The 57671-nt window shown below is 63.3% G+C and carries 49 protein-coding genes; 26 read left to right on the forward strand and 23 right to left on the reverse strand.

The features are described 5' to 3' along the window. Together mreC and mreB are read right to left on the reverse strand one after the other, a co-directional pair. The coding region (gene mreC, locus B4L76_RS07830; protein ID WP_296231943.1) for a rod shape-determining protein MreC at positions 1-872 on the reverse strand (872 nt) is incomplete at its 3' end. Between the two features lie 196 nt (positions 873-1068). Next, the gene (gene mreB / locus B4L76_RS07835; RefSeq protein ID WP_200139197.1) at positions 1069-2106 is read right to left on the reverse strand and encodes a rod shape-determining protein MreB; all 1038 of its coding nucleotides are present in this window, start codon (positions 2104-2106) and stop codon (positions 1069-1071) included. 205 nt (positions 2107-2311) lie between these two features. Between mreB and gatC the strand changes: the two genes are divergently transcribed. The 6 genes from gatC to B4L76_RS07865 all read left to right on the forward strand — a co-directional run bounded on the left by gatC (position 2312) and on the right by B4L76_RS07865 (position 7538). Further along, positions 2312-2599, forward strand: coding sequence for an Asp-tRNA(Asn)/Glu-tRNA(Gln) amidotransferase subunit GatC (gene gatC / locus B4L76_RS07840; protein ID WP_296231668.1), 288 nt, complete (start codon positions 2312-2314; stop codon positions 2597-2599). A gap of 15 nt (positions 2600-2614) precedes the next feature. Beyond that, on the forward strand, positions 2615-4066 hold the full coding sequence (gatA, locus tag B4L76_RS07845) for an Asp-tRNA(Asn)/Glu-tRNA(Gln) amidotransferase subunit GatA (RefSeq protein ID WP_296231670.1): 1452 nt from the start codon (positions 2615-2617) through the stop codon (positions 4064-4066). Positions 4067-4077: 11 nt separating this feature from the next. After that, on the forward strand, positions 4078-5523 hold the full coding sequence (gene gatB / locus B4L76_RS07850; RefSeq protein ID WP_296231671.1) for an Asp-tRNA(Asn)/Glu-tRNA(Gln) amidotransferase subunit GatB: 1446 nt from the start codon (positions 4078-4080) through the stop codon (positions 5521-5523). 154 nt (positions 5524-5677) lie between these two features. Then, the gene (locus B4L76_RS07855) at positions 5678-6052 is read left to right on the forward strand and encodes a septal ring lytic transglycosylase RlpA family protein (protein ID WP_296231672.1); all 375 of its coding nucleotides are present in this window, start codon (positions 5678-5680) and stop codon (positions 6050-6052) included. A gap of 60 nt (positions 6053-6112) precedes the next feature. Beyond that, positions 6113-7153 carry a calcium/sodium antiporter gene (locus B4L76_RS07860; RefSeq protein WP_296231944.1) on the forward strand — a complete coding sequence of 347 codons (1041 nt, stop codon included), beginning with the start codon at positions 6113-6115 and terminating at the stop codon, positions 7151-7153. Between the two features lie 10 nt (positions 7154-7163). Continuing rightward, complete coding sequence (locus B4L76_RS07865; protein WP_296231674.1) at positions 7164-7538, forward strand: carboxymuconolactone decarboxylase family protein; 375 nt, start codon at positions 7164-7166, stop codon at positions 7536-7538. A gap of 55 nt (positions 7539-7593) precedes the next feature. On the opposite strand, the gene B4L76_RS07870 is transcribed toward B4L76_RS07865, so the two are convergent. The 4 genes from B4L76_RS07870 to B4L76_RS07885 form a co-directional block, all read right to left on the reverse strand. Further along, positions 7594-8952, reverse strand: coding sequence for an amino acid permease (locus B4L76_RS07870; RefSeq protein WP_296231675.1), 1359 nt, complete (start codon positions 8950-8952; stop codon positions 7594-7596). 55 nt (positions 8953-9007) lie between these two features. Continuing rightward, complete coding sequence (locus B4L76_RS07875; protein ID WP_296231676.1) at positions 9008-9949, reverse strand: AEC family transporter; 942 nt, start codon at positions 9947-9949, stop codon at positions 9008-9010. A gap of 215 nt (positions 9950-10164) precedes the next feature. After that, complete coding sequence (locus B4L76_RS07880; protein ID WP_186673416.1) at positions 10165-10725, reverse strand: response regulator transcription factor; 561 nt, start codon at positions 10723-10725, stop codon at positions 10165-10167. Then, positions 10725-11981: an ATP-binding protein gene (locus B4L76_RS07885; protein ID WP_296231677.1), complete on the reverse strand. Its 1257-nt coding sequence runs from the start codon at positions 11979-11981 to the stop codon at positions 10725-10727. The genes B4L76_RS07880 and B4L76_RS07885 overlap by 1 nt, the downstream gene beginning before the upstream one ends. 201 nt (positions 11982-12182) lie before the next feature. Here B4L76_RS07885 and B4L76_RS07890 point away from each other — a divergent pair, with 201 nt between their 5' ends. The 13 genes from B4L76_RS07890 to B4L76_RS07950 all read left to right on the forward strand — a co-directional run bounded on the left by B4L76_RS07890 (position 12183) and on the right by B4L76_RS07950 (position 27998). Beyond that, entirely contained in the window at positions 12183-12899 is a 717-nt protein-coding gene (locus B4L76_RS07890) for an SIMPL domain-containing protein (RefSeq protein ID WP_296231680.1), read from the forward strand. A 319-nt stretch (positions 12900-13218) separates the two neighbouring features. Then, positions 13219-14844 (forward strand): ABC transporter substrate-binding protein, encoded by a 1626-nt coding sequence (locus B4L76_RS07895; protein WP_296231682.1) that lies wholly within the window; start codon positions 13219-13221, stop codon positions 14842-14844. 147 nt (positions 14845-14991) lie between these two features. Then, positions 14992-16584 (forward strand): ABC transporter substrate-binding protein, encoded by a 1593-nt coding sequence (locus B4L76_RS07900; protein WP_296231684.1) that lies wholly within the window; start codon positions 14992-14994, stop codon positions 16582-16584. A 226-nt stretch (positions 16585-16810) separates the two neighbouring features. Continuing rightward, on the forward strand, positions 16811-18190 hold the full coding sequence (locus tag B4L76_RS07905) for an OprD family porin (RefSeq protein ID WP_296231685.1): 1380 nt from the start codon (positions 16811-16813) through the stop codon (positions 18188-18190). Between the two features lie 77 nt (positions 18191-18267). After that, the gene (locus tag B4L76_RS07910; RefSeq protein ID WP_296231686.1) at positions 18268-19878 is read left to right on the forward strand and encodes an ABC transporter substrate-binding protein; all 1611 of its coding nucleotides are present in this window, start codon (positions 18268-18270) and stop codon (positions 19876-19878) included. Between the two features lie 91 nt (positions 19879-19969). Continuing rightward, on the forward strand, positions 19970-20980 hold the full coding sequence (locus B4L76_RS07915) for an ABC transporter permease subunit (protein WP_296231688.1): 1011 nt from the start codon (positions 19970-19972) through the stop codon (positions 20978-20980). A 10-nt stretch (positions 20981-20990) separates the two neighbouring features. After that, on the forward strand, positions 20991-21917 hold the full coding sequence (locus tag B4L76_RS07920) for an ABC transporter permease subunit (protein ID WP_296231690.1): 927 nt from the start codon (positions 20991-20993) through the stop codon (positions 21915-21917). A gap of 10 nt (positions 21918-21927) precedes the next feature. Further along, on the forward strand, positions 21928-22896 hold the full coding sequence (locus tag B4L76_RS07925; protein ID WP_296231692.1) for an ABC transporter ATP-binding protein: 969 nt from the start codon (positions 21928-21930) through the stop codon (positions 22894-22896). Next, entirely contained in the window at positions 22896-23864 is a 969-nt protein-coding gene (locus B4L76_RS07930) for a peptide ABC transporter ATP-binding protein (protein ID WP_296231694.1), read from the forward strand. The genes B4L76_RS07925 and B4L76_RS07930 overlap by 1 nt, the downstream gene beginning before the upstream one ends. 347 nt (positions 23865-24211) lie before the next feature. Further along, positions 24212-25021 (forward strand): AraC family transcriptional regulator, encoded by an 810-nt coding sequence (locus tag B4L76_RS07935; protein WP_296231695.1) that lies wholly within the window; start codon positions 24212-24214, stop codon positions 25019-25021. Between the two features lie 64 nt (positions 25022-25085). Then, the gene (locus tag B4L76_RS07940) at positions 25086-26492 is read left to right on the forward strand and encodes an NAD(P)/FAD-dependent oxidoreductase (RefSeq protein WP_296231696.1); all 1407 of its coding nucleotides are present in this window, start codon (positions 25086-25088) and stop codon (positions 26490-26492) included. A gap of 32 nt (positions 26493-26524) precedes the next feature. Beyond that, complete coding sequence (locus B4L76_RS07945) at positions 26525-26866, forward strand: cupin domain-containing protein (RefSeq protein ID WP_296231697.1); 342 nt, start codon at positions 26525-26527, stop codon at positions 26864-26866. A 52-nt stretch (positions 26867-26918) separates the two neighbouring features. Beyond that, positions 26919-27998 carry a polyamine ABC transporter substrate-binding protein gene (locus B4L76_RS07950; protein WP_296231698.1) on the forward strand — a complete coding sequence of 360 codons (1080 nt, stop codon included), beginning with the start codon at positions 26919-26921 and terminating at the stop codon, positions 27996-27998. Positions 27999-28115: 117 nt separating this feature from the next. On the opposite strand, the gene B4L76_RS07955 is transcribed toward B4L76_RS07950, so the two are convergent. Continuing rightward, positions 28116-29699, reverse strand: a complete 1584-nt coding sequence (locus B4L76_RS07955) for a peptide chain release factor 3 (RefSeq protein ID WP_170028373.1) — start codon at positions 29697-29699, stop codon at positions 28116-28118. Between the two features lie 557 nt (positions 29700-30256). On the opposite strand from B4L76_RS07955, the gene B4L76_RS07960 reads away from it, so the two are divergent. The 4 genes from B4L76_RS07960 to B4L76_RS07975 are packed head-to-tail and all read left to right on the forward strand — an operon-like array spanning position 30257 to position 33703. Then, complete coding sequence (locus B4L76_RS07960; protein WP_296231699.1) at positions 30257-30970, forward strand: ABC transporter permease; 714 nt, start codon at positions 30257-30259, stop codon at positions 30968-30970. A 14-nt stretch (positions 30971-30984) separates the two neighbouring features. Next, complete coding sequence (locus tag B4L76_RS07965) at positions 30985-31899, forward strand: glycine betaine ABC transporter substrate-binding protein (RefSeq protein WP_296231700.1); 915 nt, start codon at positions 30985-30987, stop codon at positions 31897-31899. Further along, positions 31896-32549 (forward strand): ABC transporter permease, encoded by a 654-nt coding sequence (locus B4L76_RS07970; RefSeq protein ID WP_296231701.1) that lies wholly within the window; start codon positions 31896-31898, stop codon positions 32547-32549. Before B4L76_RS07965 ends, B4L76_RS07970 begins: the two co-directional genes overlap by 4 nt. After that, positions 32546-33703: a betaine/proline/choline family ABC transporter ATP-binding protein gene (locus tag B4L76_RS07975; RefSeq protein WP_296231702.1), complete on the forward strand. Its 1158-nt coding sequence runs from the start codon at positions 32546-32548 to the stop codon at positions 33701-33703. Before B4L76_RS07970 ends, B4L76_RS07975 begins: the two co-directional genes overlap by 4 nt. 34 nt (positions 33704-33737) lie before the next feature. Here the strand turns inward: B4L76_RS07975 and B4L76_RS07980 are convergent, their stop codons facing one another. The 3 genes from B4L76_RS07980 to B4L76_RS07990 all read right to left on the reverse strand — a co-directional run bounded on the left by B4L76_RS07980 (position 33738) and on the right by B4L76_RS07990 (position 37743). Then, positions 33738-36167: a TonB-dependent siderophore receptor gene (locus B4L76_RS07980; protein WP_296231703.1), complete on the reverse strand. Its 2430-nt coding sequence runs from the start codon at positions 36165-36167 to the stop codon at positions 33738-33740. 107 nt (positions 36168-36274) lie between these two features. After that, positions 36275-37261 (reverse strand): FecR family protein, encoded by a 987-nt coding sequence (locus tag B4L76_RS07985; protein WP_414707176.1) that lies wholly within the window; start codon positions 37259-37261, stop codon positions 36275-36277. Next, a complete protein-coding gene (locus B4L76_RS07990) occupies positions 37258-37743 on the reverse strand; it encodes a sigma-70 family RNA polymerase sigma factor (protein WP_296231705.1) in 486 nt (161 codons plus the stop codon). The genes B4L76_RS07985 and B4L76_RS07990 overlap by 4 nt, the downstream gene beginning before the upstream one ends. A 506-nt stretch (positions 37744-38249) precedes the next feature. Here B4L76_RS07990 and B4L76_RS07995 point away from each other — a divergent pair. Beyond that, entirely contained in the window at positions 38250-39413 is a 1164-nt protein-coding gene (locus tag B4L76_RS07995) for a type III PLP-dependent enzyme (protein WP_225780502.1), read from the forward strand. A 75-nt stretch (positions 39414-39488) separates the two neighbouring features. Here B4L76_RS07995 and B4L76_RS08000 read toward each other — a convergent pair whose 3' ends face one another. Continuing rightward, entirely contained in the window at positions 39489-40238 is a 750-nt protein-coding gene (locus B4L76_RS08000) for a tetratricopeptide repeat protein (RefSeq protein ID WP_296231706.1), read from the reverse strand. 3 nt (positions 40239-40241) lie between these two features. Then, positions 40242-40922 (reverse strand): Fe2+-dependent dioxygenase, encoded by a 681-nt coding sequence (locus B4L76_RS08005; protein ID WP_296231707.1) that lies wholly within the window; start codon positions 40920-40922, stop codon positions 40242-40244. Positions 40923-41144: 222 nt separating this feature from the next. On the opposite strand from B4L76_RS08005, the gene B4L76_RS08010 reads away from it, so the two are divergent. Together B4L76_RS08010 and B4L76_RS08015 are read left to right on the forward strand one after the other, a co-directional pair. Beyond that, complete coding sequence (locus tag B4L76_RS08010) at positions 41145-43457, forward strand: TonB-dependent receptor (protein WP_296231708.1); 2313 nt, start codon at positions 41145-41147, stop codon at positions 43455-43457. Positions 43458-43557: 100 nt separating this feature from the next. Then, on the forward strand, positions 43558-46113 hold the full coding sequence (locus B4L76_RS08015; RefSeq protein ID WP_296231710.1) for a sulfite reductase flavoprotein subunit alpha: 2556 nt from the start codon (positions 43558-43560) through the stop codon (positions 46111-46113). A gap of 129 nt (positions 46114-46242) precedes the next feature. Here the strand turns inward: B4L76_RS08015 and B4L76_RS08020 are convergent, their stop codons facing one another. From B4L76_RS08020 to ndk, 11 genes are all read right to left on the reverse strand, one after another. After that, a complete protein-coding gene (locus B4L76_RS08020) occupies positions 46243-47034 on the reverse strand; it encodes an amidohydrolase (RefSeq protein WP_296231711.1) in 792 nt (263 codons plus the stop codon). Next, positions 47022-48170 (reverse strand): pyridoxal phosphate-dependent aminotransferase, encoded by a 1149-nt coding sequence (locus tag B4L76_RS08025; RefSeq protein ID WP_296231712.1) that lies wholly within the window; start codon positions 48168-48170, stop codon positions 47022-47024. Before B4L76_RS08025 ends, B4L76_RS08020 begins: the two co-directional genes overlap by 13 nt. 209 nt (positions 48171-48379) lie before the next feature. Further along, a complete protein-coding gene (der, locus tag B4L76_RS08030) occupies positions 48380-49846 on the reverse strand; it encodes a ribosome biogenesis GTPase Der (protein WP_296231713.1) in 1467 nt (488 codons plus the stop codon). Positions 49847-49963: 117 nt separating this feature from the next. Then, on the reverse strand, positions 49964-51106 hold the full coding sequence (gene bamB, locus B4L76_RS08035; protein WP_296231715.1) for an outer membrane protein assembly factor BamB: 1143 nt from the start codon (positions 51104-51106) through the stop codon (positions 49964-49966). After that, positions 51107-51745 (reverse strand): tetratricopeptide repeat protein, encoded by a 639-nt coding sequence (locus tag B4L76_RS08040; RefSeq protein WP_225780494.1) that lies wholly within the window; start codon positions 51743-51745, stop codon positions 51107-51109. A gap of 39 nt (positions 51746-51784) precedes the next feature. Beyond that, a complete protein-coding gene (hisS, locus tag B4L76_RS08045; RefSeq protein WP_296231717.1) occupies positions 51785-53074 on the reverse strand; it encodes a histidine--tRNA ligase in 1290 nt (429 codons plus the stop codon). Between the two features lie 24 nt (positions 53075-53098). Then, positions 53099-54208 carry a flavodoxin-dependent (E)-4-hydroxy-3-methylbut-2-enyl-diphosphate synthase gene (ispG, locus tag B4L76_RS08050; RefSeq protein ID WP_296231718.1) on the reverse strand — a complete coding sequence of 370 codons (1110 nt, stop codon included), beginning with the start codon at positions 54206-54208 and terminating at the stop codon, positions 53099-53101. Between the two features lie 3 nt (positions 54209-54211). Beyond that, a complete protein-coding gene (locus B4L76_RS08055; protein WP_296231719.1) occupies positions 54212-55270 on the reverse strand; it encodes a RodZ domain-containing protein in 1059 nt (352 codons plus the stop codon). Beyond that, complete coding sequence (gene pilW / locus B4L76_RS08060) at positions 55267-56028, reverse strand: type IV pilus biogenesis/stability protein PilW (protein WP_296231720.1); 762 nt, start codon at positions 56026-56028, stop codon at positions 55267-55269. Before pilW ends, B4L76_RS08055 begins: the two co-directional genes overlap by 4 nt. A 13-nt stretch (positions 56029-56041) precedes the next feature. Continuing rightward, the gene (gene rlmN / locus B4L76_RS08065) at positions 56042-57187 is read right to left on the reverse strand and encodes a 23S rRNA (adenine(2503)-C(2))-methyltransferase RlmN (RefSeq protein WP_289133907.1); all 1146 of its coding nucleotides are present in this window, start codon (positions 57185-57187) and stop codon (positions 56042-56044) included. A gap of 24 nt (positions 57188-57211) precedes the next feature. After that, on the reverse strand, positions 57212-57643 hold the full coding sequence (ndk, locus tag B4L76_RS08070) for a nucleoside-diphosphate kinase (protein WP_023382208.1): 432 nt from the start codon (positions 57641-57643) through the stop codon (positions 57212-57214). Positions 57644-57671: the final 28 nt, after the last annotated feature.

Genomic DNA, 57671 nt, shown 5'->3' on the forward strand with positions numbered 1-57671 from the left:
GGCTGGCCAGGAGCCGAGGCGCCCTTGCGGTCAGCTTCTTCCTGGGCAATGGCAGCATCGGTGGCACGCTGCTCCGGGCTCCGTCGGTCACTGAATACCAATAGCATGTAGCGGCTGCGGTTGAGCGCGGCCGTGGGGATGGCGCGCACGATGGCAAACGGCTGGCCGGAATCGTGGATCACTTCATTGACCGTGGCGACCGGGTAGCCGGCCGGGAAACGTTGGCCCATGCCGGAACTGACCAACAGGTCGCCTTCCTTGATATCGGCGGTGTCGGCCACATGACGCAACTCCAGGCGCTCCGGGTTACCGGTGCCGCTGGCAATCGCGCGCAGGCCGTTGCGGTTGACCTGCACCGGGATACTGTGGGTGGTATCGGTCAGCAACAGCACCCGCGAAGTGTAGGGCATCAACTCGACCACCTGGCCCATCAGGCCGCGCGCATCGAGCACCGGCTGGCCAAGGAACACGCCATCACGCTCGCCCTTGTTGATCAGGATGCGGTGGGTGAAGGGGTTGGGGTCGACCCCGATCAGCTCGGCCACTTCGACCTTTTCGTTGACCAGCGCCGACGAGTTGAGCAGCTCGCGCAAGCGCACGTTCTGCTCGGTCAGGGCCGCCAGCTTCTGCAGGCGCCCCTGCAGCAGCAGGGCTTCGGTCTTGAGCTTTTCGTTTTCCGCGATCAGTTCGGTGCGGCTGCCGAACTGGCCGGCCACACCTTGCCAGGCACGCTGCGGCAGGTCGGTGATCCAGTACGATTCCATGAGTACCAGACCCATCTGGCTGCGTACCGGCTTGAGCACGTCGAAGCGCGCGTCGACAACCATCAGCGCGACCGAAAGCACCACCAGGACGAGCAGGCGAACACCCAGCGAAGGGCCCTTGGAGAAAAGCGGTTTAATGGGCCGTTCCTCGTGGACGACTCAGGAGGTCATTGGACATGGGACAACGCACCAGCCTGGTTGCGGGTTGATGGATACGGCGCCCCACAAGGGCGCCAGCCCAGCACATACAGGTAGCACTGCGCGTGCTACCTGTAAACCGGGCGCTCGTGAACAGCGAGCGGAATCACTCGCTGGAGAGCAAGTCCATCGCGTGCTTGTCCATCATTTCCAGGGCGCGACCGCCGCCACGGGCAACACAGGTCAGCGGATCCTCGGCGACGATTACCGGCAGGCCGGTTTCCTGGGCCAGCAGTTTGTCCAGGTCACGCAGCAGCGCGCCGCCACCGGTCAGCACCAGGCCACGCTCGGCGATGTCCGAGGCCAGCTCCGGCGGCGATTGCTCCAGGGCGCTCTTGACCGCCTGGACGATGGTCGCCAGGGATTCCTGCAGTGCTTCGAGCACTTCGCTGGAATTCAGGGTAAAGGCACGCGGGACGCCTTCGGCCAGGTTGCGGCCACGGACATCGACCTCGCGCACTTCGCCGCCCGGGTAGGCGGTACCGATTTCCTGCTTGATGCGCTCGGCGGTGGATTCGCCGATCAGGCTGCCGTAGTTGCGGCGCACATAGGTGACGATGGCTTCGTCGAAGCGGTCGCCGCCAACGCGGACGGATTCGGCATAGACCACGCCGTTCAGCGAGATCAGCGCGATTTCGGTGGTACCGCCACCGATGTCGACGACCATCGAACCGCGCGCTTCTTCAACCGGCAGCCCGGCACCGATGGCGGCGGCCATCGGTTCTTCGATCAGGAACACTTCACGCGCACCGGCACCCAGGGCCGACTCGCGAATGGCGCGGCGCTCTACCTGGGTCGACTTGCACGGCACACAGATCAGCACGCGCGGGCTCGGCTGCAGGAAGCTGTTCTCGTGAACCTTGTTGATGAAATACTGCAACATTTTTTCACAAACGCTGAAGTCGGCGATGACGCCATCCTTCATCGGACGAATGGCAGCAATGTTGCCAGGCGTACGGCCCAGCATGCGCTTGGCTTCGGTACCGACGGCGACGACGCTTTTCTGGTTGCCATGGGTACGGATGGCAACAACCGAGGGCTCATTCAGGACGATACCGCGCTCACGCACGTAAATAAGGGTGTTGGCAGTACCCAGGTCGATGGACAGATCGCTGGAAAACATGCCACGCAGTTTCTTGAACATGGGAAAGTGACCCTGGGGAAAGCGTGGGTAAAAAAGTGCGGCAAACTCTAACAATGGCAGGGATTTTGGGCAAGGAGCCAATATGTTAAATTGGCTGTTTTTCCGAGCAAGCCAGCAGATGATCGCGGCCGATAGACCGTCAGAAAGCTGACATGTTCCTCACTGCGGACCCAAATTCCGTTCTTTGTTTCCCCTGGAGATCCCCATGGCGCTTGAACGCTGCGACGTGGAAAAGATCGCCCATCTGGCCCGCCTGGGGCTAGATGATGGCGAACTGCCACGAATTACCGACGCCCTCAACAGCATTCTCGGGCTGGTCGACCAGATGCAAGCGGTCGATACCACAGGTATCGAGCCCCTCGCCCACCCCCTGGAGGCCAGCCAGCGCCTGCGCCCCGACCAGGTCACCGAGAGCAACCAGCGCGACGCCTACCAGGCCATCGCGCCATCGACCGAGAGCGGTCTGTACCTGGTACCCAAAGTCATCGAGTAAGGGATAGAGCCTGCCATGCATCAACTGACCCTGGCCGAGATCGCCCGCGGACTCGCCGACAAGTCGTTTTCCTCCGAAGAGCTGACCGGCGCCCTGCTGGCGCGCATCAAGCAGCTCGACCCACAGATCAACAGCTTCATCAGCGTCACCGAAGACCTGGCCCTGGGCCAGGCGCGTGCTGCCGACGCCCGTCGCGCCGCCGGCGACACCGGTGCGCTGCTGGGTGCACCGATCGCCCACAAGGACCTGTTCTGCACCAACGGCGTACGCACCAGCTGCGGCTCGAAGATGCTCGACAACTTCAAGGCACCGTATGATGCCACCGTGGTCGCCAAGCTGGCCGAAGCCGGCATGGTTACCCTGGGCAAGACCAACATGGACGAGTTCGCCATGGGTTCGGCCAACGAGTCCAGCCACTACGGCGCGGTGAAGAACCCGTGGAACCTCGAGCACGTCCCCGGCGGCTCGTCGGGCGGTTCGGCCGCAGCCGTGGCCGCGCGCCTGCTGCCAGCCACTACCGGCACCGACACCGGCGGTTCGATCCGCCAGCCGGCGGCGCTGACCAACCTTACCGGCCTCAAGCCAACCTACGGTCGCGTATCGCGCTGGGGCATGATCGCCTACGCCTCCAGCCTCGACCAGGGCGGCCCGCTGGCACGCACCGCCGAAGACTGCGCCCTGCTGTTGCAAGGCATGGCCGGCTTCGATGCCAAGGATTCCACCAGCATCGAGGAGCCGGTGCCGGACTACAGCGCCAGCCTCAACGCCTCGCTGCAGGGCCTGCGCATCGGCCTGCCGAAGGAGTACTTCGGTGCCGGCCTCGACCCGCGCATCGCCGATCTGGTCCAGGCCAGCGTCAAGGAACTGGAAAAGCTCGGCGCGGTGGTCAGGGAAATCAGCCTGCCGAACATGCAGCACGCCATTCCGGCCTACTACGTGATCGCCCCGGCTGAAGCCTCGTCCAACCTGTCGCGTTTCGACGGCGTGCGCTTCGGTTACCGCTGCGAAAACCCGAAAGACCTGACCGACCTGTACAAGCGCTCCCGGGGCGAAGGCTTCGGTATGGAAGTGCAGCGCCGCATCATGGTCGGTACCTATGCCCTGTCGGCTGGCTACTACGACGCCTATTACGTGAAAGCGCAGCAGATCCGCCGCCTGATCAAGAACGACTTCATGGCCGCATTCAACGACGTCGACCTGATCCTCGGCCCGACCACGCCAAACCCGGCCTGGAAGCTCGGCGCCAAGGGCAGCGACCCGGTCGCCGCCTATCTGGAAGACGTCTACACCATCACCGCCAACCTGGCAGGCCTGCCGGGCCTGTCGATGCCAGCCGGCTTCGTCGATGGCCTGCCGGTCGGCGTGCAACTGCTGGCGCCGTACTTCCAGGAAGGCCGCCTGCTCAATGTCGCGCACCGCTACCAGCAAGTGACCGACTGGCACACCCGCGCCCCCAACGGCTTCTGAGGAATTCACACATGCAATGGGAAGTTGTGATCGGGCTGGAAATCCACACTCAGCTCGCCACCCAGTCGAAGATCTTCTCCGGCAGCGCCACCACCTTCGGTTCCGAGCCGAACACCCAGGCCAGCCTGGTTGACCTGGGCATGCCCGGCGTACTGCCGGTGCTGAACCAGGAAGCCGTGCGCATGGCGTGCATGTTCGGCCTGGCCATCGACGCCGAGATCGGCAAGCGCAACGTGTTCGCGCGCAAGAACTACTTCTACCCCGACCTGCCCAAGGGCTACCAGATCAGCCAGATGGACCTGCCCATCGTCGGCAAGGGCCACCTCGACATCGCCCTGGAAGACGGCACCATCAAGCGCATCGGGGTAACCCGTGCGCATCTGGAGGAAGACGCCGGCAAGAGCCTGCACGAAGACTTCAGCGGCTCCACCGGCATCGACCTCAACCGTGCCGGCACCCCGCTGCTGGAGATCGTTTCCGAGCCGGACATGCGCAGCGCCAAGGAAGCCGTGGCCTACGTCAAGGCTATCCACGCGCTCGTGCGTTACCTGGGCATCTGTGACGGCAACATGGCCGAAGGCTCGCTGCGTTGCGACTGCAACGTATCGATCCGACCGAAAGGCCAGACCGAATTCGGCACCCGCTGCGAGATCAAGAACGTCAACTCGTTCCGCTTCATCGAGCGCGCGATCAACAGCGAGATCCAGCGCCAGATCGACCTGATCGAGGACGGCGGCAAGGTAGTTCAGGAAACCCGCCTGTACGACCCGAACAAGGACGAGACCCGCTCCATGCGCAGCAAGGAGGAAGCCAACGACTACCGTTACTTCCCGGACCCGGACCTGCTGCCGGTGGTGATCGAGGACAGCTTCCTGGAAACCGTCCGCGCCGGCCTGCCAGAGCTGCCGACGCAAAAGGTCGAGCGCTTCCAGAAGCAGTACGGCCTGTCGGCCTATGACGCCAACGTGCTGGCATCCAGCCGCGAACAGGCGGACTACTTCGAAGAAGTAGTGAAGATTGGTGGCGACGCCAAGCTGGCTGCCAACTGGGTTATGGTCGAACTGGGCAGCCTGCTGAACAAGCTGGGCATCGAGATCGACCAGGCACCGGTCAGCGCCGCGCAGCTGGGTGGCATGCTGTTGCGTATCCGCGACAATACCATCAGCGGCAAGATCGCCAAGACCGTGTTCGAAGCCATGGCCGCCGGTGAAGGTGATGCCGACAGCATCATCGACAGCAAAGGCCTGAAGCAGGTCACCGATACCGGTGCAATCGACAAGATGCTCGACGAGATGCTGGCGGCCAACGCCGAGCAGGTCGAACAGTACCGCGCCGCCGACGAGGCCAAGCGTGGCAAGATGTTCGGCTTCTTCGTCGGCCAGGCGATGAAAGCTTCCAAAGGCAAGGCCAACCCCGGGCAGGTGAACCAATTGCTCAAGGCCAAGCTCGAAGGGTGATTTGAAAATGCGGCGAGGGCTCCGCCCTCGATCGCCGGCAAGCCAGCTCCCACAAGCTACAGCACCGCCCTCAACGGCCGTGGGTCCCTGTGGGAGCTGGCTTGCCGGTGATGGGCCGCACAGCGGCCCCAAATGCAACAGCGGAGCATCTGACTTGCTAAAACGATCCCTGAGCACCCTCGCCCTCTATTCCCTGCTGGCCGGCTGCGCCAGCCATGACATCGACCCGCGCGGCTATGACCAGACCGGCACCGCCTCCTACTACGGCTCGCGCCACCACGGCAAACGCACCGCCAGCGGCGAACCTTTCAACCAGAATGGCCTGACTGCCGCCCACCGCAGCCTGCCCTTCGGCACCCGCGTACTGGTTACCAACACAACCAACCAGCGCAGCGTGGTGGTGCGAATCAACGACCGTGGGCCGCATACCCGGGGCCGCCTCATCGACCTGTCACGCGCCGCGGCGGAAAAAATCGGCATGGTCCGTAGCGGAACCGCGCGGGTGCGCGTACAAGGGCTTAACGACTGACGCGACAGGAGTCCGACCATTTTCGACCTGGCCACCCTTGCTACCTTCAGCCTTCTGCAACTGGGCATTGCCCTGCTGTTGCTGGTGGCTGGCGCCGAACTGCTGGTACGCGCAGCCTTGCGCCTGGCCCAGCGCCTGCACGTACGCCCACTGATCATCGGCCTGAGCCTGGTAGCCTTCGGCAGTACCGCGCCGCAACTGACGGTTAGCCTGCAGGCCGCCTACCAGGGAGCACCGGATGTAGCGGTGGGCAGCGTAATCGGCAGCAACATCTTCAACGTGCTGGTCATTCTCGGCCTGGCCGCGCTGATCATTCCGCTGCGCGTCTCGCGGCAACTGGTACGCCTTGACATTCCATTGATGATCGCAGCCAGCGGGCTGGTCTACGGGCTATCCGCCAACGGCCACCTGGGCCGGACCGAAGGCGCATTGCTGCTGGTCGGCCTGGCCGCTTACCTGGCAACGCTTTGGCATCAGTCCCGTCACTACGCGCGCACCTACCCTGCCCCGGCCACCGTCGTCGCCAGCGTCGGGCGCTTCTGCTCAGGCACGCTGTTGCAGGTACTGGCAGGCCTGGGCCTGCTGAGCCTGGCCGGCCACCTGCTGCTGGAAGCCGCCGTGGAAGTGGCTACCGACCTCGGCCTGTCCGAGCGCATCATCGGCCTGACCGTGGTCGCTATCTGCACCTCGTTGCCGGAACTGGCCGCCGCGCTGATCGCCGCCCTGCGAGGAGAACGGGAAATCGCCGTGGGTACGGTGATCGGCAGCAACCTGTTCAACCTGCTGGCCGTACTGGGCCTTACCGCACTGGTCACCCCCGAACCGCTGTCGATTTCACCCAACGCCCTGGCCTTCGACCTGCCGGTGATGCTCGGCGTTGCCGCGCTGAGCCTGCCGGTGTTCTATTCCGGTTACCGCATCACCCGCGCCGAGGGCATGGTGTTCCTCTGCCTGTACCTGGCCTATGGGCTGCATGTAGCGGCGTTTACCATGGGCCTGCCGCTGGCCGGTCGCCTGGAACGGTTGATGTACTACGTGCTGCCGGTGCTCGCCGTGGTGTTGCTGTTTACCACCGTGCGTGCCTGGCGCCGCCAACACTGAGGAAAACAACATGGCTGACAACAACAAGACCGGCGAGCAGATTCGCCGCCAGGTAATGGGCGATGCGTTCGTTGACCGCGCCCTGGGCAATGCCACTGACTTTACCCGGCCACTACAGGAGTTCGTCAACGAACATGCATGGGGCAGCGTGTGGGCGCGCGACGGCTTGCCGCTGAAGACGCGCAGCCTGATTACCCTGGCCACGCTCACGGCACTCAAATGCCCGCAAGAACTCAAGGGACATGTACGCGGGGCGTTGAACAACGGTTGTACGGTGGAGGAGATTCGCGAAGCGCTGCTGCATTGCGCAGTGTATGCGGGGGTACCGGCGGCCATCGACGCGTTCCGGGCCGCGCAGGAAGTGATCGACAGCGATCAAGGCTGAAAGCTGCAGGAGCGGCCTTGTATCGCGAAGGGCGCTCCTGCAAGGGCCGGCCGCGTCAGTTGGCCTGGCGAGCCTTCTTCAGCTTGAAGGCCACCCACAGCGCGGCGATCCACGCCGGGATCAGCATCACCGAAATGCGAATCGGCGGGGTCAGGTACATCACCACCAGGATCAGTACGATGAACGCCAGGCACAGGTAGTTGGTCAACGGGTGCCCCCAGCTCTTGTAGAACGGGATGATCCCGGCCGCCAGCTTGGCCTTGCGGAACTTCAGGTGAGTAATGCTGATGCTCGCCCAGTTGATCACCAGCGCCGATACCGCCAGCGCCATCAGCAGGCCGAACGCCTCGCCCGGCATCAGGTAATTGATCACCACACACAGCCCGGTAGCCAGCGCCGACACGCCCAGCGCGGTCAGCGGCACACCACTGCGGCTGACCTTCAACAACTGCCGTGGCGCGTCGCCCTGGCTGGCCAGGCCGAACAGCATGCGACTGTTGGCGTAGACACAGCTGTTGTACACAGACAGCGCGGCCGTCAGCACCACGATGTTGAGGATGGTCGCCACCAGGTCACTGTCCAGTTCGTGGAAGATCATCACGAACGGGCTACCGCCCTGCACCACCTTCTGCCACGGGTACAGCGACAGCAGCACCGCCAGGGCGCCGATGTAGAAGATGAGGATACGGTACACCACCTGGTTGGTGGCTTTGGGGATGCTCTGGCGCGGGTTGTCGGCCTCGGCAGCAGTGATGCCCACCAGCTCCAGGCCACCGAACGAGAACATGATTACCGCCAGCGCCATTACCAGGCCGGTGACGCCATTGGGGAAGAAGCCGCCGTACTGCCACAGGTTGGCCACGCTGGCATCCGGGCCGCCATGGCCACTGGTCAGCAGCCAGGCACCGAAACCGATCATGCTGACAATTGCGACCACCTTGACCAGGGCGAACCAGAATTCCATCTCGCCATAGACCTTCACCTGGGTCAGGTTGATCAGGTTGATCACCACGAAGAAGATCGCTGCCGTGGCCCAGGTGGGGAAGCCCGGCCACCAGTACTGCACATAGATGCCCACTGCGGTGAGCTCGGCCATGCCGACCAGCACGTACACCACCCAGTAGTTCCAGCCCGAGACGAAACCGGCGAACTCGCTCCAGTACTGGTGCGCGAAGTGGCTGAAACTGCCGGCCACCGGCTCTTCCACCACCATTTCGCCCAGCTGGCGCATGATCAGGAAGGCCATCAGGCCGGCAATGGCATAACCCAGCAGCACGGAGGGACCGGCCAGCTGGATGGTTTGGGCGATGCCCAGGAACAACCCGGTGCCGATAGCCCCGCCCAGCGCAATCAGCTGGATATGGCGATTCTTCAGCCCGCGCTGCAACCGCTCGGGCGTGCTCTGGTCTTGCATGAAGTGTCCTTTAGCTCAGTGAGGCAGTGTTGTTGTGTTATTTGCAGTGAAGGATCTAGATCCATCCGCCCCACTGCAAGATGAAAATGCCTATGTTGGTGGTGATCGCCGCCATCAGTGTGGTAACCACGATGATCGATGCGGCGAGCTCATGGTTGCCGTTGGCTGCCCGTGCCATGACGTAGCTGGCAGCTGCGGTCGGGCTAGCGATGTACAGGAACAGGATGCCCAGTTCGGCCCCGCGGAAGCCGCAGAACCAGGCACCCAGGGTGCCGACCAGCGGCAGCCAGACCATTTTCACCAGGCTGGCATCCATGGCCAGCCTGCCGCTGTCGCGCAGCGCCGCCAGCGACAGGGTGCCACCGATGCAGATCAGCGCCAGCGGCAAGGTCATTTGCGCCAGATAGTCGCCCGAAGTGAGCAGCCAGTTGGGCAGCGGCACCTGAGCGTAGGCCATCGGCGTGGCCACCAGCACACTGATGATCAACGGGTTGCTGAAGATGCTCTTGCAGATGCTCCACGGATCGGACTTCAGGTGCGGGCTGTACACCGCCAGCACCACCGCCGACAGCGAGTTGTACAGGAGGATCACCAGGCCGGCGAGCACCGCCCCCAGGGAAATGCCATAGTCGCCGTAAAGGCTGGCGGCCAGGGCCAGGCCGATCACACCATTGTTGCCCCGGAAGGCGCCCTGGGTGTAGATGCCCCGGTCCGCCTCGGGGCAGCGCCAGATGGCCAGGCCCCAGGCGATGGCGAAACCGACCAGAGTGGCGGCGATGAAATACAGCAGAACCCCAGGCTTGACCGCAGCGCCCAGGTCGGCGTGGTAGATGCCGAGGAACAGTAGCGCCGGCATGCACACGTTGAACACCAGCTGCGAAGCAACGCGGTTGAAATTGTCATCGATCAGACGGATGCGTTTGAGCAGCACACCCATGAACAGCATGGCGAATACCGGTGCCGTGATGTTCAGCGTCTGGATAAGAAGGGCGAGCATGCGCAAGCGATCCTGGAGGAGTTGCCGTTAGGCGGCTAATGATACGCCAACGCGTCAGGAATTGCGGGGATCGAGGGGGCTTTATCAATAAGTTTCTGCCAATACCGGCCTCCGCAGATAACCCGCTCCCACAGTGGCTGCGCAGGTCTCGAGAGTCCCGTGAATACCTTCAGGAGCGGGTTTACCCGCGAAGAGGCCGGTACCGAAGCAGGCAGTCAGCGCCGGACGGGGCGCTTCTGCAGTTTGCGCTGCAAGGTCCGGCGGTGCATGCCCAGCGCCCGCGCAGTGGCCGAGATATTGCCCTCGTGCTCGTTCAGCACACGCTGGATGTGCTCCCACTGCAGGCGGTCGACCGACATCGGGTTTTCCGGCACCAGGGTATCCAGGTCAGTGTGCTCCGACAGTAACGCCGCCAGCACATCATCGGCATCGGCCGGTTTGCACAGGTAGTTGCAGGCGCCACGCTTGACCGCTTCCACGGCGGTGGCAATGCTCGAGTAGCCGGTCAGTATCACCACACGCATTTCCGGGTCCAGCTCCAGCAGCTTGGGCAGCAGCACCAGACCGGAGTCGCCATCCATCTTGAGGTCCAGCGTGGCATAGTCCGGCAAATCCTGCTGGGCCAGCAGCAACCCTTCCTCGGCAGAGCTGGCAGTGCTCACACGAAAACCGCGGCGGCTCATGGCACGGGCCATGACCCGGGTGAAGGTGGCATCGTCGTCCACCAGCAACAGGTGCGGGAGCTCTTCGCTTTCGACCTGGTTTTCTTCGCTCATCATTCATCTCCTCGCTTGCCACGGGGCAGGCGCAGTTCGGTCAGGGTGCCACCCTGTTCATGACTATAGAGTTTCACCGAGCCGCCCGCACGGGTCACGCTGGCCTTGCTCAGGAACAGGCCGAGGCCGAAGCCTTTGCCCTTGGTGGTAATGAAGGGTTTGCCGATGGCTTCGGCAATGGCCGGCGGCACGCCGGGGCCATGGTCGCGGATACTGATGACGATGTCATGGGCGTCCCAGTCCAGGCGCACTTCAAGGTCATCGGGGCAGGCATCGGCGGCGTTGTTCAGCAGGTTCAGCAGCGCCTGGGTCAGGTCAGGTGGCGGGGTCAGGCGCGGTACCTGGCCGTCGCGCAGGCGCTGGAAGCGGTAGCTGGCCTCCGGACGCATCAGGTGCCAGCGGTTGAGCGCTTCGTCGAGCCAGGCGGTCACCTCCTGTTCCACCACCGCCAGGCGCCGATTGGCCTCGGCAGCACGCACCAGCTGTTGCAGGGTTTCCTTGCACAGCTTGACCTGGTCCTGAAGGATCTGCAGGTCTTCCTGCAGCAGCGGGTCGGCGTGGTCCTGGCGCATCTCGTTGAGCAACACGCTCATGGTCGCCAACGGCGTGCCCAGCTCATGGGCCGCGCCGGCGGCCTGGGTGGCCACGGCCAGCAGTTGTTCGTCGCGCAGGCTTTCCTCGCGCCGCTCGGAGCGCAACTGCTCCTGGCGGCGCAACTCTTCGGCCATGCGTGCGGCAAAGAAGGTGATCACAGCAGCGGCCAGGGCGATGCTCAGCCACATGCCGTAAACCTGCATCTTGTCCCGCGCCATCGGCAAGCCTTCGAGCGGGTAGAACTGCACCAGCAGCAGGCTGTAGGCGGTCAGCGCAATGCCGGAGAGAATCAGTGAATACAGCCACGGCAAGGTCACCGCAGCAATCGCCAGCGGCACCAGGTAATACGAGACGAACGGGTTGGTCGAACCGCCGGAGTAGTACAGCAAGGCACTGTGGATCAGCAGGTCACAGGCCAGCTGCAGGGCATACTCAAGCTCGGTGACCGGCAGCGACAGGCGCAGGCGCAGGGCCGTGAAGGCACACAACAGCGAGGACAAGGCCAAGGTGCCGGCCAGCGACAGCCAGGGCAGCGGCAGCAGTTCGGTCCAGTAGGCGACGCCCACGGAGCCAGCCTGGGCAGCCAGGACCAGGACCCGAATGACGGTCAGGCGCCAGAGGTTCTGGCGGGTAGCGGACAGCGGTTGTACGGCGGCGAGCATGAGCTCTCCTGATGAGTGCTCCAGAAAATCGGCTGGAGTATACCGAAGCCTGGCGCCGCGCTGCAGTGATGCGGCAAAGCGCCACACTTTGTCACAAGTCCATGATGGCACTTTTGAACCCACTACACTGTTGCCGGTCTGAAGGCCCATGCGTGGAATGGATGGCCAGAGCCCACGCCTTTTATTGCCAAGGAGTATCCCATGCAAAACCCTCGTCGCGGCGCCGCGCTGATCCTGTCCTGCGGCCTGCTCGCCAGCCTGCCGGCATTGGCTGCCGATGAACCGCGCTACAACCAGGTATCGCTGCGTGCCGAAGTCAGCAAGGAAGTGGCGCGTGACCTGATGGTCGTGACCCTGTACAGCGAAGCGCAGAACAGCGACCCCGGCAAGCTGGCCCAGCAGATCACCGAGACCATGAACAAGGCGGTGCAGCAGTCGCGTCAGGTCAAGGACGTGAAGATCAGCCAGGGTAGCCGCAACAGCTACCCGGTGTATGACAACAAGGGCCAGAAGATCACCGGCTGGCGCGAGCGTGCCGAGCTGCGTCTGGAAAGCGCCAACTTCCCGGCCCTGTCGCAACTGACTGCCGACCTGCTGCAAGAGCTGAAGATGGGCGGCATGGACTTCTCCATCGCCCCGGCCACGCGCAAGGCCAGCGAGGATGCACTGCTCAAGGATGCAGTGGATGCATTCAAGGCACGTGCACAACTGGCGACCGAGGCGCTGGGCGGCAAAGGCTACAAGGTGGTCAGCCTGAACCTCAACAGCAGTGGTTACCCGCGCCCATACCTGCGCAGTGCACCAATGGCAATGAAGGCGATGGGGGCTGATGAGGCGGCACCGGCACCAGATATCGAGGCCGGTACCAGTGAAGTCAGCATGAATGCCGATGGCCTGATCGAGGTACAGATGCCTTGATCCGTTCGAGGGAGCGGTAAGCCCGCTCCCTCGAAGGCCGCGTCAGTTTCACGCGTTTCAGAACATTCCTACGCACCAATAGGGTGCCCCGTACAGCTTCTCCCGCCCCGAAACATCCCGTAAAAAGCCATCATTTTGCCCTCGCAAACGTTCAACTTGCGGAAAAGTTATACCAATGCGACATCCATGTACGGTCGTACCACTTTTCTGGCGTCAATGAACACTTGCCATATTGCAATGGGTATACCCCCTGCATAAGTATCCGCAGGTCGGCTCACGAGGCCACCTCAAATCGAAAAATGACAACAATGAGGCCACCATGCTCAAACACGCAGTCATTCCGTTCCTGCTGGGTGCAGGCTTGCTCTCCGGGGCACCGTCGGCCCTCGCCGCGTCCAACCTGGTGTTCTGCTCCGAAGGCAGCCCGGCCGGCTTCGACCCGGGGCAATACACCACAGGGACCGATTTCGACGCCTCTGCCGAGACCGTGTTCAACCGCCTGACCCAGTTCGAACGCGGCGGCACCGCCGTCATCCCGGGCCTGGCGACCGAGTGGGAAGTATCCGACGACGGCAAGACCTACACCTTCCACCTGCGCGAAGGGGTCAAGTTCCACAGTACCGACTACTTCAAGCCCACCCGCGCATTCAACGCCGACGACGTGCTGTTCACCTTCAACCGCATGCTCGACAAGGACCACCCGTTCCGCAAGGCCTACCCCACCGAGTTCCCGTACTTCACCGACATGGGCATGGACAAGAACATTGCCAAAGTGGAGAAGCTCGACGAACACACGGTGAGGTTCACCCTCAACGAGGTCGACGCCGCCTTCATCCAGAACCTGGCCATGAGCTTCGCCTCGATCCAGTCCGCCGAATACGCCGACCAACTGCTCAAGGACGGCAAGGCTGCCGATATCAACCAGAAACCGATCGGCACCGGCCCGTTCGTGTTCAGCAAGTACCAGAAGGACGCGCAGATCCGCTTCAAGGGCAACAAGGACTACTGGCAACCTGATGAGGTGAAGATCGACAACCTGATCTTCGCCATTACCACCGACGCCTCGGTGCGCATGCAGAAGCTGAAGAAGAACGAGTGCCAGGTGACCCTGTTCCCGCGCCCGGCAGACATCCAGCCGCTGAAGCAGGACCCTAAGCTGCAGATGCCGGACCAGGCCGGTTTCAACCTCGGCTACATCGCCTATAACGTGATGGACAAGATCAAGGGCAGCAACGAAGCCAACCCGCTGGCCCAGCTGAAAGTCCGTCAGGCGCTGGACATGGCCGTGGACAAGAAGAAGATCATCGAGTCGGTCTACCAGGGCGCAGGCCAACTGGCAGTCAACGGCATGCCGCCAACCCAGTGGTCCTATGACGACAGCATCAAGGACGCCCCGTACGACCCGGAAAAGGCCAGGCAGCTGCTCAAGGAAGCCGGCATCAAGGAAGGTACCGAGATCTCCCTGTGGGCCATGCCGGTACAGCGCCCATACAACCCCAATGCCAAGCTGATGGCAGAAATGCTGCAATCGGACTGGGCCAAGGTGGGCATCAAGGCGAAGATCGTCAGCTACGAATGGGGTGAATACATCAAACGCTCCAAGGGTGGCGAGCAGGGCGCCATGCTGATCGGCTGGAGCGGTGACAACGGTGACCCGGACAACTGGCTGGGCACCCTGTACGGCTGCGATGCCATGAACGGCAACAACTTCTCCAAGTGGTGCTACAAGCCCTACGATGACCTGATCAAGCAGGCCAAGGCCACTTCCGACCAGGCCAAGCGCACCGAGCTGTACCAGCAGGCACAGCGCATGCTCAAGGAACAGGTGCCGATCACCCCGATCGCCCACTCCACGGTATACCAGCCCATGAGCGCCAAGGTGAAGGACTTCAAGATCAGCCCGTTCGGACTGAACTCCTTCTACGGCGTCAGCGTGGACAAATAGGCTAGCCACGGCACCCGCTGAGCGGCGGGTGCCCCACCAGCTCCACCACCCCTTCATGCCGTCCCGCCGCTACGCGTGGCGGGGTCGGCGAACTGTTGCCGCCATTCGTACCGAGAGGCGGCGCCAACAGACGTAAAAGGACTTGCCATGCGCCCTGTCACTCGTCTTCCCACCCTGCTTGCTCTGGGCCTGATCAGCCAGGCCCCTGCCGTGCTGGCCAACAACCTGGTGTTCTGCTCCGAAGGCAGCCCCGCCGGCTTCGACACCGCGCAATACACCAGCGCAACCGACAACGACGCCGCCGAACCCATCTACAACCGCCTGGTCGAGTTCGAGCGTGGTGGCACCGCCGTACAACCAGCCCTGGCGACACGCTGGGAGGTGTCCGACGATGGCCTGCGTTACACCTTCCACCTGCGCGAGGGGGTGAAATTTCACAGCAACAAGGCCTTTACCCCCAGCCGCGACTTCAACGCCGACGACGTGCTGTTCACCTTCAACCGCATGCTCGACAAGGGCCACCCGTTCCGCCAGGCCTACCCGACCGAGTTCCCCTATTTCGTCAGCATGGGCCTGGACAAGAACATCGCCCGTGTCGAGAAGACCGGCGCCATGACCGTCGTCTTCACCTTGAACAAGGTCGATGCTGCCTTCATCCAGAACCTGGCCATGAGCTTTGCCTCGATTCTTTCCGCCGAATACGCCGAGCAGTTGCTAGCCAGCGGACGCGCCAGCGACATCAACCAGCAACCGATCGGCACCGGGCCGTTCACGTTCCAGCGCTACCAGAAGGACTCGCAGATTCGCTACAAGGGCAACCAGGCTTACTGGGCACCAGAGGAGGTGAAGATCGACAATCTGGTGTTCTCGATCAACACCGACCCTTCGGTGCGCATCCAGAAGCTGCGCCGCAACGAATGCCAGGTCACCCTGCACCCGCGCCCGGCCGACCTGCCTGCGCTGAAGGCCGACAGCAAGCTGCAGGTACTGCAGCAACCGGGCTTCAACCTCGGCTATATCGCCTACAACACCCAGCATCCGCCGTTCGACCGCCTGGAAGTGCGCCAGGCGATGGACATGGCGGTGAACAAACAGGCGATCCTCCAGGCGGTGTACCAGGATTCCGGCCAACTGGCCGTCAACGCCATGCCGCCGACCCAGTGGTCCTATGACAGCAGCATCAAGGATGCGCCCTACGACCCGGACAAAGCCCGCCAGCTGCTGCAGCAGGCCGGCGTGAAGCCCGGTAGCGAAATCACCCTGTGGGCCATGCCGGTGCAGCGCCCGTACAACCCCAACGCCAAGCTGATGGCAGAAATGCTCCAGGCCGACTGGAGCAAGCTCGGCTTCAAGGTGCGCATCGTCAGCTACGAATGGGGTGAGTACCTCAAACGCATGAAAAGCGGCGAGCACGATATCGCCCTGATCGGCTGGACCGGCGACAACGGCGACCCGGACAACTGGTTGGGCACCCTTTACAACTGCGACGCGATCGGCAGCAACAACTATTCGCTGTGGTGCGACCCGCAGTACGACCGCCTGGTCAAGCAGGCCAAGCAGGTCACCGACCGCACCCAACGCACGGCGCTGTACCAGCAGGCCCAGCAACGCCTCAAGCAACAGGTCCCGATTACCCCGGTGGCGCATTCCACGGTGAACCAGCCGCTCAGCGTCAAGGTTTCCGAGTTCAAGGTCAGCCCGTTCGGGCGCAATGATTTCTCCGGCGTGAGTGTTGATTGATTTCCAGCCTGCAGCGGTTCTCGCTCGCCCCGCCCGTTCCCATAGGGTCAGCAAAGGTTTCGGCGTCTGCGCCGTAGCTGTGGGAGCTGGCTTGCCGGCGATAGGGCCAGCAGCACAACGCCCCGATTCAGCCCGGCGACCCCGGGCAACCCCGGCAACACCGCAGCAAGAGCCCCGGCCCACAAAGCCAGGGAATAACTAGAAGAACAGAAAGGGAGCTTTTACCTTGAGACTATTCACCTTGACCGCACTGGCGTTATCCATCAGTGCCTTATCCACCGTGACCCAGGCCGACCCGCAAAGCCAGGACTATGTGCCCGTCACCCTCAAAGGCAGCAGCGAGCAGGAGCAGGCCAGCGGCTTCATCGACGGCCAGAGCCTGTCCGGCAGCACTCGCAACTGGTACGCGCGCGAACGCGCCACGCGCGCCCCGCTCTGGAAGTACTACAAGAGCGACGGCACCCGCCACGACACCCACAGCCGTGACAACTGGGTGCAGGGCACCATCCTCAACTACAGCTCCGGCTTCACCCAGGGCACCGTCGGCTTTGCCGTCGAGGCTGCCGGCTACAACGCCATCGCCCTGGAACAGGGCCGTGCCGCAATCGCCGGGCCGAACAACCGCACCCTGACCCACAGCGACGGCGACCCGGTCGGCCAGTGGAGCAAGATGGGCCTGGCCAACATCAAGGCACGCGTGTCCAACACCACCCTGACCGTTGGCCGTCAATCGGTGGACACACCGATGATCGCCTACATCGGCAACCGCGCCCTGCCCTCGAGCTTCCAGGGTGCATTCCTGCACAGCGCCGAATTCGACAACCTGAGCTTCGACCTGGGCACCTTCGACCGCGTCTCGCCACGCACCGAGCAGAGCCTCAGCAAGTTCCGCAGCGAGTACAGCGCCACTGGCGTTGAAACCGACCGCGCCAGCACCGCCGGCATCAACTACCAGCCGTTCAAGAGCCTGACCACCAGTCTGTATGCCACCAAGGTCGACGACTTCTGGAACCAGTACTACTTCGGCGCCAACCATGTGCTCGGCGACAGTGCAGTGCTGAGCCTGAGCACCGGCCTGAACTACTACAAGACCGTCGACGCCGGCGGCCAGAAGATGGGCGAAATCGACAACGACACCTACAGCCTGTCGTTCGGCCTGACCCACCAGGCCCACACCGTCAGTGCCTCGTGGCAGCAGGTCAACGGTAACGAGTACTTCGACTACCTGCACGAAACCAACGGCATCTACCTGGCCAACTCGCTGCTGTCGGACTTCAACGGCCCCAACGAGAAATCGCTGCAACTTTCCTACGTGCTGAACATGGCGCCGTACGGTGTGCCGGGCTTGAAGTTCAATCTGTACAACGCCCGCGGCTGGGGTATCGATGGTACCCACTACCGCGGTACCGCCTACGACGTGAACGGCCTGGATGGCGAAACCCACTACGAGTGGGGCTTCGGCACCAGCTACGCAGTACAGAGCGGGCCGCTGAAAGACACCAGCATCCGCGCCACCTACACCGCGCACCGCGCCAGCAAGGCCCAGGGCGATGGCAGTCTGGATGAGTTCCGGGTGGTTACCACCATTCCATTCAACATTCTCTGATCGCCAGCGCCACGGCCTGCTTTGCTGCGGGCCGTGGCGGCTACGCTGGAATCAATGCAAGCAGGGAGTTTCAACCCATGCAGAGAGCTTTCATGAAATCGCGGCCACTGCGCCTGGCCCTGGCCGCACTGCTTCTGGGCAGTGCCACGCAACTGGCGGCCAAACCATTGGTGGTGTGCACCGAAGCCAGCCCGGAAGGGTTCGACATCGTCCAGTACACCACTGCGGTCACCGCCGATGCCTCGGCCGAGACGGTGTTCAACCGTCTGGTCGATTTCAAGCCTGGCACCACCGATATCCAGCCGGCCCTGGCTGAGCGCTGGGACATCTCCGCCGACGGCCTGACCTACACCTTCCATCTGCGTCAAGGGGTGAAGTTCCACACCACCGACTACTTCAAGCCGACCCGCGACTTCAACGCCGATGACGTGCTGTGGAGCCTCAATCGCCAGCTCGACCCGAACCATCCCTGGCACCGCAAGACCAGCGTTGGCTACCCGTACTTCGAAAGCATGGGGTTCAAGGAACTGCTCAAGTCGGTAAGCAAGGTTGGTGAGCACACCGTAGTGATTACCCTCACCCGACCGGAAGCGCCATTTCTGCGCGACATGGCCATGGGCTTTACCTCGATCTACTCCGCCGAATACGGCGACCAGTTGCTCAAGGCTGGCAACACCGCCGAGCTGAACAGCAAGCCGATCGGCACCGGCCCGTTCATCTTCCAGCGCTACAACAAGGACGCCCAGGTCCGCTTCAAGCCCAACCCGCAGTATTTCCGCGGCAAGCCGCCGGCCGATGCGCTGGTGTTCGCCATCGCCACCGACAGCAACGTGCGCCTGCAGAAACTGCGCGCCAACGAGTGCCAGGTGGCGCTCTATCCCAAGCCCGACGATGTGCCGTCGATCAAGCAGGACCCGAAACTCAAGGTCGAGGAAATCGAGGCCCTGGTCACCGGCTACATCTCGATGAACACCGAACACAAATACCTGAGCGACGTGCGTGTGCGCAAAGCCATCAACATGGCCTTCGACCGCCAGACCCACGTCGACCAGCTGTTCGGCAAGGGCAATGCGCTGGTAGGCGTGAACCCTTACCCGCCGACCATGATCGGCTACAACAACGAGAACAGGAACCCGCCCCGCGACCTGGCCAAGGCGCGCGAACTGCTCAAGGAAGCTGGGGTACCACCCGGCACGGTGCTCACGCTGTTCACCCGCAACGGCGGTGGCCCGACCAACCCCAACCCGCGCCTGTCGGCCGAGATGCTGCAGGCCGACCTCAAGCAGATCGGCCTCAAGCTGGATATCCGCATCATGGAATGGGCCGAAATGCTGCGCCGGGCGAAAAAGGGCGAAGCCGACCTGGTGTCCACTGGCTGGGCTGGTGACAACGGCGACCCGGACAACTTCCTCAGCCCACTGCTCAGTTGCGATGCCGTGAAAAGCGGCGAGAACTATGCGCGCTGGTGCAACCCTAAGTTCCAGGAGCTGATCAGCCGCGCCCGCGAAGTGATCGACAACGACGAGCGTGCAAGGCTCTATAACGAGGCATTGAAGGTGTACGATGACGAACAACCCTGGATCAGCATGGCTCATCCGAAGATGTTCACCGCCATGCGTGACAACGTGGAGGGCTACGTGATCAACCCTCTGACCAACAACAACTTCGCCACTACCAAGGTGAAGTAGAACAACAACGACCGCCGGCCGCCCACACGGGGCCCGGCGGCCCCGCCGTAACGGGCTGATAGCCCCACGGCCTGATGAGGTAACCCCGACAATGTTGAGTTTTATTGCCCGGCGCCTGGGCCTGTTGATACCGACGTTCTTCGGCATCACCTTGCTGACCTTCGCGCTCATACGCCTGATCCCCGGCGACCCGGTGGAAGTGATGATGGGCGAGCGCAGGGTCGACCCCGAAATGCATGCCCAGGCCATGGAGCGTCTGGGGCTGAACAAACCGCTGCCGGCCCAGTACCTGGACTACGTTGGCAAGCTGGCCCAGGGCGACCTGGGTGAGTCGTTGCGCACCCGCGAGAGCGTGTGGCACGAGTTCCTCACGCTGTTCCCGGCCACCCTCGAACTGGCCTTTGCCGCCCTGCTGTTTGCCGGCATCGTCGGCCTGCTGGCCGGCGTGATCGCTGCGCTCAAGCGCGGATCGCTGTTCGACCACGGGGTGATGGGCATTTCCCTGGCCGGTTACTCGATGCCGATCTTCTGGTGGGGCCTGATTCTGATCATGTTCTTCTCGGTAAGCCTGGGCTGGACCCCGGTATCCGGGCGCATCGACCTGCTCTACGACATCGAGCCGAAAACCGGCTTCATGCTCATCGACACCCTGCTCAGCGACGAGGAAGGGGCGTTCAAGGATGCTGTGATGCACCTGATCCTGCCAGCCATCGTGCTCGGTACCATCCCGCTGGCGGTAATCGCCCGCATGACCCGTTCGTCGATGCTCGAAGTGCTGCGCGAGGACTACATCCGCACCGCCCGCGCCAAAGGCCTGTCGCCCGCCCGCGTGGTGTTCGTGCATGGCCTGCGCAATGCCTTGATCCCGGTGCTGACCGTGTTCGGCCTGCAGGTCGGCACGCTGCTGGCCGGTGCGGTGCTGACCGAAACCATCTTTTCCTGGCCGGGCATCGGCAAATGGCTGATCGAAGCCATCGGTGCCCGTGACTACCCCGTGGTCCAGAACGGCATCCTGTTGATCGCCTGCCTGGTGATCCTGGTCAACTTCGTCGTGGACATCCTCTACGGCCTGGCCAACCCACGCATCCGTCATCAGCGCTGAGGCCTTCGCCATGACTAGCCCGATTCCGAAATCCGTCACACCGGCCAGTCCGGTGGACCAGAGCCTGCTCTACCCTTCGCCGTACAAAGAATTCTGGCACGCCTTCGCGCGCAACAAAGGCGCGGTGATGGGCCTGGCCTTAATGTGCCTGGTGGTGTTCTGCGCGCTGTTCGCACCGTGGGTCGCCCCGCACGACCCGAGCGAGCAGTACCGCGACTTCCTGCTGACCCCGCCGGTGTGGCTGGAAGGTGGCAGCTGGCAGTTCATCCTCGGCACCGACGAACTGGGCCGCGACCTGCTTTCGCGGCTGATCCAGGGCGCGCGGTTGTCTCTGCTGATCGGCCTGTCGTCGGTGGTGATGTCGTTGATCCCGGGGATCCTGCTGGGCCTGCTGGCCGGTTTCTTCCCGCAATTGCTCGGCCCGTCGATCATGCGCCTGATGGACGTGATGCTGGCCCTGCCCTCGCTGCTGCTGGCGGTGGCCATCGTCGCCATCCTCGGCCCAGGCCTGATCAATACGGTGATCGCCATCGCCATCGTTTCATTGCCATCGTATGTGCGCCTGACCCGCGCCGCCGTGATGGGCGAGCTGAACCGCGACTACGTCACTGCCGCGCGCCTGGCCGGTGCCGGCCTGCCACGGCTGATGTTCGTCACCGTGCTGCCCAACTGCATGGCGCCCTTGATCGTGCAGGCCACCCTGAGTTTCTCTTCGGCCATTCTCGACGCCGCCGCCCTGGGCTTCCTCGGCCTCGGCGTGCAACCACCGACCCCCGAATGGGGCACCATGCTGGCGTCGGCCCGTGACTACATCGAGCGCGCCTGGTGGGTGGTGAGCCTGCCCGGCCTGACCATTCTGCTCAGTGTCCTGGCAATCAACCTGATGGGCGACGGCCTGCGCGATGCGCTGGACCCGAAACTCAAGAACGCCGCCTGAGGAGAACGCCATGTCACTGTTGCAGATCAACAACCTGAACGTGCGCTTCGGCGACGCCAGTGCGGTACCGGTAGTCGATGGCCTGGACCTGACGGTGGAAGCCGGTGAAATCCTGGCCATCGTTGGCGAGTCCGGCTCGGGCAAGTCGGTCACGATGATGGCCCTGATGGGCCTGGTCGACGCCCCCGGGCGCATCACCGCCGACGCGCTGACCTTCGATGGCACCGACATGCTCAAGCTCAGCGGGCGCCAGCGGCGCAAGGTGGTGGGCAAGGACATCGCCATGGTCTTCCAGGACCCGATGACCGCGCTCAACCCCAGCTATACCGTGGGCTACCAGATCGAGGAAGTGCTGCGTCAGCACTTGGGCCTGAAGGGCAAGGCGGCACGCCAGCGTGCCTTGGAGCTGTTGAAGAAGGTCGAGATCCCGGCGGCGGAAAGCCGCCTGGATGCCTACCCGCATCAATTATCCGGCGGCATGAGCCAGCGTGTGGCGATCGCCATGGCCATCGCTGGCGAGCCCAAGCTGCTGATCGCCGACGAACCGACTACGGCGCTGGATGTGACCATTCAGGCGCAGATCATGGAGCTGCTGGTCAACCTGCAGAAGGAGCGCAACATGGCGCTCATCCTGATCACCCATGACCTCGCCGTGGTGGCCGAAACCGCCAGGCGGGTGTGCGTGATGTACGCCGGCCAGGCCGTGGAAGTCGGCCAGGTGCCAGAGCTGTTCGACCTGCCCGCCCATCCCTACAGCGAAGCGCTGCTGGCGGCGATTCCCGAGCACAGCCTCGGTGCCGAGCGCCTGGCCACCCTGCCCGGCATCGTCCCAGGGCGCTACGACCGCCCGGCAGGTTGCCTGCTGTCGCCGCGCTGCCCGTATGTGCAGGACAACTGCCGGCACCAGCGCCCGCCCCTCGATCCCCAGGCCAATAGCCTGGCACGTTGCTTCTACCCGCTGAACCAGGAGGTGGCGTAATGGCCGTCGTTCTTTCCGCCCGGGAGCTTACCCGGCATTACGAAGTCTCCCGCGGGCTGTTCAAGGGCCATGCCCTGGTGCGTGCACTGAATGGCGTGTCGTTCGAGCTGGAGGCTGGCAAGACCCTGGCCGTGGTGGGCGAATCCGGCTGTGGCAAGTCGACCCTGGCCCGCGCGCTGACCCTGATCGAAGAGCCGTCGTCCGGCTCGCTGCAGATCGCCGGTACCGAGGTGAAAGGCGCCAGCAAAACCGAACGCAAGCAACTGCGCCGCGACGTGCAGATGGTGTTCCAGAGCCCCTACGCCTCGCTCAATCCACGGCAGAAGATCGGCGACCAGCTGGCCGAGCCGCTGCTGATCAACACCTCGCTGAGCAAGGCCGAGCGGCGTGAAAAGGTGCAGAAGATGATGGAACAGGTCGGCCTGCGCCCTGAACATTACCAGCGCTACCCGCACATGTTCTCGGGTGGACAGCGTCAGCGTATCGCCCTGGCCCGGGCGATGATGCTACAACCCAAGGTACTGGTCGCGGACGAACCTACTTCGGCACTGGACGTGTCGATCCAGGCTCAGGTGCTCAATCTGTTCATGGATTTGCAGAAGGAGTTCAACACCGCCTACGTGTTCATCTCGCACAACCTGGCGGTGGTGCGACACGTCGCGGATCAGGTGTTGGTGATGTACCTGGGCCGACCGGCGGAAATGGGGCCGAAAGAGGACATCTACGAGAGGCCGCTGCATCCGTATACCCAGGCGCTGCTCTCGGCGACGCCGGCAATCCATCCTGATCCCCTGAAACCGAAGATCCGCATCGCCGGAGAGCTGCCCAACCCGCTCAATCCACCCGATGGCTGCGCCTTTCACAAACGCTGCCCGTATGCGACCGAGCGCTGTGCCAAGGAAGTGCCGGCGTTCAGGCAGGTGGGTACGCGGCAGGTGGCTTGTCACTATGCCGAGCAATTTCTCTAGATCGGCATGAAATCCATCGCGGATAAACCCGCCCCTGCATCGCTACCGTTGTAGGGGCGGATTTATCCGCGATGGGCCGCAAAGCGGCCCCGAAAACCTCAATGCATGAAAAACCAGATCAGAATGATCACCGGAATCGGAACCCCGATCATCCACAGCAATATCGAGCGCATGGCTTTTCTCCTTGTTCAATGGTGAACAAACCGGTGCACCCTCCATGCCATCGGCCACAGAAAGCCAAGCTGCGATAAATCAATGCCTTGCCTGCGCAGCCGCTTGCCAGAACCATGCAATATGCCGGATCGACGCCCTTGCACCTGGGTGTTCTGCAATGCACTATCGGCCTCATGACCGCCACCACCCTCCCCGACGGACCCGAGCAGACTCCGCTCACCGCCGACACCGTGCTGCGCTACCACCTGTGCTGGAAGCACCGGGACCTCGACGGCGTCATCGCGCTCTACCATCCCGACATCCAATACCACGACTTCTTCCAGAACCGCGTGCTCGGCTACCACGACCTTCGCGACTATGTGCGCGCCTGCCTGCCCCATGAGGCCGGCGAGGATATCGTCCATAACGACCGCATCCGCGTCGACGGCTGTACCGCGTTCATCCAGTACCAGGTCACGGTCCAGGGCGGTGACGGCCTGGTGGCGTTCCAGTCCAGCGAGGCGATTACCGTCAAGGACAGCCTGATCTGGCGGGTCAATGAATACGCTACCCTGGTCCGCCAGAACGGCACAGGCCACACCCAGTCCGGCCCGCGCCCGGCAACCAGCCGCCTGGGGCTGTCGCCGAGGCAGCTGTCGACCATGGCCCAGGACCTGGAGCACTATTTCCAGCGCCAGCGCCCGTACCTGGACCCGGAACTGGACTTGCAGCAAGTGGCCGACGCCAGCGGCTACAGCCGCAACCAGATTTCCTACCTGCTCAACCAGGTGCTCGGGAAAAGCTTCTACCGCTACGTCAACCAGGCCCGCCTGCAACACCTGATGGCCAGCCTGGGCGACAACAGTGTCGAGGCGACGATCGACGACCTGGCGTTCAACGCCGGTTTCAACTCGTTGTCGGCGTTCTACAAGTGCTTCCGTGAACACACCGGGCTTACGCCCAAGGCCTACCTGAAGCAAATTTCCCTGCGTGCACGCACGTAAGACAGCCATCGCCCGCCCCCACTAGGATCGCCCACAGACCTTGACGGATGTGGAGCCGAAGCCGATGCAACCCCTGCGCACGCTCAGCCTGTGGATGGACCAGCTCGACGAGCCGCTGTGCGCCCGACCGGCCCTGCGCGAAGACCTGACAGCGGATGTGTGCATCATCGGCGCCGGCTACACCGGCCTGTGGACGGCCTATTACCTCAAGCGCCAGGCACCGCAGCTGGACATCGCGGTGATCGACGCCAATATCGCCGGCTTCGGTGCCTCGGGGCGCAATGGCGGCTGGTTGATGGGCAACCTGCTTGGAGAAGACCGCCTGCTGGCCACCCTGTCACCGCAACAGCGCCGGGCCAGCATCGACCTGCTGCACGGCATCCCCGAGGAAGTGCACCGCGTGTTGCAACGTGAAGGCATCGACTGCGACTACCGCAAGGGCGGTGTGCTGTACTGCGCCGCGCGCTACCCGGAACAGGAGCGCAGCCTGCGCGCTCACCTTGACGACCTGTACCGCCAGGGCATGACCGAGGATGACTATCGCTGGCTACGCCCTGAACAGCTCGAGGCCCAACTACGGGTAAACAACGCCTACGGTGCCATCTACAGCCCGCACACCGCGACCATCCAGCCGGCCAGGCTGGTGCGTGGCCTGGCTCGGGCCGTGGAAGCGCTGGGCGTGCCGATCTACGAAAACACCCCGGCCATCGACTGGCTACCTGGCGAGGTGCGTACCCCGCTGGCACGCGTGCGCTGCCAATGGACAGTGCCTGCCGTGGAAGGCTACGCGACCAACCTGCCGCCGCTGGGCAAACACCAGTTGCCGGTGCAAAGCCTGCTGGTGGCCACCGAGCCGTTGCCGGAAGCCACCTGGGCACAGATCGGCCTGAGCCAGGGCCAGGCCTTCAGCGAAAGCAGCCGGCAGGTCACCTACGGCCAGCGCACCGCCGACAACCGGCTGGTGTTCGGTGCCCGTGGCGGTTACCGCTTTGGGGGGCGCCTGCGTGAGGACTTCAACCTGGACGAACACGAAGTGGAACTGCGCCGCTACCTGTTCAGCGAACTGTTCCCGCAACTGCAGCACGTACGCATTACCCACACCTGGGGTGGCAACCTGGGCATGGCGCGGCGCTTTCGCCCGCACATGCTCTGCGACCGCCAGCGTGGCATCGCCCTGGCCGGTGGCTACGGTGGCGAGGGCGTCGGCGCCAGCAACCTTGGCGGGCGCACCCTGGCGGCACTGATCCTCAATCAGCACAACGAATTGACCGGGCAACCTTGGGTGCTCGACAACCGCCCGCTGTCGAGCCTGGCCAGTTGGCCCCCCGAGCCCTGCCGCTGGCTGGGCTACAACGCGATCATCCACAGCTTCGTCCACGAGGACCGCACCCTCGCCAACCCCGCTAGCGCGCCCTGGAGACGGCGCCTGGCCGGCTCGCTGGCGGACTTCATGGAAGGCTTCATGCACTGATTTCCCATCACCCGACACAGGATCAAGCGGTCATGAGCATCACCCAGTTCAAGAACACCGACACCGCCGTGCTCGACAGTTCCAGCCCGGTCGCGGTCCCCCTCGGCGCCCCCGTGGCAGTGACCTCGGCCACCTGTGTGGCACGCAGCGACGGCGTCGAGACCGGCATCTGGGAGTGCTCCCCCGGGCGCTGGCGTCGGCAGATCGTGCAGCAGGAATTCTGCCATTTCATCAAGGGCCGCTGCACTTTCACCCCCGACGACGGCGAGCCGCTGCATATAGAAGCCGGAGACGCACTGATGCTACCGGCCAACAGCACCGGCACCTGGGACATCCAGGAGACGGTGCGCAAGACCTACGTCCTTATCTTCTGATCCGCTGATCGCCTGCCTTCGATAACAACAGACAAAGCAAGGTAAACCCGACATGCGCACGCACCTTCTCGCCCCTCTGATGCTGGCCGCCAGCGTGGCCAGCGCCGCCGAAACGGTGAAGATCTACAACTGGTCCAGCTATGTCGCCCCCGACACGCTGAAAAACTTCCAGCAGGCCAGTGGCATCGTACCTACCTATGACGTGTACGACAGCAATGAAACCCTCGATGGCAAGTTGATGACCGGCAACTCCGGCTATGACGTGGTGTTCCCTTCAAACCACTTCATGGCGCGGCAGATCCAGGGCAAGGCCCTCAAGCGCCTGGACAAGTCGCAACTGCCCGGCTGGCACAACCTCAACCCGGTGCTGCTGAAGGCACTGGAAGTCAACGACCCGGGCAACCAGTACGGCTTCCCGTACCTGTGGGGCAGTACCGGCATCGGCTACAACATCGACAAGGTCAAGGCCGTGCTTGGCGACAACGCGCCGGTGGATTCGTGGGACCTGATCTTCAAGCCCGAGTATATGAGCAAGCTGAAAAGTTGCGGCGTCGCGGTGCTGGACAACGGCCCCGAATTGCTGCCGATCGCCCTGCACTACCTCGGCCTGCCGCACCACAGCCAGAACCCGGCAGATTACGACAAGGCCAAGGCGCTGCTGATGCAGGTGCGCCCGTACATCAGCTACTTCCACTCATCGAAGTACACCGGTGACCTGGCCAACGGCGACATCTGCGTGGTGGTGGGATTCTCGGGGGATGTGCTGCAGGCGAAGAACCGTGCCGAAGAGGCGAACAACGGGGTGAAGGTGGGGTATTCGATACCCAGGGAAGGGGCGCCGATGTGGTTCGACATGGTGGCCATGCCGGCCGATGCGCCGGACGAGAAGGCTGCGTATGCCTACATGAACTACCTGCTGCAGCCGGAGGTGATGGCCAACATCAGCAATCACGTGCAGTACGCCAACGGCAACCTCGAGGCCGACGCACTGGTGAACCCGGCGCTTAAAAGCAACACGATGATCTACCCGAGCGACGACGTGATGGGCAAGCTCTACGCGCTGGAGGCGATGCCGCCGAGGATCGACCGCATTCGCACGCGGATCTGGACCAGTATCAAGGCCGGGAACTGATTTCTGGCGTTACACGATCACTGTGGGAGCGGGTTCACCCGCGAATGCGTCGGTAGATGCAACACCGCATTCGCGGGTGAACCCGCTCCCACAGGGCTCCGGTGAGGGCTTGCAAAATCAGTGATGCTCGCGGGTAGCGCGGAACTTGATGTCCGGCCAGCGCTCTTCCATCAGCGACAGGTTGACCCGGGTCGGTGCCAGGTAGGTCAGGTGCCCGCCGCCGTCGATGGCCAGGTTCTCCATGGCCTTGTTCTGGAATTCCTCGAGCTTCTTCTTGTCATCGCAGGTGATCCAGCGGGCCGACCATACGGTGATCGGCTCGTAGGCACACTCGACCTTGTACTCTTCCTTCAGTCGGCTGGCGACCACGTCGAACTGCAGCACGCCGACCGCACCAAGAATGATGTCGTTGCTGCGCTCGGGGAAGAACACCTGGGTCGCCCCCTCTTCGGCCAACTGCTGCAGGCCCTGGCGCAGCTGCTTGGATTTCAGCGGGTCCTTCAGGCGCACCCGGCGGAACAGTTCCGGGGCGAAGTGCGGGATACCGGTGAAACCCAGCGCCTCGCCTTCGGTGAAGGTGTCACCGATCTGGATGGTGCCGTGGTTGTGCAGGCCGATGATGTCGCCGGCGTAGGCCTCTTCCAGTTGCTCACGCTCGGAGGAGAAGAAGGTCAGTGCATCGCCGATGCGCAGGTCCTTGTTGATCCGCACGTGGCGCATTTTCATGCCCTTCTCGTACTTCCCCGAACAGATGCGCATGAAGGCAATGCGGTCGCGGTGTTTCGGGTCCATGTTCGCCTGGATCTTGAATACGAAGCCGCTGAACTTCTCTTCCACCGGCTCCACGGTGCGCTCGTGGGCGACCCGGCTCAGCGGGCGCGGTGCCCAGTCGACCACCGCGTCAAGCACATGGTCGACACCGAAGTTGCCCAACGCGGTACCGAAGAACACCGGGGTCAGCTGGCCATTGATGAACTCGTCCTGGTTGAACTCGTGGCAGGCACCCTGCACCAGCTCCAACTGCTCGACGAACGCATCGTACTGGTCGCCGAGGTGGGCGCGGGCTTCGTCCGAGTCCAGCTTCTGGATGATCTTGGCTTCGGTACGCTCGTGGCCGTGGCCCGGGGTATAGACCACGATGTAGTCGCCGGTCAGGTGATACACGCCCTTGAAGTCGCGGTAGCAACCGATCGGCCAGGTGATTGGCGCGGCCTTGATCTTCAGTACTGCTTCGATCTCGTCGAGCAGTTCGATCGGGTCACGGATGTCGCGGTCGAGCTTGTTGATGAAGCTGACGATCGGCGTGTCGCGCAGGCGGCATACATCCATCAGGGCAATGGTACGCGGCTCTACACCTTTACCGCCGTCGAGCACCATCAACGCCGAGTCCACCGCGGTCAGGGTGCGGTAGGTGTCTTCCGAGAAGTCTTCGTGGCCGGGGGTGTCGAGCAGGTTGATCATGTGCTCGCGGTACGGGAACTGCATCACCGAGGTGGTGATGGAGATACCGCGCTGCTTCTCCATCTCCATCCAGTCGGAAGTGGCATGGCGGTCGGACTTGCGCGACTTCACGGTACCGGCGACGGCAATGGCCTTGCCCATCAGCAGGAGCTTCTCGGTGATGGTGGTCTTACCGGCGTCGGGGTGGGAAATGATTGCGAAAGTGCGGCGCTTCGCGACTTCGGCGGCCTGGTTGGTCATGGGAAATCGCCTGACTGGGGGATTAAAAAGGGGCGATATCATACCTGATGTTGGGCCAGTACCAAAACCTACTGAAGCGGCGGTGCCTTGCTCCGGTCTCTTCGCGGGTAAACCCGCTCCGACAGGTATCACACCGTCTTTGAACCCTGTGCAGGGCCTGTGGGAGCGGGTTTTCCCGCAAAAGGGCCTGTCCAGACGCCACAAGTTCGCCAGGCAATCGCTTTATCACGACAAATAGCCCAAGAGCAGTTATTTCAACGCCTACAGCGCACTAACCCGCTGCTTTTTCTCGTCAATTTTCCAGGCAGGCAGTGATTAACGCTGGCCAAATGCCGCTTCAGATGGGAACCTTTACGCTCATGGAGACGTCCATTCCCCTGCAACCCGCTTCGCTTGGGGGGGTTGTTTCATCAGCATTTCGAGCCCGACGGGGTTCGGCTCATGGCCTGAGCGCAGCCTTCGGCTGCCTCACGCTGCTACTCGCGAACACACCACCCGCCGCCAGGACTGGCCGGCTATCAAGAAGTGTGCTCGCCGACAACACAAGGAGTCCGCCTGTGGCTAAACGCTACGGAAAAGGGCTGTTGGGATGGGCCACCGTGCTCGTCATCCTGGCCCTGCTGGTCCACTGGATCGGCATCGACACGATCGCCCGTTATCGCGACGATCTTGGGTTCTACCTGCAAGCGCACCTGGTACTGGTGCTGGCCTCGATGGCGGCGGCGCTGGCCGTGGGCATCCCCGCCGGCATTGCCTTGAGTCGACCGCAACGGGTCGACAAGGCCGAGCGCTTCATGCAGTTGTTCAACGTGGGCAATACCATCCCTCCCCTGGCCGTTCTGGCCATCGCGCTCAGTATCCTGGGCATCGGCGCCGGGCCTGCGATCTTCGCCCTGTTTCTCGCCTCGCTCCTGCCCATCGTGCGCAACACCTACGAGGGCCTGAAAAACGTCCCCGCCGCGCTCAAGGAAGCCGCCACCGGCATCGGCATGACCCCGCGCCAGCAGCTCTGGCAGGTTGAGCTACCCAATGCCGTGCCGATCATCGTCGGCGGTGTGCGCGTGGCCCTGGCGCTGAACGTGGGCACCGCACCACTGGCCTTCCTGATCGGCGCCAACAGCCTGGGCAGCCTGATCTTCCCCGGCATCGCCCTGAACAACCAGCCACAGCTGCTGCTGGGTGCCGCCTGCACCGCGCTGCTGGCACTGGTGCTGGATGCCGCAGTGAGCTTCGCCAGCAAGCGCTGGCTGGAACGTGGCCTGGCCGGATAAACGAGAGGGAACCGATGAACAAGAAAATCGCCTTGCTGCTGGGCGCGGCCCTGCTGTTCGCAGGATTTGCCCAGGCAGCGGAAAAACCGCTGATCCGCATCGGCGCGCGGGTCTTCACCGAACAGACCGTACTCGCCGAGATCACTGCGCAATACCTGCGCGCCAATGGCTTCGACGTGCGTGTCACCAGTGGCCTGGGCAGCAACATCGCGCGCCAGGCCCAGGAGACCGGCCAGCTCGACCTGATGTGGGAGTACACCGGTGTGTCGCTGGTGTCGTACAACCACGTCGATCAACGCATGCCCAGTGCGGCCGCCACCTATGCCAAGGTCAAGGAACTGGATGCGCAGAAGGGCCTGATCTGGCTGACCCCGTCGAAATTCAGCAACACCTACGCGCTTGGCCTGCCCAGGCAGGTTGCCGAGGCCTATCCGCAGGTCAATTCGATCAGCGATCTCAACCAGGTACTGCGCAACGAGCGCGACAGCCATCACCTGGTGGCACTGGACACCGAGTTTGCCAACCGCCCGGATGGCCTGGTGGGCTTGAAGGCTATGTACGACCTGCAAGTGAACCGCGCCAATATCCGCCAGATGGACGCCGGACTGGTCTACACCGCCATGCACAACAACCAGGTGTTCGCCGGCCTGGTGTACACCACCGACGGCCGCCTGAATGCGTTCAAGCTCAAACTGCTGGAAGACGACAAGCACTACTTCCCCGACTACACCGCCGCCCCCGTGGTGCGCAAGGCCGTGCTCGACGCCAACCCGCAACTGGCCAGCCTGCTCAAGCCACTGGCCGAGCAGCTGGACGATGAAACCATGCGCCAGCTCAACGCCAAGGTCGATGTCGAGCACCAGAACCCGACCGCCGTAGCGGCAGCCTTTCTGCGCGAGCAGCCACTGAACAGCGAGGGGCAGCCATGAACCTGATCGATACTTTCAGTCACCTGGACTGGGCCCAGGTGCTGCAGCTGACCTGGCAGCACATCATGCTGGTGGGCGTTGCCGTCGGCCTTGCCATCCTCGTCGGCGTGCCGCTGGGCATCCTGATGACCCGCTTCCCCGCCGTCGCCGGCCCGGTGCAAGCCAGCGCCACGGTGCTGCTGACCATCCCCTCGATCGCCCTGTTCGGCCTGCTGCTGCCGTTCTACTCGAAGTTCGGCCAGGGCCTGGGGCCGCTGCCGGCGATCACCGCCGTGTTCCTCTACTCACTGCTGCCAATCCTGCGCAACACCTACCTCGCCCTGACCAACGTCGAACCCGGTATCCGCGAGGCCGCGCGCGGCATCGGCATGACCTTCGGCCAGCGCCTGCGCATGGTCGAGCTGCCGATCGCGGTGCCGGTGATCCTCGCCGGCGTGCGCACCGCCGTGGTGATGAACATCGGCGTCATGACCATTGCCGCCACCATCGGCGCTGGCGGGCTGGGGGTGCTCATCCTTACCTCCATCAGCCGCAGCGACATGTCGATGCTGCTGGTCGGCGCCGTACTGGTCAGCCTGCTGGCGATCGTCGCCGACCTGCTTCTGCAAACCCTGCAACGTGCCCTGACTCCAGAAGGACTGCGCCCATGATCGAACTGAAGAACCTCAGCAAAACCTTCAACGTCAACGGCAAGGACGTCAAAGCCGTCGACTCGGTAAGCCTCACCGTCAACGAAGGCGAGATCTGCGTGTTCCTCGGCCCCTCGGGCTGCGGCAAAAGCACCACGCTGAAAATGATCAACCGCCTGATCACGCCCACCTCTGGCCAGGTGTTCATCAATGGCGAGGACACCACCGGGCTGGACGAAGTGACGCTGCGCCGGCACATCGGCTACGTGATCCAGCAGATCGGCCTGTTCCCGAACATGACCATAGAGGAGAACATCACCGTGGTACCGCGCCTGCTCGGCTGGGACAGGCACAAGTGCCACGAACGCGCCCGCGAGCTGATGCACATGATCAAGCTGGAGCCCAAGCAGTACCTGCAACGCTACCCGCGCGAGCTGTCCGGCGGCCAGCAGCAGCGTATCGGCGTGATCCGTGCCTTGGCTGCCGAAGCGCCGGTGTTGTTGATGGACGAGCCGTTCGGGGCAGTCGACCCGATCAACCGCGAGATGATCCAGAACGAATTCTTCGAAATGCAGCGGGCCCTGAACAAGACCGTGATCATGGTCAGCCACGATATCGACGAAGCGATCAAGCTGGGTGACAAGATCGCCATCTTCCGCGCCGGCAAGCTGTTGCAACTGGACCACCCGGATACTTTGCTGGCCCATCCTGCGGATGAATTCGTGAGCAATTTCGTCGGCCAGGACAGCACCCTCAAGCGCCTGCTGCTGGTGCGTGCCGAGGATGCGGCGGACAACGCGCCGTCGGTGAGCCCGGAGACGCCAGTGGGCGAGGCGCTGGAACTGCTCGACGAGCACGACCGCCGCTATGTGGTGGTGACTGACGGGCAGAACAAGGCGCTGGGCTATGTGCGCCGGCGCGACATGCATCGCCAGCAGGGCAGCTGTGGCGACTTCCTGCGCCCCTTCAATGCCACGGCGTCACATGACGAGCACCTGCGTATCCTGTTGTCGCGGATGTACGAGTACAACCGGGCATGGCTGCCGGTGCTGGATGCCGGGCAGGTGTTCCTGGGCGAGGTGACCCAGGAGTCGATTGCGGCTTATCTGAGTTCGGGGCGGTCTCGCGGGGCCAAGACCAGCATTGTCTCGCCGGCAGAGGCGCTAACCTCTTGAAAAGGGGGCGCTTTGCGCCCCCGGCAATTGCCGATCAGAACCCTACACTGGCCTGCACGTAGAAGGTCCGCGGCTCCCCCACATAGAGGCCGGCATTGTTGTCACTGGAGCGGGTGAAGTACTGCTTGTCGAACAGGTTCTTCACCCCCGCCGCCAGCTTCAGGTTGGACAGCTCCGGCCCGAACTCGTAGCCGCCACGGGCATGCCAGGTCACATAACCCGGAATGTCGCCATACTGCCCATCGGCACTCGGCTCGGTAATGTAGTCACCATTGAAGCTGCCATCGGCATTGATCCCGGTACCCGGCGCGCGCTGCCTGGATTGGGCGTAGGCATCCAGGTTCCAGGTCCAGTGGTTGATTGCGTAACGCACCCCGGCCGTGGCCACCTGGCGTGAATAGAACGGCAGGTCACGGCCTTTGAACCCGGGAATTTCCCCTTCATAAGTCGCACGGGTATAGGTGTAGCCTCCGCTCACCGACAGCCCGTCCAGGCGCGGGTCCAGCCCGGCCAGGTCATAGCGCACCGAGGCCTCGATACCCTGGTGCTTGGTCGCCCCAAGGTTGGTCCAGCCCACGTCGTTGCTGATGTACTGCAGCTCATCATCGAAGTCGATGTAGAACGCCGTCAGCTCACCGGCAAAACCGCCATTGTCATAGCGCGTACCGATTTCGTAGGTCTTGGCCTTTTCCGGCTCCAGGCCATTGGCCGTGCTGTTGCCGGTACCGCCCTGGCCCAGCTGGAAGTACTGCAGGCTGCCGAACGAGGTCTCGTAGTTGGCGAACAGCTTCCACGCATCGGAGAGGTGATACATCACGCTCAGCGCCGGCAGGGGCTCGTTGCTGGTGATGCTGCGGTTCTTCTCCGGTACCGGCTTGCCGTTGGCACCGAGCACCGGGCGGTCGCGCCAGTCGGTATTGATGTGCTCGAAGCGCAGGCCGGGGGTAATGGTCCAGTTGCCCACGTCGATCTTGTCGTCGACGTAGTAGGCGCTGGCCTCGGTCCCGCCGCTGCGGTCCTGGAACACATGGCCGTCGGAGCCTGGCACCGGGGTCGGCACGTTGTCGACCAGGCCCAGGCGGGTCGACTGTTCGCGCATCGCTTCCTTCAGGTAACGATAACCCACGCTGACTTCGTGGGTGGTGGGCCCGGCGAAGAAGATACGCGACAGCCGCGGCTCGATGGCGAAGGTGTGGTAGTTGCGCGGGTACGACGACAGGGTCTTCATGTCACGCGCGGCAATGGCACTGCCGCGGAAGCTGTCGGTGTAGTAGGTCTGCACTTCGAACTGGGTGGCGTCGTCGAGCTGACGCTGCCACTTGAACGACACATCCTTGCGCCGGCCGGCGAAGTAGTCATAGTCGCGCAGCGACTGGTACGGGTTGCTGTCGTACTGGGCCTGGGTCAGGCCGCCGGGCATGTCGGCACGGCCATCGTAGTAGTGGAAGTTGAGCCAGAACTCGTCAACTTCGGTGGGTGCCCAGTGCGTCTTGAGGATGACATCATCGATGTCGTTGCCATTGTTGCTTTCGCGGTAGCCGTTGCCATTCACCCCGGTGTACAACAGCGCCACGCCCATGCCGTTGTCCGCCGTGCCACCGACGAAGGCCGACTCGGTGTGCTTCCAGCCGCCATGCTGGGAAGTTTCCAGGGTTGTGGACAGCTCTGCCGAGGCTTTCTCCGGGATTGCCCGGGTCACGAAGTTGATCACCCCGCCGACGTTCTGCGGGCCATAACGCACGGAGCCGGCACCACGCACCACATCGATACTGTCGAGGTTGCCCGAGGAAATCGGGGCCATCGACAGCTGCGGTTGGCCATACGGTGCGAAAGCGGCCGGAATGCCATCGATCAGTACCGTGGAGCGCGGCGACAGGCGCGAAGTCAGGCCGCGTACCCCAACGTTCAGCGACAGGTCGCTGCCACCGGTGCCATTGGAGTCCTGCACCTGTACCCCCGGGATGCCGCGCAGCACATCGCGCACGTTCATCGCACCCTTCTCCACCATTGCTTCGCGGCGCACCACGGTACGAGCGCCAGGGTGGTTCTGTACCACGCTCTGCTGGGCATCGCCCAGCCAGTCACCGACCACCTTGATATCGGTGGGCGCCAGCTCCAGGCTGCCGGTGGTGAGGGTGCCATCGGCCTGGGCCGGCTTGACCACAACGGTGCCCTGGGACATTTCGTAAGTGAGGCCGCTGCCTTGCAGCAACTGCTGCAGCGCCTCCTCGGGCGCCAGTTGGCCGACCACCGCCGGCGCCTGCTTGCCGGCTACCAGCTCGGGGCTGAAGAACAGTTGCAGGTTGGTCTGCTGACCCAGCTGGTTCAGCGCCGAAGCCAACGGTTGCGCCTGGATCTGAATGGTGTTGCCAGTTTCTGCGGCCTGGCTGCCGACGGCCACGGCAGTGACCGCCAGGGTCAGTGCCAGGGCGCGCAAGCGTGGAAAGGGCTTGTTATTGTTCACGTCGTCGAAACTTCCTGGGATACGGATAAACGCCAACCGCATGCAAATGGAAATGCTTGGCAGTTGCAGCTGGCGGGGAAGACGAACGAGCGGAAAAAAACCTGAATCTATTTCGCGATTATTTCGCTGGAGCCATCGGCATTGGTCTTGATGGCCACCGGCAGGATGCCTGGCAAGGCGCGCAACAAGGCGTCGGTGTCGTCAGTGCGGAACGTGCTGGACAGGCGCAACTGGGCTACCTTGCCCGGGGCGACCCGCAGCGGCTGGCTGCGGTAGCGCGAAACTTCCGCCACCACCTCGGCCAAGGTGACATTGTCGAACACCAGCTTGCCCTGGCGCCAGGCGGTCAGCGCGGCGGCATTCACCGCATAGGGTGCGGCGACCTGGCCTTGCGCGTCGATGTGCGAACCCTGGCCAGCCGCAAGTTGCGCCAGCGACGCCCCCTTGCCCTGCACCCGCACCGAGCCTTGCTCCACCGCCACCCTTGTACTGGCCGAGTCCAGGCGGACGTCGAAGCGGGTACCGGTGACGGTCACGCTGCCTTGGGCGGTGTCGACCACGAATGGCCTGGCACTGTCGTGGGCGACGCTGAACATCACCTCGCCCGTGATCAGTTGCACATGACGCTGGCCCGCACTGAATGCGACCCGCACCTGCGTGCTGCCGTTGAGTTCAAGGTGCGAACCATCCGGCAATTCGACCTGGCGGCGTTCATTGAAGGCAGTCTTCAGGTCGCCTTGGTGGTTCAGTTGCTGATACTGCCAGCCGCCCCAGCCCAGCCCCACCGCCACTGCGCCCAGCGTGGCAGCCAAAGCCACGCGCACAAAGCGTCGCCGTGGCAGCTGCGGTACCGGGGCCGGCCGGGCCAGCGCTTCCAGGCGCTGGCGGGGGATGAAATCGGCCGCCTGCCACAGGCGGGCGAGTTGCTCGTACTCTTCACGGTGCCGCCTGTCGGCCTCCAGCCAGGCCCGCAACTGCGCCTGCAGCGCGGCATCCCGAGGCGCATCCTGCACGCGGGCGAACCATGCAGCCGCCTGCTCGCGGACGGTTTCGCTAGCGTGCTGTTCCATCGAAAAGGTCTCCTGACTCATCATGCCGACACATCCAGGTGCTCACGCAGATGCCGGAGCGTGCGAATCATATACTTTTCGACCATGTTCTTGCTCAACCCCATGCGCGCGGCGATTTCCGCCTGGGTGCGGCCTTCCAGCTTCTGCCAGATGAACACCTGGCGGCAGTTCAGCGGTAGCTCGGCCAACGCCCGCTCGACGCTGTCGGCCAGTTCCAGGGCGTGCACGTAGGCTTCGGGGTCGCCACTGCCGGCCGGGCTCTCGTCGAAGGCTTCCAGCTCCAGGGCCTGGCGACGGTCCTCGCGACGGAAACCATCCACGGCAATGTTGCGTGCGGTCTGGTGCAGGTAGGCGCGAGGCTGTTCGACCTGCTGGCCCGGGCTTTCCAGGACCCGGACGAAGGCATCGTGGGCGAGGTCCTCGGCCTGCTGACGACTGCGCAGCTTGCGCGTCCAGGTGCCGATCAGCTCGTGGTAATGGTCGAGAAAACCTTTGGGTCCGGACACGGTCGATGGTCATCAGGAGGCGGACAAGGGTGCGAATAGTAATGTTTCGCATCAAAACCGGCAAATCCGTCAGTCGGTAACAAAAAATTTATCGGCTTTTTCAGGTACGGGCGTGCCACGGCTTTGTGGCCATAAATATGAACACCCCAGGCCCCTTCATGGGCACGCCCGCTGCCGCAGGAATCACGCGATGCCTGTGGCAGCGGGCATACCCGCAAACAGGCTAACGCGGCCTATTCCACAATTTTTTACGCTTCAAACATGCAGGGGAACATCAGCCGGTCATACGAGTCGGTTATTCAAATGGCTGGTCGTCGATCCGCGTCGATCACGCCCGGATTGCCTGTTGATTCTGCATTCTTCACACCCTAAAGTGCGCGCCGAACGTCCATGCTGGAAACGATCCATCCGGCTCAAGTACTGAGTAGGCGAACCAAAGTGGGGATACGGAGGACGTTCAGTTTGCAGCCACTTAATCTTTCAGTTTGCCCATGGAGTCCCTGAGCATGTCGATCCAGGTCGAAGACTATTTCGCGCGTGACACTTTCCAGAAAATGAAGGCGTTCGCCGACAAGCAGGAAACCCCGTTCGTACTCATCGATACCCAGATGATCAGCCAGGCCTATGACGACCTGCGCGCCGGTTTCGAGTTCGCCAAGGTGTACTACGCGGTCAAGGCCAACCCGGCCGTCGAGATCATCGATCTGCTCAAGGATAAAGGTTCGAGCTTCGACATCGCCTCGATCTACGAGTTGGACAAGGTCATGGGCCGCGGTGTCAGCGCCGACCGCATCAGCTACGGCAACACCATCAAGAAGTCCAAGGACATCCGCTACTTCTACGAGAAGGGCGTGCGCCTGTATGCCACCGACTCGGAAGCCGACCTGCGCAACATCGCCAAGGCCGCGCCGGGCTCGAAAGTGTACGTGCGCATCCTTACCGAAGGCTCCACCACTGCCGACTGGCCGCTGTCGCGCAAGTTCGGTTGCCAGACCGACATGGCCATGGATCTGCTGATCCTCGCCCGCGACCTGGGCCTGGTGCCGTATGGCATCTCCTTCCACGTGGGCTCGCAGCAGCGCGACATCAGCGTGTGGGACGCCGCCATCGCCAAGGTCAAGGTGATCTTCGAACGCCTGAAGGAAGAAGACGGCATCGAGCTGAAACTGATCAACATGGGTGGCGGCTTCCCGGCCAACTACATCACCCGTACCAACAGCCTGGAAACCTACGCCGAAGAGATCATCCGCTTCCTCAAGGAAGACTTCGGTGACGACCTGCCGGAAATCATCCTCGAACCGGGCCGTTCGCTGATCGCCAACGCCGGGATCCTGGTCAGCGAAGTGGTGCTGGTGGCACGCAAGTCGCGCACCGCCGTCGAGCGCTGGATCTACACCGACGTGGGCAAGTTCTCCGGCCTGATCGAAACCATGGACGAGTCCATCAAGTTCCCGATCTGGACCGAGAAGAAAGGCGAAACCGAAGAAGTGGTCATCGCCGGCCCGACCTGCGATAGCGCCGACATCATGTACGAGCACTACAAGTACGGCCTGCCGCTGAACCTGGCAATCGGCGACCGCCTGTACTGGCTGTCGACCGGCGCCTATACCACCAGCTACAGCGCCGTGGAATTCAACGGCTTCCCGCCGCTGAAGGCTTACTACCTGTAATGCACAACGGGGCCGCGAGGCCCCGTTTTCATTTGTGCGTTCCTGCGCCGGCGCCAGAGCCAGCACAGCCAAACCTCAGCTCCCGCGCCGTTCGATCTCTTCGGCATAGCGCGCCGCAAAGGCCATCAGCACCGGCCCAGCGCCCTGCAAGGTCGCCAGCGCACTGCGCAGGAAGTTCATGTTCCCCTCGACCCGAGCCTGCTCCAGCCAACGCCCGGCCTCGACCATCTGCCCGCGTTCGACCAGCACCAGGCCCAGGCTGAACATGCCGCGGAAATCCCCCGCCTCGGCTGAACGCCGATACCAGCGCACCGCCCGCGCCGGGCTGGGCGCGGTGGCAATGCCCTGTTCAAGATAACGCCCGTACAGGTTCATCGACTTGGCGTGCCCAAGCTGCGCCGCCTTTTCGTAACACATCAGGGCCTGCGCCTGGTTGGCCGCTACGCCACGACCAGTGGCCAACAGGTTGCCCAGGTTGTAGAGCCCCCAGTCCAGCCCCGCATCGGCTGCCCGGGCATAGTGGATGGCAGCCAGCGGAAGGTCTACGCTGCCGCCCCAGCCATGCTCCAGGCACCGCCCCAGCATGTTGTGCGCCATCGCGCTACCGCCTTGGGCAGCGATGCCGAACCAGCGCCGGGCCACGCTGGCATCCGCTTCGATACCCCGACCGTCGAGCAGGATCTGCCCCAACAGCAACTGGGCCTCGACCACACCCTGCCCCGCTGCCGCCAGGATCGCTTGTGCAGCCTTGCCGGGGCTTGCTTCGAGCATCGCCTGCAAGCCAGCCACATCCACCACTTCCTCACGTCGCAACGGGTAGGACACGTTTCAGACCTCCGCCCAGCGGCGCAGCAGGTTGTGGTAGGTGCCGGTCAGTTGCAGCAAGGCAGGATGCTCCGGGACATCGGCAGTCAGTTGCTGGATGGCAGTGTCCATCTCGAACAGCAAGGCGCGCTGGCTGTCCTCGCGGACCAGGCTCTGGGTCCAGAAGAACGCGGCGAAGCGCTGGCCACGGGTGACCGGGTTGACCTTGTGCAGGCTGGTACCCGGGTACAACACCAGGTCACCGGCGGCCAACTTGACCTGCTGCTCGCCAAAGGTGTCCTGGATCACCAGTTCGCCACCGTCGTAGCTGCCCGGGTCGCTGAGGAACAAGGTCGAGGACAGGTCGGTGCGTACCCGCTCCGGGCTGCCCTTGGGCTGGCGCAGGGCATTATCGATGTGGAAGCCGAAGTTGCCGCCCTCGCGGTAGCAGTTGATCAGCGGCGGGAACACCTTGTGCGGCAAAGCCGCCGACATGAAACGCGGGTTTTTCCACAGGCGCTCGATCAGCGCACTGCCGATCTCCTTGGCCAAAGGGTGGCCTTCCGGCAGCTGCAGGTTGTGCTTGGCCTTGGCCGACTGGTAGCCAGCGGTGATCTTGCCATCGGCCCAGTCGGCCTGTTCCAGCGCCTCGCGGATACGGGCCAGTTCATCGGCGTCGAACAGGCCGGGGATGTGAAGCAGCATGGCGGCAGCACCGTTGGGAAAAGAACAGGCAACAATGATATTGATTCCCTTTTGCGCTTCACAAGCCCCATGCGCTACCCAAGACGCTTCATGCGGATGAAACCGTAAAGGTAAATTGTAAAGTTTGTAAATTATTCGCGAATGGTAACTGCTCTCAATTGAGAGTCCAAATTGCTTACATTAAGATCCGCGGCCTTGATACCTTGGGGAAGGTCCTTAGCAATGCGCCAATCCGTACCATCTGCAGTGAGCTCACCACGCCTGATCGCCTCCGCCATCGGCATTGCCCTCAGCGCCTCGACGGCCTACGCCGCCGACCCGGCCGCCAGCAACGCGATCACCCTGGACGCCACCAGCGTCAATGGCAAGGCCGAACAGGCCAGCACCGACTACAAGGTCGAGAAGGCCTCCTCGCAGAAGTACACCGCGCCGTTGGTAGACACCCCACGCTCAGTCACCGTGATCCCGCAACAAGTGATCAAGGACACCAGCGCGCTGACTCTGCAGGATGCCCTGCGCACCGTGCCGGGCATCACCTTCGGTGCCGGCGAAGGCGGCAACCCGCAAGGTGACCGCCCGTTCATCCGCGGTTTCGATGCGCAGGGCGACACCTACCTGGACGGCGTGCGTGATACCGGCGCGCAAACCCGCGAAATCTTCGCCATCGAATCGGTGGAAGTGGCCAAGGGCCCGAATTCGGCCATCGGTGGCCGCGGCGCCGCGGGCGGCACCATCAACCTGGTAAGCAAGCGCGCGCACCTGGGCAACTCGCTGGACGGCGCCTGGACCTGGGGCAGCGACCAGACCCAGCGCTACACCTTCGACGGCAACTACCAGTTCAGCGACAGCGTTGCCGGACGCCTGAACCTGATGACCCACGAGAGCAACGTCGCCGGCCGCGACAAGGTCAACTACGACCGTTGGGGTATCGCCCCGTCGCTGGCCTTCGGCCTGGGCACGCCGACCCGCATCAACCTCGACTATTACCACCTGCAAAGCGACGACCTGCCGGATTCGGGCATCCCATACACCATCCCGACCGGCGGCAGCGCTGCACGGACCTCGGCACACCCGAGCAAGCCCTACGATGGCGGCGATAGCGACAATTTCTATGGCCTGACCGGCCGCGATTTCCGCAAGAGCCGCGTGGATATCGCCACCTTCGCCATCGAGCACGACCTGACCGACTCGCTGACCATCAAGAACACCCTGCGCCACGGCAACAGCATGCAGGACTACATCCTGACCCAGCCTGACGACAGCAAGGGCAACGTCAACAACGGCAGTGTCTGGCGCCGTGCCAACACCCGCGTGGGCAACACCGCTACCACCACCAATCAGACCGACCTGTTCGGCGAGTTCTACCTGGGTGGCATGAAGAACAGCTTCTCGACTGGTATCGAGCTAAGCCGTGAAGAGAGCAAACGTTCGAGCTACAACGTCGATACCGATACCGTCCCCGGCGGCGCCGCCAACACCAACTGCACTCCAGGCATGATCGGCGCGAGCAGCGGCTACAACTGCACTTCGCTGGGCAACCCGAACCCGGATGACCCGTGGAACGGCAGCATCACGCGCAACTACGCCGGTACCGACACCAAGAGCAACACCCGCGCCCTCTACGTGTTCGATACCCTCGAATTGTCGCCGCAGTGGCTGCTGAACATGGGCCTGCGCTACGACCACTTCGATACCCAGTACCGCGCCTACGACGCCTCTGGCGCTACCGTGGTCAACGCCAAGGGCATTGCCTCCAAAGGCAAGGACACCAGCGAGTTCGTCACCGGCCAGCTGGGCCTGGTCTGGAAGCCGGCCGACAACGGCAGCATCTACGTGTCCTACGCCACCTCCGCTACCCCACCCGGTGCGATGCTGGGCGAAGGCATGGAGGCCAACCCGCTGGGCAACACCACCGACCGCGCCGGCAACCTGTTGAGCAGCGACATGGAGCCGGAAGAAACCACCAACTACGAGATCGGCACCAAGTGGGACCTGCTTGACCAGCGCCTGTCGCTGACCGCCGCGCTGTTCCGCACCGAGAAGGAAAACGCCCGCGTGCAGGTGGACACCACCACCTACGAGAACGTCGGCGAAACCCGCGTGCAGGGCATCGAACTGTCAGCCAGCGGCAAGCTCACCGACAAATGGCAGGTGTTCGCCGGCTACACCTACATGGAAGCCCGCCAGGTCGACGGCGGACCGCTGGGCAAGGCCAATGACGGCAACCAGTTGCCGAACACGCCGAACAACAGCGCCAGCCTCTGGACCACCTACGCCATCACCCCGAAGCTGACCGTCGGTGGCGGTGCATTCTACGTGGATGAGGTGTACGGCAGCGTGGCCAACACCACCATGGTCGACAGCTATGTGCGCTACGACGCCATGGCTGCCTACAAGCTGACCAAGAACGTCGATCTGCAACTGAACGTGCAGAACCTCACCAACGAGGTGTATTACGACAAGGCCTTCTCCACCCACTTCGCCAACCAGGCGGCCGGGCGAACTGCATTGTTGACCACCAGCGTCCACTTCTGACCAAACGCCGCCGAGCCCCGTTCATTCCCGTGAGCGGGGCTTTTGCGTATCAGGGCATAATGCCCGCCGCCCCGGTAGTTGCTGCATACAAGGTGATCATGTGGTGAAGAAAACGCTGTTTCAATTGCACTGGTTCTTTGGCATCACCGCTGGCCTGGTGCTGGCCTTGATGGGTATCACCGGGGCGCTTTACTCGTTTCAGGAGGAACTGCTGCGCGCCGTCAATGCCGATGTTCTCAAGGTAGCAGTGCGCGCCGAAGGCGTGCTGCCGCCGGCCGAGCTGGTACGGCGGGTCGAGGCCCAGCAACAGGACAAAGTGGCAATGCTGTGGGTTGACGTGCGCGACGGCAATGCCGCACGAATCTTCTTCACGCCCCCACCGGGCGAGCGCCGTGGCCAGCTGCGCTATGCCGATCCCTACACCGGTGAACTCAAGGGTGAAGCAACCGGCCAAGCCTTCTTCAACCTCATGCTCAACCTGCACCGTTTTCTGGCCATGGGCGACACTGGCCGGCAGATCACCGGTGCCTGCACCTTGATGCTGGTGTTCTTCTGCCTCTCCGGCCTGTACCTGCGCTGGCCGCGCAAGGCGCTGGACTGGCGCGCCTGGCTGACCTTCGACTGGGCCAAGACGGGCCGCGCGTTCAACTGGGACCTGCATGCCGTGGCCGGGACCTGGTGCCTGCTGTTCTACCTGCTGTTCGCCCTGACCGGGCTGTTCTGGTCTTACGAGTGGTACCGCAACGGCCTGAACAAGCTGCTGGCAGATACTCCGGCCGCCGCTCAGCAGCAAAAGCGCGGCGAAGGCCGTGGCCGCCATGGGCCACAGAAAATCGACAAAAACGCCCCGCCACTGGTGGTCGACTACGACGCGATCTGGGCCAACCTCAAGGATAACGCCGGCCCGGGCCTGGCCATGTACAACCTGCGCCTGCCACCGGTGGGCGGCCAGCCGGCCAATCTGTTCTACCTGCTGGACAACGCCGACCACCCCCGCGCCTTCAATACCCTGGTGCTGGACCCGGCCACCGGCCAGGTGAAAAAACATGACCGCTACACCGACAAATCCTTCAAGGCCCAGCTGCTGCAGAGCGTCTATGCCCTGCATGTCGGCGAGTACTTCGGCCTGCCGGGGCGCATCATCGTCACCCTTGCCAGCCTGACCATGCCGCTGTTCTTCATCACCGGCTGGCTGCTGTACCTCGACCGTCGCCGCAAGAAGCGCCAGGTGCGCGCGGCCCGTGGCAAAGTCCTCGACAGCCATGGCAGTGGTGACAGCTGGCTGATCGGTTTTGCCAGCCAGAGCGGCCTGGCCGAGCAGCTTGCCTGGCAGAGCGCCGGTCAGTTGCAGGCTGCCGGCCTGCCGGTACAGGTACGCGCCCTGGCCGAACTGAGTGAAAGCGACCTGCGCCAGGCCCGTCGTGCGCTGTTCGTGGTCAGTACCTTCGGTGATGGCGAAGCCCCCGACAGCGCCCGCGTCTTCGAACGCAAGGTGCTTGGCCAGCCGTGGGCGCTGGATAACCTCAGCTATGCCCTGCTTGCCCTGGGCGATCGCCAATACCCGCACTTCTGCGGCTTTGCCCGGCGCCTGCAGGCCTGGCTGGGTGAGCGCGGAGCCAGCAGTGCATTCAGCTCGGTGGAAGTGGACAATGCCGACCAGGCCGCCCTGCTGCAGTGGCAACAGGAACTGGCGCAACTGACTGGCGCCCGTCCGGTGGCCGCCTGGCAGCCGCCAAGCTTTGGCAACTGGTCACTGGTTCGCCGCGAACTGCTCAACCCGGGCAGTCAGGGCCAACCGGTGTACCTGCTCGGCCTGCAGCCGCAACACCCCGCCAGCTGGGAAGCCGGCGACCTGGTGGAAATCCTGCCGCTCAATGGCCAGCCTCGGATCGACGCCTTCCTCACTGGCATGGCACTGGCCCCCGGGACCAAGGTGCAGGTGAACGGCCTGACCGAAACCCTCGCCCAGGCCTTGGCCGGTCGGCAGTTGCCGGCCCGGCGCGAGCACCTGATCGGCTTGCAGCCGCAAGCGCTGGTCGATGCGCTGGTGCCGATCGGCAGCCGCGAGTATTCGATCGCCTCGATCGCCAGCGATGGCCTGCTGGAGTTGATCGTGCGCCAGGAGCGCCACGCCGATGGCCACTTGGGCCTGGGCTCCGGCTGGCTGACCGAGTACTTGCCGCTGAACGGCATGCTGAGCCTGCGGGTGCGGCGTAACAGCAGCTTCCACCTGCCGGAAACGGCGGCACCGCTGGTACTGATCGGTAACGGCACCGGCCTGGCCGGCCTGCGCAGCCTGATGCGCGCGCGGGTGAGTGCAGGTGAGCAACGCAACTGGCTGCTGTTTGGCGAACGCAACCGGGCGTACGACCTGTTGTGTGGCGAGGAACTGCAAGGCTGGCTGGCAAGCGGCGACCTGGCGCGCCTGGACCTGGCGTTTTCGCGGGACCAGGCCGAGAAGGTGTATGTGCAGGATGTGTTGTTGCAGCAGGCCGATGAGTTCAAGCGCTGGGTGCAGGACGGGGCTTGTGTGTATGTGTGCGGCAGCCTGCAGGGTATGGCGGCAGGTGTCGACGCGGCGCTCAACGGCATCCTGGGCGAAGCAGTCGTGCAGCAACTGATCGAGGATGGGCGCTATCGGCGGGATGTGTACTGATCGGAAACTGATGTAACCAGCACCGGCCTCTTTGCGGGTAAACCCGCTCCCACAGGGTCCTCACAGATCTTGAATACTGTGCGGTACCTGTGGGAGCGGGTTTACCCGCGAAGGGGCCGGTACCGACTGTCAGTGCAGCTCGAAGGTGTCAGCATCCAGGTTGGCCGGGAACTTGGCCCGGTATGCCGCCAGTTCCGCTGCGCTCAATACGACGGTGAACACCCCGTCCGCCTCCCCCGCACTGAGCAGGCTCTCGCCCTGGAAGTCCAGCACCTGGCTGTCGCCCGAATAGGCAAAGCCCTTGCCATCGGTGCCCACCCGATTCACCGCCGCCACATAGCACAGGTTCTCGATACCCCGGGCCGGCAACAGGCGGTTCCAGTGCTGGCGGCGCGCAGCCGGCCAGTTGGCGGTATACAGCAGCAGGTCGGTGTCCTGGGCATCGCGGCTCCACACCGGGAAGCGCAGGTCGTAGCAGATCAGCGGGCGGATCCGCCAGCCTTTGAGCTCGAACTGTACCTGGCGCTCGCCCGGGGTGTAATGCTTGTGCTCACCGGCCATGCGGAACAGGTGGCGCTTGTCGTAGTGCAGGATCTCGCCATCCGGTCGTGCCCACAGCAGGCGGTTACGGTGGCTGCCATCGGCGGCCTGGATGATCACGCTGCCGGTGACAACTGCGTTGCACTTCTTCGCCTGCGCCTTCAACCATTTGTAGGTCGGGCCGTTCTCAGGCTCGCACAGGCTCTGCGACTGCATAGAGAAACCGGTAGTAAACATTTCCGGCAGAATCACCAGGTCCACCTCGCCTACCTGGGCCAGCAGCTCCTCGAAGTGTGCATGGTTGGCCTCACGGTCATGCCAGACCAGGGTGGTTTGCACCAGGGCGACTTTCAGGTTGGGCAGTGTGCTCAGATCGCGCATAGTCTTTCCGCTGCCTGACGCAGCGTCTCCTCTCGTTTGGCAAAGCACAGGCGGACCAGGCGTTGCGCGGGGATGGGCTGCTGGTAGAACACTGACACCGGGATGCTCGCCACACCGTGCTCACGGGTCAGCCACAGTGCCATGTCGACATCGTTCAGGTCCGGGCGGATCTGCGAGTAGTCCACCAGCTGGAAATAGGTGCCCGCCGTGCGGGTGAAACGAAACCGCGAAGTGTCGAGCAAACCGCAGAACAGGTCGCGCTTGGCCTGGTAGAAGCCCGGCAATTCATCGATATGCTCGGGATGCTCGGCCATGAAGTCAGCCAGCGCGCACTGCAACGGCGTCACCCCGCAGAAGTTGACGTACTGGTGCACCTTGCGCAGCTCAGCGCTCAGCGCCGGCGGTGCAATCACATAACCGGTCTTCCAGCCGGTAACGTGATAGGTCTTGCCGAACGAGCTGACCACGAAAGCGCGCGAGTACAGCTGCTCATGGGCCAGTACGCTGGCATGGCGCACACCGTCATACACCAGATGCTCGTACACTTCGTCGCTGATCAGGTAGATATCGCGGTCGGCGATAAGCTGCGCCAGCTGGTCCAGGTCTGCACGGCTGATCAGCGCACCGCTGGGGTTGTGCGGCGAGTTGAGAATGACCATGCGCGTGCGCGGGCTGAGCGCGTCGGCAAACTGCTGCCAGTCGATACGGAAGTCACCATCGCTCAGACGCACATGCACGCAACGGCCACCGGCCAGTTCAACGGACGGCTCGTAGCTGTCGTAGCTCGGGTCGAAGACGATCACCTCGTCGCCCACGTGGACCAGCGCCTGGATGGCACAGAAAATCGCCTCGGTGGCACCGGGCGTGATGGTCACTTCCTGGTCGGCATCCACCTGTGCACCGTATAGCCGCGCGACCTTGGCCGCCACCTGCTGGCGCAAGACCGGCAGGCCGGTCATCGGTGAGTACTGGTTATGTCCGGCAGCCACATGCCGGCCCACCGCATCGAGCAGCGCCTGCGGGCCATTGAAGTCGGGGAAGCCCTGCGACAGGTTGAGCGCGCCGGTCTGCGCGGCGAGCTGGGACATGCTGGTGAAGATGGTCGTGCCGACGTTCGGCAGTTTGCTGCGGATCATGAAGCCCTCTTTCCTGGGGTGTATCCGGCACGGGGTGGAGTCCGAGCATAGCGGATCGAGCGGTCAGGAAAAAGGTTGAAACGATGGGGGCATTGCGCTGGATCAAAGGCCCCTTTGCCGGTGATCCCGCCCCCACAGGTTCTCGACAGACTCGATCACTGCGCAGTACCTGTGGGAGCGGGCCTACCCGCGAAGAAGCTGACGCGGAATCAGCGTTTCTTGTCGCGACGCTTCTTCTCGGCCTTCTTGTGGTGCGACATCAGGCGGCGTTTCTTGTTGACCTGACGGTCGGTGAGGGTGTTCTTCTTGCCCTCGTACGGGTTCTCACCGCCCTTGTATTCGATGCGAATCGGCGTCCCGACCAGTTTCAGTACACGGCGGTAGGTGTTTTCCAGGTAACGCGAGTACGACTTCGGAATCTTGTCGGTCTGGTTGCCGTGGATCACGATCAGCGGCGGGTTGGCACCACCAAGGTGGGCATAGCGCAGCTTGATGCGGCGGCCATTGACCAGCGGCGGCTGGTGCTCGCTCACGGCATCCTCGAGGATCTGCGTCAGGCGGCTGGTCGGCCAACGGGTCACGGCCGACTTGAACGCAGCCTGTACCGACTTGTACAGGTGGCCCACGCCGGTACCGTGCAAGGCGGAGATGAAGTGGATGTCGGCGAAGTCGACGAAGAACAGCCGGCGCTCCAGCTCGGTCTTCACGTAGTCGCGTTCGCCCGGCTCCATGCCGTCCCACTTGTTCAGGGCGATGACGATGGCGCGGCCGGCTTCCAGGGCGAAACCCAGCAGGTTCAGGTCGTGGTCCACCACGCCTTCGCGGGCGTCCATGACGAAGATCACCACGTTGGCGTCCTTGATCGCCTGCAGCGTCTTCACCACCGAGAACTTCTCGACTTCCTCGTGGATCTTGCCGCGCTTGCGCACGCCGGCGGTGTCGATGAAGGTGTACTTCTCGTCGTCGCGCTCGAACGGGATGTAGATGCTGTCGCGGGTGGTGCCCGGCTGGTCGTACACCACCACGCGCTCTTCGCCGAGCATGCGGTTGACCAGGGTCGACTTGCCCACGTTGGGGCGGCCGATGATGGCGATCTTGATGCCGTCCTTCTCGCTCGGGCCAGGGATGCGCACCGCTTCTTCGCCTTCGGCGACTTCCGCGTCCAGCGCTTCCTCGACCTGGTCGCGCGGCAGGTGGCCGAGCACGGCCTCCATCAACGCATTGATGCCGCGGCCCTGGGAGCCCGCCACCGGAATGGCATTGCCCATGCCCAGCGGCGAGAACTCGGCGCGGGCAACGTCGGCATCGATGTTGTCGATCTTGTTGGCAACCAGGATCGCTTCCTTGTTCCGCTTGCGCAGGTGCTCGGCGATCATCTGGTCAGCGGCGGTCATGCCAGCACGGGCGTCAACCAGGAACAGCACATAATCGGCTTCTTCGATGGCCATGAGCGACTGCTCGGCCATTTTCTCGTCCATGCCCACTTCGTCACCGGTGATACCGCCGGTGTCGATCAGGATGAAGGAACGACCCTGCCAGGTGGCATCACCGTACTGGCGGTCACGGGTCAGGCCCGACAGGTCACCGACGATGGCATCGCGGGTCTTGGTCAGGCGGTTGAACATGGTGGATTTGCCGACGTTCGGGCGGCCCACCAGGGCGATTACGGGAACCATTCGGCTCTCCACTCTTGAATTCTTGAAAATGCAAAGGCCGCTGCAAGGCAGCGGCCGGAGTTCGGGCGGCGTGTCCTACGCCGCGGCTTGAAGCCCGCCAAGGCTTCAAGCATAGCTTCAGCGGATGGTCAGTGCCTCGAGCTTGCCGCTGTTGCCAAAGACGTAGATGGTGTCGCCGACCACAAGTGGACGGGCACGCAGGCCATCGCTGTCGATACGCTCACGGCCGACGAAGCGGCCATCGACCTGGCTCAGCAGGTGCAGGTAGCCCTCGAAGTCACCCACCGCCACGTAGCTGGAGAACACTTCCGGCGCGGTCAGCTGGCGACGCGCCATGGTGTCGTTGCTCCACAGCGCGCTGGAAGAGCGTTCATCGACGCTTTCGACAGTGCCGGAAGCTTCGCTGACGTAGACGTTGCCAAAGCCCTGGGCGACACCCACGTAACTGGAGGCATCGCGCTGCCACAGCACGCGGCCGCTTTCCAGGTCCAGGCCCGCGACGCGGCCCTGGTAGGTGCTGACGTACAGGGTACCACCCGACAGCAGCAGGCCGCCGTCGATGTCGACCACACGGTCCAGCTCGGAACGACCCTGCGGAATCGCCACACGGCTTTCCCACACCGGTACACCGTTGTTGATGTCCACCGCCACCACCTTGCCGGTGGACAGGCCGGCGACGGCCAGGCGGTTGGTGACGATCGGCGCACCGGTACCACGCAGGGTCAGCACAGCCGGGCTGTTCTCGTAGATCCAGCGGCGGTCACCGGTGGCGGCATCCAGGCCGATCAGGCGATCGTCCTGGGTCTGCACCACCACCACGTCACCGTTGCTGGCCGGCGGGGCCAGCACTTCGCTGGTCACGCGGGAGCGCCAGCGTTCCTCGCCAGTGCTGGAATCCAGGGCAATCACTTCACCCTTGAGGGTACCCAGCATGACCAGGCCATAGCCGACGCCGACAGCACCGGAAACCGGCAGCTCGAGGTCCTTCTTCCACACCACGTCTCCGGTGATGCGGTCGAGGGCGAAGACTTCACCGTTGACGTCGGAAGCATAGATACGGTCGTTTTCGATCGCCGGCACCAGGGTATTGTAGGTTTCACCCTGGCCGTCGCCGATCGAACGGCTCCACTGCTTCTTCAGCACCACTTCCTCGGTGAACTTGGTCAGCTCGGCCGGGGGCAGTTCCTTCTTGCTGTTGCTGCTGCAACCTGCGGCCAGGACGGCCAGGGTCAGCACTGCTGCATGTTTCCAACCGATCACTTACGCGTCCCCTTTGGCCAAGTCATCCAGCTTCAATTGCAGGCCACCGACCGCCGCCTCATCGGACAACGCAGCCTTGGCTTTCTCGTAAGCGCTATGCGCATCGTCGGCACGCCCCAGTTGCACCAGCAAGTCACCTTTCAACTCTTCACGGCTGGCCAGGAAGGCCTGCTCGGCGTCGCCGTCAAGCAGCTTGAGCGCGTCCTCGGCCTTGTTCTGGGCCGCCAGCACGCGTGCCAGGCGCTGCCGCGCAATTTCGCCCAGGGTGGCATCGGCCGGCTTGTCCAGCACGCTTTTCAGCTCGGCAGCGGCGTCGTCGAGCTTGCCGCTCTCGACCGCGACCTTGGCCACGAACAGGCTGCCATACTGGGCGTAGGCGGTACCACCGAACTCGCTCTTGAGCTTGCCGGCCAGTTCCGCGACCTTGGTCGCGTCAGGCTGGCCAGTGGGCGTCAGGCTGGTTTCCAGCAAGGCCTGGTACAGCTGCGAGGCACCTTGCGACTGATTGTTCTGGTACTTGTGCCAGGTATTCCAGCCCAATACCACCACGCCAGCCAGCAGGGCACCGGTCAGCAGCGGCTTGCCGTTGCGGTTCCACCAGTCCTTGACCCCTGCCAGTTCATCATCGGTACTCGACACCCCAATACTCCTTTTCGCCTATTCGCTTGTTGAACCGCGTTACGCCTGCGCGATCGCGGTTTCCAGGTGCTCAGCCAGAGCATCCCAGGCAATGTTCTGTTGTTCGCCCTGACCACGCAGGGGCTTGAAGCCGATCTCTTGCTTGGCCAGTTCGTCATCACCGAGGATCAGCGCGAACAGCGCGCCGCTCTTGTCGGCTTTCTTGAACTGGCTCTTGAAGCTGCCACCACCGGCGTTGACCGCCAGGCGCAGGCCCGGCATGCGGTCACGCAGGCCCTCGGACAAGCGCAGGCCAGCCAGTTCGGCCTGTTCGCCGAAGGCGCACAGGTAGACGTCGATCTGTCGGCTGATGGACTCGGGCACCTTGCCCAGGGTTTCCAGCAGCAGGATCAGGCGCTCGATACCCATGGCGAAACCGACGCCCGGAGTCGGCTTGCCGCCCATCTGCTCGACCAGGCCGTCGTAGCGGCCACCGGCGCAGACCGTGCCCTGGGCGCCGAGCTTGTCGGTAACCCACTCGAACACGGTCTTGCTGTAGTAGTCCAGCCCGCGCACCAGCTTGGTATTGATCACGAACGGGATACCGGCAGCGTCCAGGCGGGCCTTGAGGCCCTCGAAGTGCACGCGCGATTCTTCGTCGAGGTAGTCTTCCAGCTTCGGCGCACCGACCAGCACCGCCTGGGTGTTCTGGTCCTTGCTGTCGAGGATGCGCAGTGGGTTGCTCTTCAGCCGGCGCTGGCTGTCTTCATCCAGCTGCTCCAAGCGTGCCGAGAGGAACTCGACCAGCGCATCCCGGTAGCGCGCACGGGCTTCGCTGGTGCCCAGGCTGTTGAGTTCCAGCTTGACCGCGTCCTGGATGCCCAGCAGGCCCCACAGACGCCAGGTCAGCATGATCAGCTCGGCATCGATGTCCGGGCCGTCCAGGTTGAACACTTCCACGCCAATCTGGTGGAACTGGCGGTAGCGGCCTTTCTGCGGGCGCTCGTGGCGGAACATCTGGCCGATGTACCACAGCTTCTGGACCTGGCCGTTGCCAGTGATGCCATGCTCGAGCACGGCACGCACGCAGGCGGCCGTGCCTTCCGGACGCAGGGTCAGCGAGTCGCCGTTGCGGTCCTCGAAGGTGTACATCTCTTTTTCGACGATGTCGGTCACTTCGCCGATCGAGCGCTTGAACAGCTCGGTGAACTCGACGATCGGCGTGCGGATCTGGCTATACCCGTAGGTATCCAGCAGGCCGGCCACGGTGCCTTCGAAGTAGCGCCACAGCGGCGACTGTTCAGGCAGGATGTCGTTCATGCCACGGATGGCTTGCAGCGATTTGCTCACGAAAAGTCCTTACGAATTCGGGTGTCAGCCACGGACGATCAGCGCCGCGTCGGCTTCGGCCTTCTCGGCCGCTTTCTGGCGGATGAGCTTCTCCAGCTCGTCGACCAGGTTGTCGTTGGTCAGCTTCTGCGCCGGCTTGCCGTCGATATAGACCAGGTTCGGCGTACCGCCGGTCAGCCCGACATGGGACTCCTTGGCCTCGCCCGGGCCATTGACCACGCAACCGATGACCGCTACGTCCAGCGGTACCAGCAGGTCTTCCAGGCGCCCTTCCAGCTCGTTCATGGTCTTGACCACATCGAAGTTCTGCCGCGAGCAGCTCGGGCAGGCGATGAAGTTGATGCCACGCGAACGCAGGTGCAGCGACTTGAGGATGTCGTAGCCAACCTTCACTTCTTCGACCGGGTCGGCCGCCAACGAGATACGGATGGTATCGCCAATGCCTTCGGCCAGCAGCATACCGAGGCCGACAGCGGATTTCACCGTCCCCGAGCGCAGGCCGCCGGCCTCGGTGATGCCCAGGTGCAGCGGCTGCACGATCTGCCTGGCCAGCAGACGGTAGGCTTCGACGGCCATGAACACGTCGGAAGCCTTGACGCTGACCTTGAAGTCCTGGAAATCCAGGCGGTCGAGGTGCTCGACATGGCGCAGCGCCGACTCGACCAGCGCCGCCGGGGTCGGTTCGCCATACTTCTTCTGCAGGTCCTTCTCCAGGGAGCCGGCGTTGACGCCGATACGGATCGGGATGCCACGGTCGCGGGCGGCATCGACCACTGCGCGCACGCGGTCTTCACGGCCGATGTTGCCTGGGTTGATACGCAGGCAGTCGACGCCCAGTTCGGCTACACGCAGGGCGATCTTGTAGTCGAAGTGAATATCGGCAACCAGCGGCACGCTGACTTGCTGCTTGATGCGGCCGAACGCCTCGGCGGCGTCCATGTCCGGCACCGAGACCCGCACGATGTCCACGCCGGCATCGACCAGGCGCTGGATCTGCGCCACGGTGGCGGCCACATCGTTGGTGTCGGTATTGGTCATGCTCTGCACCGCGATAGGCGCATCACCACCCACCGGCACATTGCCGACCCAGATTTTGCGGGATTCGCGACGTTTGATCGGAGATTCGCCGTGCATGACTTACTGTCCCAACTTCAGGCGAGCGGTTTCGCCACTGGTGAACGGGGCAACATCGACGGCCTGGCCGTTGTAGCTGACCTGGGCGCCACGGGCAAAGCCCAGGCGTACCGCGAACGGCGGCTTGCCGGTCAGCTCGAGGTTGTCCCCCTTGCGCTTGATGGCGCTGAACAGCACCTTGCCATTACCGTCGCTGACCTGGGTCCAGCAATCGGCGCTGAACTGGATGGCCACCTTGGCGCTGCCGGCCGGCACTTCGGCGGGCACGGCTGGCGAGGCTGGCTCGGCGGCGGCTACGGCCGGCGCAGGAGCGACCGGTGCAGCCGCCGGGGGCACAGCGACCGGTGCTACCGGCGCAGGCGTGACTACCGGTGCGCTGGCTGCTGCCTGCACTGGAGCCTGCTGCGCGGGCGCCGCGGTGGGTGCTGTGGCAGCGGCTGATGCCGAGTTTGCCGGAGCCTGTTCGGCGACGGCATCGGGCTGCCCGGCGGCGCCTTGCTCCAGCGGCAGCGGCGCGGTTTCGGGCTGCTGGCCGGCCGAAACGGCCTGGTCTTCTGGCTCATCGAGCGGGTGAATCTGGGTGGTACCGTCGGCGCTTTCGACTTCGACGTGTTCCAGTGCGATCTTGGCCAGGTCCTTGCCACGCAGGCTGCCCTGGTCCTGCCACCAGACGAAACCACCACCGACCACCGCCACCAGCAGCAGCAGACTGACGCCACGCAGGATGTTGTGCGACAGACGCACGGGCTCTTCGATACGGCCCAGCGAGTGCACGTCGCTGCCTTTGGCGTGGGTGCCGGTGTAGCGGTCGAAGGCATCCACCAGGGCGGCCTGGTCCAGGTCCATCAGCTTGGCATAGGCGCGGATGTAGCCACGGGCGAAAGTATGCCCGGGCAGCTTGTCGAAGGCGCCGGTTTCCACGTGGTTCAACGAGCTGACAGTGAGGTTGAGCTTGCGGGCCACCTCGGCTTGTGACCAGTCCCGGTTCTCACGGGCCTGACGCAAAAGCTCACCGGGGTTCTGGCCAGGCGCTACGGCTACTTCGGGATGCGCGGCTTTCATCGTTGCTCCGACAGGTATTGCTGATATTCCGGCGTACCGGGATAAAGTCGTTGTAATTGCTGGCCCAGCTCGGCCAGTTTGCCCTGCTCGTCGAACACCCTGGCAAGGCGGCTGCCCAGCAGCAGGCTACGGGCATCGTGTTCGCTCAGTTGGCTGAAACGATCGTAGTAGTCCCGGGCCGGCACATAATGCCTGTTTTCGTAGGACAACTCAGCCATTTCCAGCAACGCTTTCGGTTGCCGCTGGTTGAGTTGCAAAGCTTTCAGCAAATAGGCGTGCGCCTGGTCGCGGCGTTCGAGCTTGAGGGCAGTCAGGCCCAGGTTCTCGTAAACCCGTGAACGCTCAGGATACAGGGTATCGGCGCTGGCCAGGCGAAACATCTGCTCAGCCTCGGCGAATCGTCCCTGAGCATAAAGGAAACTGCCGTAATTGTTGCGAATTCGCGTGTCGCCGCTGCGCAGCTGCAGTGCCCTGCGGTAATGGCCTTCGGCCGTTTCCGGCTCGCCCTCGGCCTGCAGTACCAGGGCCAGGGCGGCGTGCGCATCGGCATCATCCTCGTCCAGGGCCAAGGCCTTGCCCAGCGGCGCCTTGGCCTGCTCGGTCAAACCTTGTTGCAAATAACCCAGGCCTAGCTGCACATAAGCCCGCCCCGCCTCCGCCCTGCCCTGGCGGCTGGCCAGCGGATCGCCCGCGCCGCCTGACACGCAGCCGGCCAGCAGCGAAAGCGCAAGGATCGACAGCGCGGCGCGCAGGCTCATGGGCAAGGTCCGGTCAGTGCTGCGCAGCACTGTCTGGCAGGTCGGCATCCGCAGACAGCTGGCGCACAGCGATGTAGCGTTCGCTGCGGCGGGTGCGGTCGTTGACCTGGCCAACCAGCTGGCCGCAGGCAGCATCGATGTCGTCACCACGGGTAGTACGGGTAGTGACATTGAAGCCGCCATGGTGCAACAGATCCTGGAATCGGCGAATGGCGTTGTTGCTTGGCCGCTCGTAGCCCGAATGCGGGAACGGGTTGAACGGGATCAGGTTGATCTTGCACGGCACGTCGCGCAGCAGTTCGATCATTTGCGCTGCATGCTCGGGCTGGTCGTTGACGTCCTTGAGCAAAGTGTACTCGATGGTCAGCACGCGCTTGCCGCCCAGGGTGGACATATAGCCCATGCACGATTCCAGCAGCATCTTCAGCGGGTACTTCTTGTTGATCGGTACCAGCTTGTTGCGCAGTTCGTCGTTCGGCGCGTGCAGCGACAGGGCCAGCGACACATCGATGTGCTTGGCCAGCTCGTCGATCATCGGCACGACGCCCGAAGTCGAGAGGGTGACGCGACGCTTGGAAATGCCATAGCCCAGATCTTCCATCATGATCTTCATGGCGGCGATGACATTGTCGAAATTCAGCAGGGGTTCGCCCATGCCCATCATGACCACGTTGGTAATGGCGCGGTCGATCTTGGCCGGAACGGTCCCGAAGGATTTGTTGGCAAGCCATACCTGGCCGATCACTTCGGCGGCGGTGAGGTTGCTGTTGAAGCCTTGCTTGCCGGTGGAGCAGAAGCTGCAGTCCAGGGCGCAGCCGGCTTGCGACGAGACACACAGGGTGCCGCGGTCGTCGGTGGGGATGTAGACGGTTTCGACGCAGCTGCCGGAAGCAACGCGCACCACCCACTTGCGGGTACCGTCGGCGGAAATGTCTTCACTGACCACTTCCGGGCCCCGAATCTCGGCAACGGCCTCGAGCTTTTCGCGCAAGGCCTTGCCGACATTGGTCATGGCGGCGAAATCGTCGACGCCATAGTGGTGAATCCATTTCATGACCTGACCGGCACGAAAACGCTTCTCTCCGATCGACTCGAAGAATTTTTCCATTTCCTGCAGGGTCAGGCCCAACAGGTTGATCTTGCCAGTCATGTCACTCATGGAATCACCCAAGACCTGCTTCGCTTAGCGAATGCGGTCGCACAGCTCGGTAGCGGAGAAGAAGTAAGCGATTTCGCGGGCAGCCGAAGCTTCCGAGTCAGAACCGTGAACGGCGTTCTCGTCGATGGAAACGGCGAAGTCAGCACGGATGGTGCCGGCAGCAGCTTCTTTCGGGTTGGTGGCGCCCATCAGCTCGCGGTTGGCCAGAACGGCGTTTTCACCTTCCAGAACCTGGACGATGACCGGGCCGGAAGTCATGAAGGCAACCAGGTCAGCGAAGAAGCCGCGCTCTTTGTGCTCGGCGTAGAAGCCTTCGGCTTCGGCCTTGGACAGCTGCTTCATTTTCGAAGCGACGACGCGCAGGCCGGCTTTCTCGAAACGAGTGGTGATCTCGCCGATGACGTTCTTGGCGACAGCGTCAGGCTTGATGATGGAGAAAGTACGTTGAACAGCCATGGAAAACTCCAGAAAAATGAGTGTTGCG

Origin of the sequence: Pseudomonas sp. UBA4617 (assembly GCF_002386445.1) — a bacterium.
Classification (GTDB): domain Bacteria; phylum Pseudomonadota; class Gammaproteobacteria; order Pseudomonadales; family Pseudomonadaceae; genus Aquipseudomonas.

Coding starts and splice junctions, on each gene's coding strand:
- ispG (WP_296231718.1), bottom strand. CDS start 54,208: ATGCACGGCGAATCTCCGATCAAACGTCGCGAATCCCGCAAAATCTGG.
- B4L76_RS07865 (WP_296231674.1), top strand. CDS start 7,164: ATGGCTGACAACAACAAGACCGGCGAGCAGATTCGCCGCCAGGTAATG.
- B4L76_RS07930 (WP_296231694.1), top strand. CDS start 22,896: ATGGCCGTCGTTCTTTCCGCCCGGGAGCTTACCCGGCATTACGAAGTC.
- B4L76_RS07970 (WP_296231701.1), top strand. CDS start 31,896: ATGAACCTGATCGATACTTTCAGTCACCTGGACTGGGCCCAGGTGCTG.
- B4L76_RS07955 (WP_170028373.1), bottom strand. CDS start 29,699: ATGACCAACCAGGCCGCCGAAGTCGCGAAGCGCCGCACTTTCGCAATC.
- pilW (WP_296231720.1), bottom strand. CDS start 56,028: ATGAGCCTGCGCGCCGCGCTGTCGATCCTTGCGCTTTCGCTGCTGGCC.
- B4L76_RS07985 (WP_414707176.1), bottom strand. CDS start 37,261: ATGATGAGTCAGGAGACCTTTTCGATGGAACAGCACGCTAGCGAAACC.
- B4L76_RS07910 (WP_296231686.1), top strand. CDS start 18,268: ATGCAGAGAGCTTTCATGAAATCGCGGCCACTGCGCCTGGCCCTGGCC.
- B4L76_RS07950 (WP_296231698.1), top strand. CDS start 26,919: ATGCGCACGCACCTTCTCGCCCCTCTGATGCTGGCCGCCAGCGTGGCC.
- B4L76_RS07880 (WP_186673416.1), bottom strand. CDS start 10,725: ATGAGCGAAGAAAACCAGGTCGAAAGCGAAGAGCTCCCGCACCTGTTG.
- gatA (WP_296231670.1), top strand. CDS start 2,615: ATGCATCAACTGACCCTGGCCGAGATCGCCCGCGGACTCGCCGACAAG.
- B4L76_RS07975 (WP_296231702.1), top strand. CDS start 32,546: ATGATCGAACTGAAGAACCTCAGCAAAACCTTCAACGTCAACGGCAAG.
- B4L76_RS07920 (WP_296231690.1), top strand. CDS start 20,991: ATGACTAGCCCGATTCCGAAATCCGTCACACCGGCCAGTCCGGTGGAC.
- B4L76_RS08055 (WP_296231719.1), bottom strand. CDS start 55,270: ATGAAAGCCGCGCATCCCGAAGTAGCCGTAGCGCCTGGCCAGAACCCC.
- B4L76_RS07965 (WP_296231700.1), top strand. CDS start 30,985: ATGAACAAGAAAATCGCCTTGCTGCTGGGCGCGGCCCTGCTGTTCGCA.
- B4L76_RS07895 (WP_296231682.1), top strand. CDS start 13,219: ATGCTCAAACACGCAGTCATTCCGTTCCTGCTGGGTGCAGGCTTGCTC.
- B4L76_RS07935 (WP_296231695.1), top strand. CDS start 24,212: ATGACCGCCACCACCCTCCCCGACGGACCCGAGCAGACTCCGCTCACC.
- B4L76_RS07900 (WP_296231684.1), top strand. CDS start 14,992: ATGCGCCCTGTCACTCGTCTTCCCACCCTGCTTGCTCTGGGCCTGATC.
- B4L76_RS08010 (WP_296231708.1), top strand. CDS start 41,145: ATGCGCCAATCCGTACCATCTGCAGTGAGCTCACCACGCCTGATCGCC.
- B4L76_RS07925 (WP_296231692.1), top strand. CDS start 21,928: ATGTCACTGTTGCAGATCAACAACCTGAACGTGCGCTTCGGCGACGCC.
- gatB (WP_296231671.1), top strand. CDS start 4,078: ATGCAATGGGAAGTTGTGATCGGGCTGGAAATCCACACTCAGCTCGCC.
- ndk (WP_023382208.1), bottom strand. CDS start 57,643: ATGGCTGTTCAACGTACTTTCTCCATCATCAAGCCTGACGCTGTCGCC.
- B4L76_RS07870 (WP_296231675.1), bottom strand. CDS start 8,952: ATGCAAGACCAGAGCACGCCCGAGCGGTTGCAGCGCGGGCTGAAGAAT.
- der (WP_296231713.1), bottom strand. CDS start 49,846: ATGGTTCCCGTAATCGCCCTGGTGGGCCGCCCGAACGTCGGCAAATCC.
- B4L76_RS07995 (WP_225780502.1), top strand. CDS start 38,250: ATGTCGATCCAGGTCGAAGACTATTTCGCGCGTGACACTTTCCAGAAA.
- mreB (WP_200139197.1), bottom strand. CDS start 2,106: ATGTTCAAGAAACTGCGTGGCATGTTTTCCAGCGATCTGTCCATCGAC.
- gatC (WP_296231668.1), top strand. CDS start 2,312: ATGGCGCTTGAACGCTGCGACGTGGAAAAGATCGCCCATCTGGCCCGC.
- B4L76_RS07940 (WP_296231696.1), top strand. CDS start 25,086: ATGCAACCCCTGCGCACGCTCAGCCTGTGGATGGACCAGCTCGACGAG.
- B4L76_RS08025 (WP_296231712.1), bottom strand. CDS start 48,170: ATGATCCGCAGCAAACTGCCGAACGTCGGCACGACCATCTTCACCAGC.
- B4L76_RS08005 (WP_296231707.1), bottom strand. CDS start 40,922: ATGCTGCTTCACATCCCCGGCCTGTTCGACGCCGATGAACTGGCCCGT.
- B4L76_RS07945 (WP_296231697.1), top strand. CDS start 26,525: ATGAGCATCACCCAGTTCAAGAACACCGACACCGCCGTGCTCGACAGT.
- B4L76_RS08020 (WP_296231711.1), bottom strand. CDS start 47,034: ATGCGCGATCTGAGCACACTGCCCAACCTGAAAGTCGCCCTGGTGCAA.
- B4L76_RS07885 (WP_296231677.1), bottom strand. CDS start 11,981: ATGCTCGCCGCCGTACAACCGCTGTCCGCTACCCGCCAGAACCTCTGG.
- B4L76_RS07890 (WP_296231680.1), top strand. CDS start 12,183: ATGCAAAACCCTCGTCGCGGCGCCGCGCTGATCCTGTCCTGCGGCCTG.
- B4L76_RS07915 (WP_296231688.1), top strand. CDS start 19,970: ATGTTGAGTTTTATTGCCCGGCGCCTGGGCCTGTTGATACCGACGTTC.
- B4L76_RS07875 (WP_296231676.1), bottom strand. CDS start 9,949: ATGCTCGCCCTTCTTATCCAGACGCTGAACATCACGGCACCGGTATTC.
- rlmN (WP_289133907.1), bottom strand. CDS start 57,187: ATGAGTGACATGACTGGCAAGATCAACCTGTTGGGCCTGACCCTGCAG.